Origin of the sequence: Streptococcus sp. S784/96/1, from assembly GCF_902729355.1 — a bacterium.
Lineage (GTDB): Bacteria > Bacillota > Bacilli > Lactobacillales > Streptococcaceae > Streptococcus > Streptococcus caledonicus.
Map to the genome: position 1 here is coordinate 1 of NZ_CACVCC010000013.1, position 57,671 is coordinate 57,671.

Annotated in this window: 48 protein-coding genes and 1 pseudogene (1 of these 49 running past the window's edge); 43 read left to right on the plus strand and 6 right to left on the minus strand. The window is 38.9% G+C overall.

What is annotated here, in order from left to right; translation table 11 throughout:
- The 4 genes from GZ996_RS05905 to GZ996_RS05920 all read left to right on the plus strand — a co-directional run.
- A partial coding sequence (locus GZ996_RS05905) for an IS30 family transposase (RefSeq protein WP_162011578.1) occupies positions 1-599 on the plus strand: 599 nt, incomplete at its 5' end.
- Positions 600-757: 158 nt separating this feature from the next.
- Entirely contained in the window at positions 758-988 is a 231-nt protein-coding gene (locus GZ996_RS05910; RefSeq protein WP_156806972.1) for a YkuJ family protein, read from the plus strand.
- Positions 989-2,228: 1,240 nt separating this feature from the next.
- A complete protein-coding gene (locus GZ996_RS05915) occupies positions 2,229-2,909 on the plus strand; it encodes an amino acid ABC transporter permease (RefSeq protein ID WP_156806973.1) in 681 nt (226 codons plus the stop codon).
- A 1-nt stretch (position 2,910) separates the two neighbouring features.
- Positions 2,911-3,645, plus strand: coding sequence for an amino acid ABC transporter ATP-binding protein (locus GZ996_RS05920; protein ID WP_161979199.1), 735 nt, complete (start codon positions 2,911-2,913; stop codon positions 3,643-3,645).
- Between the two features lie 53 nt (positions 3,646-3,698).
- Here the strand turns inward: GZ996_RS05920 and pgfM1 are convergent, their stop codons facing one another.
- Together pgfM1 and pgfS are read right to left on the minus strand one after the other, a co-directional pair.
- Positions 3,699-6,593 (minus strand): glycosyltransferase PgfM1, encoded by a 2,895-nt coding sequence (gene pgfM1 / locus GZ996_RS05925; RefSeq protein ID WP_162011579.1) that lies wholly within the window; start codon positions 6,591-6,593, stop codon positions 3,699-3,701.
- Complete coding sequence (pgfS, locus tag GZ996_RS05930) at positions 6,593-7,552, minus strand: glycosyltransferase PgfS (protein ID WP_162011596.1); 960 nt, start codon at positions 7,550-7,552, stop codon at positions 6,593-6,595. Before pgfS ends, pgfM1 begins: the two co-directional genes overlap by 1 nt.
- A 100-nt stretch (positions 7,553-7,652) precedes the next feature.
- Here pgfS and GZ996_RS05935 point away from each other — a divergent pair, with 100 nt between their 5' ends.
- The 4 genes from GZ996_RS05935 (at position 7,653) to GZ996_RS05950 (ending at position 15,504) form a co-directional block, all read left to right on the plus strand.
- Positions 7,653-8,063 carry a peptide deformylase gene (locus GZ996_RS05935; RefSeq protein WP_162011580.1) on the plus strand — a complete coding sequence of 137 codons (411 nt, stop codon included), beginning with the start codon at positions 7,653-7,655 and terminating at the stop codon, positions 8,061-8,063.
- 229 nt (positions 8,064-8,292) lie between these two features.
- Positions 8,293-8,805 carry a GNAT family N-acetyltransferase gene (locus GZ996_RS05940; RefSeq protein ID WP_162011581.1) on the plus strand — a complete coding sequence of 171 codons (513 nt, stop codon included), beginning with the start codon at positions 8,293-8,295 and terminating at the stop codon, positions 8,803-8,805.
- Between the two features lie 155 nt (positions 8,806-8,960).
- Positions 8,961-10,301, plus strand: a complete 1,341-nt coding sequence (gene trmFO / locus GZ996_RS05945; RefSeq protein ID WP_162011582.1) for a methylenetetrahydrofolate--tRNA-(uracil(54)-C(5))-methyltransferase (FADH(2)-oxidizing) TrmFO — start codon at positions 8,961-8,963, stop codon at positions 10,299-10,301.
- A 487-nt stretch (positions 10,302-10,788) separates the two neighbouring features.
- Positions 10,789-15,504, plus strand: coding sequence for a S8 family serine peptidase (locus GZ996_RS05950; protein WP_162011583.1), 4,716 nt, complete (start codon positions 10,789-10,791; stop codon positions 15,502-15,504).
- Between the two features lie 151 nt (positions 15,505-15,655).
- On the opposite strand, the gene GZ996_RS05955 is transcribed toward GZ996_RS05950, so the two are convergent.
- From GZ996_RS05955 to GZ996_RS05965, 3 genes are all read right to left on the minus strand, one after another.
- Positions 15,656-16,570, minus strand: coding sequence for an FAD:protein FMN transferase (locus tag GZ996_RS05955; protein ID WP_162011584.1), 915 nt, complete (start codon positions 16,568-16,570; stop codon positions 15,656-15,658).
- A 30-nt stretch (positions 16,571-16,600) separates the two neighbouring features.
- Positions 16,601-16,786 (minus strand): 4-oxalocrotonate tautomerase, encoded by a 186-nt coding sequence (locus tag GZ996_RS05960; protein ID WP_018364737.1) that lies wholly within the window; start codon positions 16,784-16,786, stop codon positions 16,601-16,603.
- 615 nt (positions 16,787-17,401) lie between these two features.
- Complete coding sequence (locus GZ996_RS05965; protein WP_162011585.1) at positions 17,402-18,025, minus strand: hypothetical protein; 624 nt, start codon at positions 18,023-18,025, stop codon at positions 17,402-17,404.
- Positions 18,026-18,243: 218 nt separating this feature from the next.
- Here GZ996_RS05965 and miaA point away from each other — a divergent pair, with 218 nt between their 5' ends.
- The 34 genes and pseudogenes from miaA to GZ996_RS06130 all read left to right on the plus strand — a co-directional run bounded on the left by miaA (position 18,244) and on the right by GZ996_RS06130 (position 54,797).
- Complete coding sequence (gene miaA / locus GZ996_RS05970; protein ID WP_161980393.1) at positions 18,244-19,131, plus strand: tRNA (adenosine(37)-N6)-dimethylallyltransferase MiaA; 888 nt, start codon at positions 18,244-18,246, stop codon at positions 19,129-19,131.
- 5 nt (positions 19,132-19,136) lie between these two features.
- Complete coding sequence (locus tag GZ996_RS11715) at positions 19,137-19,541, plus strand: acetylxylan esterase (protein ID WP_202914422.1); 405 nt, start codon at positions 19,137-19,139, stop codon at positions 19,539-19,541.
- A 6-nt stretch (positions 19,542-19,547) separates the two neighbouring features.
- The gene (locus GZ996_RS11720; RefSeq protein ID WP_202922607.1) at positions 19,548-20,033 is read left to right on the plus strand and encodes an alpha/beta hydrolase; all 486 of its coding nucleotides are present in this window, start codon (positions 19,548-19,550) and stop codon (positions 20,031-20,033) included.
- 183 nt (positions 20,034-20,216) lie between these two features.
- Complete coding sequence (gene hflX, locus GZ996_RS05980) at positions 20,217-21,455, plus strand: GTPase HflX (protein WP_162011586.1); 1,239 nt, start codon at positions 20,217-20,219, stop codon at positions 21,453-21,455.
- Entirely contained in the window at positions 21,448-22,104 is a 657-nt protein-coding gene (locus GZ996_RS05985) for a cystathionine beta-lyase (protein ID WP_162011587.1), read from the plus strand. Before hflX ends, GZ996_RS05985 begins: the two co-directional genes overlap by 8 nt.
- Before the next feature lie 117 nt (positions 22,105-22,221).
- Positions 22,222-23,151: a ribonuclease Z gene (gene rnz, locus GZ996_RS05990; protein WP_161979189.1), complete on the plus strand. Its 930-nt coding sequence runs from the start codon at positions 22,222-22,224 to the stop codon at positions 23,149-23,151.
- A complete protein-coding gene (locus GZ996_RS05995; RefSeq protein WP_162011588.1) occupies positions 23,148-23,912 on the plus strand; it encodes an SDR family NAD(P)-dependent oxidoreductase in 765 nt (254 codons plus the stop codon). Before rnz ends, GZ996_RS05995 begins: the two co-directional genes overlap by 4 nt.
- 4 nt (positions 23,913-23,916) lie before the next feature.
- Positions 23,917-24,198: a lipopolysaccharide assembly protein LapA domain-containing protein gene (locus tag GZ996_RS06000; RefSeq protein ID WP_156807016.1), complete on the plus strand. Its 282-nt coding sequence runs from the start codon at positions 23,917-23,919 to the stop codon at positions 24,196-24,198.
- Positions 24,195-25,022, plus strand: coding sequence for a glycosyltransferase family 8 protein (locus GZ996_RS06005; protein ID WP_162011589.1), 828 nt, complete (start codon positions 24,195-24,197; stop codon positions 25,020-25,022). Before GZ996_RS06000 ends, GZ996_RS06005 begins: the two co-directional genes overlap by 4 nt.
- A gap of 1 nt (position 25,023) precedes the next feature.
- A complete protein-coding gene (locus GZ996_RS06010; protein ID WP_156807018.1) occupies positions 25,024-25,413 on the plus strand; it encodes a PaaI family thioesterase in 390 nt (129 codons plus the stop codon).
- 17 nt (positions 25,414-25,430) lie between these two features.
- Positions 25,431-27,638 carry a single-stranded-DNA-specific exonuclease RecJ gene (gene recJ, locus GZ996_RS06015; RefSeq protein WP_162011590.1) on the plus strand — a complete coding sequence of 736 codons (2,208 nt, stop codon included), beginning with the start codon at positions 25,431-25,433 and terminating at the stop codon, positions 27,636-27,638.
- Positions 27,639-27,710: 72 nt separating this feature from the next.
- A complete protein-coding gene (locus tag GZ996_RS06020) occupies positions 27,711-27,902 on the plus strand; it encodes a hypothetical protein (protein ID WP_156807020.1) in 192 nt (63 codons plus the stop codon).
- A complete protein-coding gene (locus GZ996_RS06025; protein ID WP_161979185.1) occupies positions 27,892-28,488 on the plus strand; it encodes a GNAT family N-acetyltransferase in 597 nt (198 codons plus the stop codon). Before GZ996_RS06020 ends, GZ996_RS06025 begins: the two co-directional genes overlap by 11 nt.
- Before the next feature lie 6 nt (positions 28,489-28,494).
- Entirely contained in the window at positions 28,495-29,214 is a 720-nt protein-coding gene (locus GZ996_RS06030) for an AAA family ATPase (RefSeq protein WP_156807022.1), read from the plus strand.
- A gap of 88 nt (positions 29,215-29,302) precedes the next feature.
- Entirely contained in the window at positions 29,303-30,439 is a 1,137-nt protein-coding gene (gene hemW / locus GZ996_RS06035) for a radical SAM family heme chaperone HemW (protein WP_156807023.1), read from the plus strand.
- Entirely contained in the window at positions 30,440-31,063 is a 624-nt protein-coding gene (locus GZ996_RS06040) for a hypothetical protein (RefSeq protein WP_156807024.1), read from the plus strand.
- Between the two features lie 61 nt (positions 31,064-31,124).
- On the plus strand, positions 31,125-31,865 hold the full coding sequence (locus GZ996_RS06045; protein WP_156807025.1) for an acyl-ACP thioesterase domain-containing protein: 741 nt from the start codon (positions 31,125-31,127) through the stop codon (positions 31,863-31,865).
- A 108-nt stretch (positions 31,866-31,973) separates the two neighbouring features.
- Complete coding sequence (locus GZ996_RS06050) at positions 31,974-32,549, plus strand: DUF805 domain-containing protein (RefSeq protein ID WP_156807026.1); 576 nt, start codon at positions 31,974-31,976, stop codon at positions 32,547-32,549.
- 391 nt (positions 32,550-32,940) lie between these two features.
- Positions 32,941-34,899, plus strand: a complete 1,959-nt coding sequence (gene ligA, locus GZ996_RS06055; protein ID WP_156807027.1) for an NAD-dependent DNA ligase LigA — start codon at positions 32,941-32,943, stop codon at positions 34,897-34,899.
- Between the two features lie 19 nt (positions 34,900-34,918).
- A complete protein-coding gene (locus GZ996_RS06060) occupies positions 34,919-35,941 on the plus strand; it encodes a diacylglycerol kinase family lipid kinase (RefSeq protein ID WP_156807028.1) in 1,023 nt (340 codons plus the stop codon).
- A 3-nt stretch (positions 35,942-35,944) separates the two neighbouring features.
- Positions 35,945-38,140 (plus strand): annotated as a pseudogene (gene pulA / locus GZ996_RS06065) (type I pullulanase); the annotation flags it as partial.
- A gap of 169 nt (positions 38,141-38,309) precedes the next feature.
- The gene (gene glgB / locus GZ996_RS06070) at positions 38,310-40,169 is read left to right on the plus strand and encodes a 1,4-alpha-glucan branching protein GlgB (protein ID WP_162011591.1); all 1,860 of its coding nucleotides are present in this window, start codon (positions 38,310-38,312) and stop codon (positions 40,167-40,169) included.
- Positions 40,170-40,368: 199 nt separating this feature from the next.
- Complete coding sequence (locus tag GZ996_RS06075; protein ID WP_156807031.1) at positions 40,369-41,508, plus strand: glucose-1-phosphate adenylyltransferase; 1,140 nt, start codon at positions 40,369-40,371, stop codon at positions 41,506-41,508.
- On the plus strand, positions 41,498-42,631 hold the full coding sequence (glgD, locus tag GZ996_RS06080) for a glucose-1-phosphate adenylyltransferase subunit GlgD (RefSeq protein ID WP_156807032.1): 1,134 nt from the start codon (positions 41,498-41,500) through the stop codon (positions 42,629-42,631). The genes GZ996_RS06075 and glgD overlap by 11 nt, the downstream gene beginning before the upstream one ends.
- Positions 42,628-44,055, plus strand: coding sequence for a glycogen synthase GlgA (gene glgA, locus GZ996_RS06085; protein ID WP_162011592.1), 1,428 nt, complete (start codon positions 42,628-42,630; stop codon positions 44,053-44,055). Before glgD ends, glgA begins: the two co-directional genes overlap by 4 nt.
- Positions 44,056-44,945: 890 nt before the next feature.
- The gene (locus tag GZ996_RS06090; protein ID WP_162011593.1) at positions 44,946-47,351 is read left to right on the plus strand and encodes a glycogen/starch/alpha-glucan phosphorylase; all 2,406 of its coding nucleotides are present in this window, start codon (positions 44,946-44,948) and stop codon (positions 47,349-47,351) included.
- 953 nt (positions 47,352-48,304) lie between these two features.
- The gene (gene atpE, locus GZ996_RS06095) at positions 48,305-48,505 is read left to right on the plus strand and encodes an ATP synthase F0 subunit C (protein WP_027974710.1); all 201 of its coding nucleotides are present in this window, start codon (positions 48,305-48,307) and stop codon (positions 48,503-48,505) included.
- A gap of 37 nt (positions 48,506-48,542) precedes the next feature.
- Positions 48,543-49,256, plus strand: coding sequence for a F0F1 ATP synthase subunit A (gene atpB, locus GZ996_RS06100; RefSeq protein WP_156807096.1), 714 nt, complete (start codon positions 48,543-48,545; stop codon positions 49,254-49,256).
- Positions 49,257-49,276: 20 nt separating this feature from the next.
- Entirely contained in the window at positions 49,277-49,783 is a 507-nt protein-coding gene (atpF, locus tag GZ996_RS06105; RefSeq protein ID WP_156807097.1) for a F0F1 ATP synthase subunit B, read from the plus strand.
- Positions 49,783-50,316, plus strand: coding sequence for a F0F1 ATP synthase subunit delta (locus GZ996_RS06110; RefSeq protein ID WP_156807098.1), 534 nt, complete (start codon positions 49,783-49,785; stop codon positions 50,314-50,316). Before atpF ends, GZ996_RS06110 begins: the two co-directional genes overlap by 1 nt.
- 20 nt (positions 50,317-50,336) lie before the next feature.
- Positions 50,337-51,845 carry a F0F1 ATP synthase subunit alpha gene (atpA, locus tag GZ996_RS06115; RefSeq protein WP_161979660.1) on the plus strand — a complete coding sequence of 503 codons (1,509 nt, stop codon included), beginning with the start codon at positions 50,337-50,339 and terminating at the stop codon, positions 51,843-51,845.
- A gap of 13 nt (positions 51,846-51,858) precedes the next feature.
- Positions 51,859-52,740, plus strand: coding sequence for a F0F1 ATP synthase subunit gamma (locus tag GZ996_RS06120; protein WP_161979661.1), 882 nt, complete (start codon positions 51,859-51,861; stop codon positions 52,738-52,740).
- Between the two features lie 218 nt (positions 52,741-52,958).
- Positions 52,959-54,365, plus strand: a complete 1,407-nt coding sequence (gene atpD, locus GZ996_RS06125) for a F0F1 ATP synthase subunit beta (protein ID WP_156807101.1) — start codon at positions 52,959-52,961, stop codon at positions 54,363-54,365.
- 12 nt (positions 54,366-54,377) lie between these two features.
- Positions 54,378-54,797: a F0F1 ATP synthase subunit epsilon gene (locus tag GZ996_RS06130; protein WP_121834303.1), complete on the plus strand. Its 420-nt coding sequence runs from the start codon at positions 54,378-54,380 to the stop codon at positions 54,795-54,797.
- Positions 54,798-54,883: 86 nt separating this feature from the next.
- On the opposite strand, the gene ypfJ is transcribed toward GZ996_RS06130, so the two are convergent.
- Positions 54,884-55,795 (minus strand): KPN_02809 family neutral zinc metallopeptidase, encoded by a 912-nt coding sequence (gene ypfJ, locus GZ996_RS06135; protein ID WP_161979662.1) that lies wholly within the window; start codon positions 55,793-55,795, stop codon positions 54,884-54,886.
- A 232-nt stretch (positions 55,796-56,027) separates the two neighbouring features.
- Here ypfJ and rexB point away from each other — a divergent pair, with 232 nt between their 5' ends.
- Positions 56,028-57,671, plus strand: the beginning of a protein-coding gene (gene rexB / locus GZ996_RS06140) for an ATP-dependent nuclease subunit B (RefSeq protein ID WP_162011594.1). It continues 1,647 nt past the right edge of the window; only the first 1,644 of its 3,291 coding nucleotides appear in the window; the start codon lies at positions 56,028-56,030; the stop codon falls past the right edge of the window.

Below are 57,671 nucleotides of genomic sequence, written 5' to 3' on the forward strand. Positions count from 1 at the left end.
ACATTTTATCGGGTCTTATTTCTATCAAGCCAATCGATTTACCTAAGATGGTGAGCATCAGAAAACGGACTAGGACTAAAACCACGGTCAATAAGAAGACGCTTGGAAAATCCATCGAAGAACGCCCAGAAACAGTTAACAACCGCTCTGAATTTGGTCACTGGGAGATTGACTTGGTTCTCGGGAAAAAGACTAAGGGAGAGGCTGTTGTCATGACTTTGGTGGAACGTCAGACACGGTTTGCCTTAGCTTGTAAATTGCCTAATAAGGAAGCCAAAACCATCAACGAGGCAGTCCAAGGCTTGATTAAACGTTACCCTATCGCCTCCATTACAGCTGATAATGGTTCGGAGTTTAGTCTCTTATCAGAACTAACTGACATTGAAGCCTACTTTGCTCATCCTTATTCATCATATGAAAGAGGTTCAAATGAGAACTTCAACGGCCTCCTCAGAGAGTTTCTCCCTAAAGGGAAATCTCTCAATCCGCTGACTGACGAAGAACTTGCTCAATATCTCTCAGCTATTAACGAAAGATCTAGACGACTTTACCATTACAAAACTTCAAAATTTCTGTTTGGGCTAGCCCAAACAGCCTAAATAATGGAATCCTAGTCTATCCATGAACTTGTTGCACTTGACTTGACAATGTGCCAATCATATATTTCTGCTAATTTCTTTATCTTTTCTTGTTTATTTGTCTCTGTTTATGATAGAATAATAGAGACGATAAATAGAAATAGGAGTTAACATATATTATGGAATCACATTTAGTAAGAATTATTAACCGTCTTGAAATGATGGCGGCTGACGGGGGCACGTTAAAACGTAATTTCGAACGTGAAGGTGTTGTTGTTGCAGAAGTGTCATTTGCTAATGATCCTGAAAATGGTCCAGTTTTCACATTACGTGATGTTGCTGCGCGTGAATCATACACATTTGATAGCATTGACTTGATTGCAATGGAAATTTACGACTTGCTTTACTAATTAGCGGCGAAACTCTCCTGAATGGGGAGTTTTTTGATGTAGATATCTCAAAAATATTTTGGTGATGGGAAAGATTAGCATTATCCTAAAATTAGAAATTGGAAAGCGAAGAAAGTCGAGACCGTGAAAAATTGGCTACTGTCCACTATCAGCTTTATCATAGAAATTAAAACTAGGCTTGGCAAACAGAAAAGAAGCTTTGTAGAGAATGTTAACGGTGCTTTTAACAGCTCGGTTTCTAACCTCAAAAACTCTCCTAGGATCTTTTGAGTAGCTCACCCCACCTCAGGATAAGTCTTGACTTAGTACAAGATGATTTGCTAGACTTCCTATTTTAGAATAGATACTTGTTGTGCTAGTTAAATTTATTTCAACAGACTTGCAGTACAAATAATAGAGCTATCTAAAGCTACCAAACACTATTATTTGAGTTTCTTTTTTACATAGATATCGCTTAAACAGTATAGCTATATGTAGATGCAGTAATCAAGGACGACGAAGTAGCCACATCCTGCACTTTCCGCCGTGGTGAGAGTGTGTGGGACAAACCAGCACGATGGCGGAGCCCACACCCACAAAACAATGACAACCAATAGGTAGAGCCTCGCTAAGTGCTATACTCTCAGTGAGGCTTTTTGAAGTTTTCGTATAAAAAATCGTTAAATCGTTACAAAATGACGATTTCGATTTTGTCGTCCCACCTCCGCACAGTTGGTTAGGACGGCCGCTAACGATTGTGTGGTAGTAAAATAGTCCAGTGGACTATTTTAGGTGGACACTTGAAAATGAAGAGGTGTCCAGTTGTAAACTTCCAATCAACCACTGCGTCAAATTAATCTCTACACTAAAATTTAAGAGGTTGGGATATTCTGTCCTACTCTTGATGGGGTTGGCAAAACTTAGGCTTGCCAAAGAGGAATGGAACTCCGTAGGAGGTTTTGATGCCGACTTCGCCAGCTTCATGTCCCACCTTCAAAGGTCTCCCAGACCTTTGAAGCGCCCCGCACCACATAAGGATAAGTGCTAAAAAAGAAAATAACTAGCACAAAGGGTATAGATAGAAATATTTATGAAAATAACGTGAATTTGATTGAATTAATATTCATTTTTTGATAAACTATAAAAAGTTTATTTAAACAGAAGATTTTTAGAATAAAAGAAAGGATGAAATCCAGTATCAAAAGTAACCGTATCAGTGGTGATTAAAAGGTTAGGATTGATAACTGGGTTTGGTATTTTTATGGATTTTTCATTTTTGGCTAAGTATTGGTCTTATTTCAACTATGGAGCTATTGTAACGGTAATTATTTCAGCTTGTGTGGTCTTCTTAGGATCAATTATTGGTGTTTTGATTGCTCTTGCCAAGCGTAGTAACATCAAGATTTTAGACTGGATTGTCTCCTTTTATGTTTGGATTTTCCGAGGGACACCGATGGTGGTGCAGATCTCCCTAGCCTTTGCCTGGATGCATTTTGGTAATATGCCAATTATTCCTTTTGGTGTCTTAGATATGGATTTATCGCGTTTGGTTCCAGGTATTATCGTTATTTCGCTCAATAGCGGAGCTTATATTTCTGAATCCATCAGGGCAGGAATTGAGTCTGTTTCAAAAGGTCAGCTCGAAGCCGCTTACTCGCTGGGCATTAGACCGTTAAATGCCTATCGTTATGTGATAATGCCTCAGGCTTTGAAAAATATTTTACCAGCGCTAGGAAATGAATTTATTACGATTATCAAAGATAGTTCACTCTTGCAGACCATTGGGGTTATGGAGCTTTGGAATGGAGCGCAGTCTGTTGAAACAGCAACCTATTTACCGCTTGAGCCAAAACTCTTTGCAGCCTTTTATTATTTGATTTTAACAACAGTTTTATCAGCTATTTTGAAAAAATATGAAAATCGTTTGAACGGAGGAAACTAAGATGACTGAAAGTATTATTTCCATTAAAGATTTACACAAGTATTTTGGTAAAAATGAAGTCTTAAAAGGTATTAACTTGGAGATTAATCAAGGAGAAGTTGTTGTTATTATTGGACCTTCTGGTTCTGGGAAATCGACCTTCTTGCGCACCATGAATTTACTTGAAGTACCAACCAAAGGGACGGTGACTTTTGAAGGTGTTGACATTACAGATAAGAAAAATGATATTTTCAAAATGCGTGAAAAAATGGGGATGGTTTTCCAGCAATTTAACCTTTTTCCAAATATGACCGTTCTTGAGAATATCACCTTGTCACCAATTAAAACGAAGAAAATAAGTAAAGCAGAAGCTGAACAAAAGGCTTATGATTTACTTGATAAGGTTGGACTCAGAGATAAAGCAAATGCTATGCCGGCAAGTCTTTCTGGTGGTCAGCAACAACGTATTGCTATTGCACGTGGTTTGGCAATGGACCCAGATGTTCTTCTTTTTGATGAACCAACCTCAGCACTTGATCCTGAAATGGTTGGTGAAGTATTAGCAGTTATGCAGGACCTAGCGAAATCAGGAATGACCATGGTTATCGTCACTCATGAAATGGGATTTGCTCGTGAGGTTGCAGATCGTGTCATTTTCATGGACGGTGGTGTTATTGTAGAACAAGGAAGTCCAGAAGCTGTTTTTGGGAATCCGCGAGAAGCTCGTACAAAAGATTTTTTGAGCAAGGTATTGTAATTTTTGATAATAAAAACCCCTCGCATTTTTCTGTTAGTGCGAAGGGGTGTTTTTTAGCTTAAATCTTTTGATTTTTTCTTTAGTTTATCAAAAAGATAAAGGAAAAGTAGCATCAACATAGAGCCTAGCGAGATAGCGAGTCCAGTAACTAAACCTTGGGCTTTAAAAGTTAGTTTAATCTGGTGCTTTCCTTGTGTGATTGGGAAGGAGAGGAGGCTCCCCCAAGCTTCGGTTGTCTTGACTTCTTTACCATCAACAGTGACTGTCCAGCCAGGATTGTACGGAATGCTGGTCATCATCAATGTACTATCGTCTGTAATGTTGACTGATCCATCAATTTGAGTATTGGTCATTTTATCAACAGTCATACTCTGTGCTAGACGATTTGTCATCACTTGTTGAATAGCCTCGGTATCTGCTCTAACCAAGGAATAATTGGTTAGATTAATTTCATCTTCAGATGACGTTGAAATCTCAAAAGTGATTTGTTTACCGGCTTCTTGGTGGGCAATTTGCCAGAGTTGAACTTGGTCAAACATCTGGGTGTAGTTGTACCATTGTCCATTGAGCATGATATTCATTTTGCCCATTGATTTACGAAGAGAATAAGGTGCTTGGAAGTAGTAGGTCCAATTTGTCTGTGGCACAAAGGTAAATGAGATTTTCCCTGGTTTGGTTTTATCCAAACGTCGATAAATCTTTTGTCCATTACTATTATCAAGTTCGAGATTATCTAGTTTTATGTCATTAAAAGCGGCATGAACAAAGAACTCATAATCTTGCCCTGACATTGATTTGAGAATAATATTTTGATTTGAGACAGGATTGTTAGTTCCAAATTTGATATTATGTGTCACATCATTTGTCCCGTAAGCTAGGCTGATCACATTCGGGTTTTCATAGTACAGGAAAGTATCGTCTTCCTTGATGAGGTTGTAGTAGCTGGTAATATCTTTACGGGCAGATGTTTTACTAAAGAAATGCGTTTTGGGATGTTGTTGAACATCTTCGTTGGTGTAAGGTTTTCTTGCGACATGGTAGCGAACACCGAAGAGGGTGTCAGTCAGAATTGTCCCATTTGTATAGAAAGTTGAGGCATTTCCTCCCATATCGCCCATAGAGGCCATCAAATTGATGGTAGAGCGTTCAAGGCTGGAAGAAAAATTGCTGAGACTGTTGTAGGAACCAAGAACTGGATCGTTTTTTGAGTAGAAAAAGTCTGTCCCAATGCGATAGAAGGGGTGATCTGACAGTTCGTCAACAGTATTTCCCAAAGTATCCAATTTAACAGCTAAATCGCTGAACTTATAAGCATCGGTATAGCCAATTCTTGATTGAGAAATATAGGCGTTTAGTCCAAGCTCAAAAATAGTGATACTAGCTAAGACGAAGCGGCCGATACTTTTGGGTTTATAGGTGTAAAATAGCAGAGCTGACAACCAGGTTAAACCAGTTAAGGTGACTTGTGTCAGTAAATAACCTTGTTTAATAAGAAAGAAACTGCCTACTGTAAATCCAGCACCAAATAAGATGTGAAGAGATTTTTGCCAGAAGTGTGCTCTGCTATTGAACCAATAAGCACAAGAAATAAGGAGAAAGAGTAAGCTAAAGAGTGCTAGTACCGCAAGTGTATTTTTTCCAACCCAGTCGGTCAGAGCAGGTAGTTGCTTATCCTCAAGAAAGGAGAAATCGTGTGTAGCAACATAATAGAGGCTAGCGCTGGCTAGTCCCGCACCAATCAAGGTATCATACCATTTGACTTTATGACTATTTTTCAAAGTTTGATAAGCAATCAAGACCATGAAAAATGAGAAAATCCATGAAAAACGATAGAAAAATCCCGCAGGATTTTGTCCCATGTGCCAAATTTTACTGGTAAATTCATGAACAAACGAAATGAGGAAAATACCAACAATAACGGTAAAACCAATTTTCCTTGTCCAATGCACCTGAGCATAACGGAAGAAATAGATGGATCCAAGGAGTGCTAGAGCCCCAACATAAATATTTGGCAAATTAGGTCCAGCTGGCCAAGACTCATTGTCAAAGGCGCCGATGGTTAGTTTGGCTAGAATATCAAGTGGGGTGATTTGTAGCTTCCATTCAAAGAGCATAGGAGCGTTGTAAGCGCCTTTACTGCGTAAAAGATTTAGAATAATCGGATAAAGGGTGACAAAGGTTGACGTCGCTGCAAGTATAGAGTAGGCGACGACTTTAAAGAGAGGGAAGAAAAACTGCTTTGCTTTTTCTTTGATAGTACCCTGCTCTGCCCATTTTGGTAACATATAAGCAATAGCATAAAGTGCCACAAAAAGGCAAATCATGTAGCCCATATAAAATTGTAGAAGCATTGTAAAAGCAAGGGTTATTGCATATTTAAAGGGCTTGCCACCATCTAAAGTTTCTTCCAAATATAGAATAACCAGTGGAAGCATAATCATGGCATCATAAAAGATGGGATTCATCTGATAGGAGACTAGCATACCAGAGAGAGCATAAGAAGCTGCCATGAGAGGAACCAACCAGGTTTGCCCCTGAAGAGCTTGATAACGTTTGATAAGCAGGTGGCTAAAGGTTAGTCCCATAAAGCCATAGCGTAAGGCAATAGTAATAACGACTGCCCATTTGAATTGGCTGAGTGGGAGTAAAATGTAAAAGATGTTAAAGGGACTCATCAGGTAATAACCTAAAACCCCAATCATTTCACCACCAATGGATTTTTCAAAAGAATAGAGAAAGGCAGACCAGTCACCTGTGAGAACTGTTTTTTTAAGATAGGCATAAAATCCGATGTATTGCTGACCAAAATCAACAGCCATCAAGCTTTTATTGCCAAAGGGAAAGGCACCGTTGACTGCCCAAACAAGGAGCATGATAAGGATGGGAAGACTGAAACTTGCTAGGTAAGTCAGTCTTTTTTTGTATCTTGTAAACCATGTATTTTCCATTAACCTTGTCCCTCCTGATTTGCTTTGTCAATATTTGATTTGTTAACGATATAATGAGGACGGCGCTTGACTTCATAATAAATTTTACCAATGTATTCCCCCAAAATTCCGATGGAAATGAGCTGTACACCACCAAAGAGAATAATAGCTGCAATGGTGGTAAAATAACCACTTACACTAGATTCAGGGTGCAATAGTTGTTTAGCTAATTCCCAAAAAAGGTAGATAAGGGCAAGGCTGGTGGAAGCAGCACCGAGTTGGACACAGAAGCGCAAGGGCTTATCATTAAAGGAGATGATACCTTGCATGGCATAATTGAGCGATTTTCTAAAGCCAAATTTACTTTTGCCAGCTTCTCGAACATGATTTGGGTAAGGAATGACTTTTTCTTTGAAGCCAATCCATTCGTAAAGTCCCTTATTAAAGCGATTATATTCAGGGAGTGAGGTAAAGGCATCAACTGCTTTACGGCTGAGTAAGCGAAACTCAGATTTTCCATCCTTTAGTTTGACATCCATGAGATGGTTGGAGAGGCTATAAAAGGCGCGTGCAAAAAAGGTTGAGGCAAAGGCCTCACCTGAACGATCACGTTGACCACTGACAATGTCGTAACCTTCTTTATAGGAATTGACAAAGTCAGGAATAAGACTTGGTGGGTGTTGGAGATCTCCATCCATGACAAGTACGGCATCACCTGTTGCATAGCGAAATCCAGCTAAAATACCACCCTCACGGCCAAAATTACGACTAAAGCTGACATAGCGAACATGTGTATCCTGCTGTGCTATTTTTTCCATCGATAAAAGCGTCGCATCTGTCGAACCATCATCAATGTAGAGAAGTTCATAGTCTGTGATTTGATGTGGTATCATACTATCTAGAACTTTTTTGACTTCAGAATGAGTCTTTTCAATCATTTTTTCTTCATTTAGAAAGGTAATCAGTACAGTTAATTTCAAAGCATTATATCCTTTCATAGGTATCATTATTATTTTATCATAATTTAATAGTTAATCACTGAAATAAACATATGGTATAATGAAGAGAGGGGAGTTTATCATGATAAAACCGATTATTACAGATACTTTTTTTCTTGCGCAGCCATCTTTAGAAGCAACAAAGGATGATTTGCCTTTAGGACAAGATTTACGTGACACGCTGGCTTATCACCGTGAGGCTTGTGTGGGCATGGCAGCGAACATGATTGGCGTTGAAAAGCGTGCCATTATTATCAGTATGGGCTTTGTGGACTTGGTAATGTTTAATCCTGTGCTTTTGGAAAAAGCTGGCGCTTACGAAACAGAAGAGTCCTGTTTATCCTTAACTGGAAGTCGACCGACAACGCGTTACAAAGAAATTACCATTAGCTACCGCGATGAAAAATGGATGGCGAAAACGCTGACGTTGAGAGACTTCCCAGCCCAAATTGTACAGCACGAATTAGACCATTTAGAAGGTGTTGTGATTTAACAGCTTGTAATAGAGGAACATGGGGTAAATGAGTATATAGAAAAAGTAGTTTCCATGAAGAAACAGGGGAAGAAGAGTTAAAGACACAGGATAATAAGTTGATGTGTCTTTTAATTTTATAGGCAATTGTCAAGTACCACCAGAAAGTCGATATAGAAAAAATGATACAATAATACTGATATTGAGTGAAATAAATTAGAATTTAGCTAAATATGAGAGATGATTTAAGATGATAAGTTTAGAATTGATGTCCAAAGAAAATAGTATTGATATCTATTTTTTTGAAAAAGAGAATCAAAAGTATTTTGAGCAGAATTTGCTTCCTAGACCGATTAATTATTTTGATTTATTGAGTTTTAAAGAAATGACAAATGAATTGTTGGTGGAACAAGATAATCACGAAGTTTATATGCACCTTATAAGAGATTTTCAAGGTGTTATTGTTGGAAGAATCAATTTAATTGTTGATGGTAATGATCAAAAAACAGCTGAACTTGGATATAGAATTGGAGAACATTATACTAATTTAGGTTATGCAAGTGAAGCAGTTAAAATTGTTTTAGATAGAGCATTCAATAGTTATGGTTTAAATAAAATTATTGCTGGAACAGCAATAGATAATATTGCCTCTAAGAGAGTGCTTGAGAAGAATGGGTTTATATTTAGTAAAATTATAGAAAATGATTTGCAAATTAATAACAAATGGATTCATACAGAAGTATTTGAGATAACGAATTTGTAGCGTATTACTATGTTGAGGCATGGGACTTATGCTATTGTGAAAAATCATCAAAAATTTGACGAGAACCCTATCTAATGAAGTGTCCGAATCGTAAGAATGGGATTTTTCTGTTATAATAAATCAGTATCAAATTAGAAAGATTGAGGTATTAGTGATTGTCTCAAGCAACATATATTAACGTTATTGGAGCAGGTTTAGCTGGGACTGAAGCGGCTTACCAAATTGCCAAGCGTGGCATTCCTGTCAAACTTTATGAAATGCGTGGGGTCAGACCAACGCCACAACATAAAACAACAAACTTTGCAGAATTGGTCTGCTCAAACTCTTTCCGTGGGGATAGTTTAACCAATGCGGTAGGGCTTCTAAAAGAAGAAATGCGTCGCTTAGATTCAATCATCATGCGTAATGGTGAAAAACACCGTGTTCCGGCTGGTGGGGCGATGGCAGTTGACCGTGAAGGCTATGCCGAAGCAGTTACTGCAGAGATTGAAAATCATCCACTTATCGAAATCATCCGTGGTGAAATCACAGAAATTCCTGATGATGCTATCACCGTTATTGCGACAGGGCCTTTGACATCAGATGCGCTCGCTGAGAAAATTCATGCCCTAAATGGTGGTGACGGTTTCTATTTTTACGATGCCGCAGCTCCGATTATTGACAAGTCAACCATTGACATGACAAAGGTCTATCTTAAATCACGTTATGATAAAGGCGAAGCAGCTTACCTTAACTGTCCGATGACCAAGGAAGAATTTATGGCCTTTCATGAGGCTTTGGTTAATGCAGAAGAAGCTCCGCTTAATTCCTTTGAAAAAGAAAAATACTTTGAAGGTTGTATGCCGATTGAAGTGATGGCTAAACGTGGGATTAAAACCATGCTTTATGGGCCTATGAAACCAGTTGGTTTGGAATACCCGGAAGATTATGAAGGCCCTCGTGACGGTGACTTTAAAACGCCGTACGCAGTCGTTCAGCTTCGTCAAGATAATGCGGCTGGTAGTCTCTATAATATCGTTGGCTTCCAAACACATCTGAAGTGGGGAGAGCAAAAACGTGTTTTCCAAATGATTCCAGGTCTTGAAAATGCTGAATTTGTTCGTTATGGTGTGATGCACCGCAATTCTTATATGGATTCGCCAAATCTTTTGACACAAACCTTCCAATCACGTACCAATCCGAATCTTTTCTTTGCGGGCCAAATGACAGGTGTTGAAGGTTATGTGGAATCAGCGGCTTCTGGTTTAGTCGCTGGAATCAATGCTGCGCGTTTGTTCAAAGGTGAAGAAGAAGTCGTTTTCCCACGCACAACTGCTATCGGAAGTTTGCCATATTATGTGACGCACACAGAGAGCAAACATTTCCAACCGATGAACGTTAACTTTGGTATCATCAAAGAACTTGAAGGGCCGCGTATTCGTGATAAAAAAGAACGCTATGAAGCTATTGCTGATAGGGCTTTGACAGATTTGGAAAGTTATCTGGCTGCATTATAAGATAAGAAAACTCGAGTTGATAAGTCAGCTCGTTTTTTTGTTAGCTAATATTTTTTATTAAAGTTAACAGGGTAATTTCTAAATAAGATAGAAATAAATAGAGAGTGTCAATACAAAATAAGAACAATAATGGTAATATTTCAAACTCTAAAAATGATTTTAGACGCATATTTTTTGTTAATTTAGCTATTTTTGAACAATTATTTTTCCGTTACGAAAAGTAGTATAAGGTTACTGTGATTATTTAAAATTTGAATAAAGAAAAGGTTCTTTTAAAACTCTTTTACGTTTACTATTCAATTTTAGATAGCATAAAAATGGCAAAAAATGAGATGAAGACTCTTGTTTTATTCTTTAAAGACAAAAAAATATACAATAAATAAACTTTTGTGAATTTACAGAAAAATATTGATTTTTTGAAAAATATTTGTTTTAATAATGAGTATGACAGATTTGTCAATAAAAATCATTTAGGGGTAGTAGATTTATGGAAAAAAGACAACGTTTTTCACTACGGAAATATAAAATTGGTGCGGTATCTGTTCTTTTAGGTGCAGTTTTTTTGTTTTCTGGTGCTAATGTAGCCGCAGATACGCAAGGAGCATCTGCTGAAACAACCAGTGTACCAGCAGTTGTTGCTGAGGTATCTGAAGATCTTTCAATTCGAATGACAGAAGTGTCTAATAATGATGCTGTGACAGATAGCATTACGGAGGAAACTGTTGGTGATGTTTCAAAAGTTTCTGGAATTGATGAGGCAGAGGCTAGTGCAACAGAACCGACTGATTATTCGGTGGTAAACCCAGGGACAGAAAGTGTGTCTAAACCAGTTTCAACTCAACCAGAAGCGCCAAAGGAGATAGATGCATCAGAATTGGATGCAAAAGCGGTTTCAGAAAGTGTGCTTAAAATTGGTGAGGAGACGCCACAAAATAATGACAGTAATACCATTATTACAGTGCCAAAAGTCTGGGATACAGGCTATAAAGGTGAAGGGATGGTTGTTGCTATCATTGACTCAGGGCTTGATGTCAATCATGATGTACTCCAAATTACTGATCCAACTAAGGCTAAATACCAAACAAAAGAGCAATTAGAAGCAGCCAAAAAAGCAGCAGGTATTGATTATGGTCAATGGTATAATGATAAGGTTATCTTTGGTTATAACTATGTTGATGTTAATACTGTTTTGAAAGAAAAAGATAAGGATTCACATGGAATGCATGTGACAGGTATTGCAGCGGGTAATCCAAAGCAAAAAGATAATGGCGAATTCATTTATGGTGTCGCTCCTGAAGCACAAGTTATGTTTATGCGTGTATTTTCTGATTTACAATCAAAGACGGGACCTGCTCTCTATGTGAAAGCTATTGATGATGCAGTAGCTCTAGGTGCAGATAGTATTAATCTTAGTCTTGGAGCACCGAATGGATCTGTGGTTGATACTGAAGAAAGCGTTATAGCAGCCATCGAACGTGCTCGAAAAGCAGGGATTTCAGTTGTTATTGCAGGTGGGAATGAAGGAGCGTTTGGTTCAGGACATGCCAACCCATTGGCAACCAATCCAGATTATGGTTTAGTTGGTAATCCTTCGACAGCTAAAAATGCAATATCAGTAGCTTCTTATAATAACACTACTCTTATGAGTAAGGTAGTCACTATCATTGGCCTTGAAAATGATGAGAAGTTAAACCATGGGCTATCCTCTTATACAAAACCTGATCTTGGAGCTGTTGATTTTGAAAAAGGCAAAGCCTATGAGTATGCTTATGTTGGATTGGGAACAAAAGAAGAGTTAGCAGGTGAATTTGCCAATGTAGATTTGAATGGAAAATTGGCTCTTATCAAACGTGGTTCCATTACGTTTACAGAAAAAATTGCTAACGCTCAAGCACATGGAGCGATTGGTGTTGTTGTATTTAATCATACAGCTGGTGAAAATAACCTAAACATGTCTTTAGAGGCAGAAGGAAAAGGCATCCCATCAATATTTATTCCGTTTGAATTTGGTGAAGCTCTTCGTACTAATCAGTATAAAATCCAATTTAACGATACTAAAGATAAATTAGCCAATCCACAGGCTCAATTGATGTCAGATTTTACAAGTTGGGGGGTGTCAGCTGATGGTGATTTAAAACCGGACTTATCAGCTCCAGGAGGTTCTATTTATTCTTCTGTTAATGATGGAGATTATGACATGATGAGTGGTACCAGTATGGCGGCGCCTCATGTGGCTGGTGCAGTAACTCTTGTCAAACAATATTTGCTCAAAGCTTATCCAGATAAAACACCGTCTGAAATTGAAGCCCTTATCAAACACCTTATGATGAGTACGGCTAAAGCACATTTGAATGAAAAAACAAATGCTTACACCTCACCACGTCAACAAGGAGCAGGGATTCTAGATACTGCTGCAGCTATTTCTACAGGCTTGTACTTGACTGGAAGTGACAACTATGGAAGTATTTCATTAGGAAATGTTGGAGATGTGTTTAACTTCAAAGTAACACTTCATAATATTACTAACGAGGATAAAACGCTCCGCTATGTCACTAACTTAAATACAGATACTGTTGAAGAAGGACATATCACCTTACTTCCTAGAGAACTTGAAACCATTGTAGGTGAGACGGTAACGGTTAAAGCGAATTCGTCAACAACGGTAACTATTGCAATTGATGCTACCGCTTATCGTGAGAAACTGTTAACAGAAATGCCAAATGGTTATTATTTAGAAGGTTTTGTTCGTTTCCTTGATGTTGCTGATAATGGAGAAGTGGTCAGTATTCCATATGTTGGTTTCAGAGGGGAGTTCCAAAATCTTGATGTCATAGAAACACCTATTTATGATTTAGTTGCTGATGGAAAAGGTGGTTTTTACTTCGTTGCAGACAGCGACAAAGTTGTTCCAACTGATGAAAATTACACTTCACTTGTTACTGGAGAAAGAGAACATATTTATGCTACATCTGAAACGAGTGACATGGTGATCAAATCTTTAGGGACTTTTAAAGATGAAAATGGTAAATTTGTTCTTGCTTTAGATACAAATGGAAAACCTCACTTAGCTATTTCACCAAATAAAGATGGCAATCAGGAATCACTTGCCTTTAAGGGAGTATTTCTTCGTAATTATAATGATTTAGTGGCTAGCGTTTATTCGGCAGATGATACAGAGCAATCAACCCCATTATGGACAAGTGATGCCGTATCTGGTAGTAAAAATTTCTTTAGTGGTAATCCTAAACGCCCTAAATCAAGTATTATTTACTCTTCTGAATGGGATGGTACAGATAATGAAGGAGCAGATTTACCGGATGGACATTATGTTTACGTTTTAACGTATAACTCAGCGGTATTAGGTGCTAATCCTCAAAAAATGAGTTTCGATGTTATCATTGACCGTCAAAATCCTGTTATTACAACTGCTAGATATGATGAAACTAATAAGATTTTTACGCCGCGTGCGGCAGTAGAAGTCGGAGAGTCGGGTATTTTCCGTGATAGAGTATTCTACCTTAAAACAGATGAGCATGGATTGAAAAATTGGATTGATATTGCAACAAATGGGAAAGTTACAATAGGTGACAATAAGGTTTATGTCGCTAAAAATGCAGATGGTTCCTTTATGCTACCACTTGATCAAGCTGATATTGCAGATTTCTATTATACAGTTGAAGATTACGCTGGAAATGTGAGCTGGGCTAAAGTTCAAGATTTAATTAAAGTTGGGAATGATAATGGTATTGTCACTGTGAATATTCTTGACAAGGAGACTGACTCTGATGCCTATGTAAACTTTTCATATTCAGTCAAGGATGCTAATGGAAAAACAGTTGTTGATATTGCTCGCTATGGCGATAATACTAATAAACTTATCTTACCATTCGGTACTTACATATTTGAGTTGTTCCTTTATGATACAGATTGGTCTACCTTGGCAGGCGAAACAACAGTTACTGTTAATATCTCAGAAGAGAAAAGCTTGGCTGATGTGAATTTCTATGTCAATAGCCTATCTAAAGCTCAAGTTTTGATTGATATTGATAAAGCATTGCCAGATGGAACAACTGTAACCTTAGTCAATGGAGCGGGTGGACGAACAGTATTGCCAAATGCTAAATATTCACCTACAGACTACGGACGTCTTGTGACGACAGGTGAGTATGATATCGAGATTGCGCTTCCTGATGGTTATGAGTTCTTGGAAGAATTGAAAGTAACAGTTACGGATGATGTGAGAACTGTTAAAAAGTTAACTCTGATTAATAAAAATCCGTTAAAAGAAACGGTCAACTCACAAGGTGATGTTTCAAAATTGCCAGTTTACTACAATGCAAGTTTAGAAACGGTTCAATCTTATGAGGCAGCACTGGCTAAGGCACAAGAAGCTCTAGAAGGAAAACTTCCTCAATCAGATATTGATGCGATTCAAGAGCAGCTTGTGAAGGCTAGAGCAGCACTTGATGGTAAAGAAACAAATTTTGTAGCACTTCAATCAGAAGTAGGTCAGCAAGCGGCAGTGGAAGCAACAGTAGCCTACAGTAATGGTAGTGTAGAAGCTCAATCTGCCTACGATACAGCAGTTCGAGCAGCACAATTAGTCTTGGCTAATCCACAAGCTAGTCAAAAAGAAGTAGACGAAGCTCTAGCAACTCTAGTGTCAGCGAAAAATGAATTGGATGGCAAAGAGACTGATAAAGTTGCGCTTAGAAATCGTATTTCAAAAGCTACTATCTTACAAAAAACATCAGCGAAATATCAAAATGCAAGTGATAAGGTTAAAGCAGATTATGACAAAGCTTTAGCAACAGCAGAGCTTATATTGACAGATGAGAGTGCGACACAAGCAGAAGTTAATGCAGCTCTTGAAGCATTAATAGCTTCTGAAGTATCCCTTGATGGTGTAGAAACAGCACCGACGACTGTTGTAGCTTTAGGTACAGTAACAGCAGATATTTCAGATGTTAAACCATTAGCACCACCGACCTCTCTAGTAATAGAAAGTGAAGAACCTGTTGTACCAGAAGTTATTTCAGTGACTGTGACACGAAAGGATACCTCTCAAAAACCAATTGTCGTAGCAGTGGCAGAGAAATTACTCCCTGCTACTGGTGAAAATGATTCAAACATCTACCTTCTCTTTGCAAGCTTAAACCTAATGTTAGGGTTTGTTTACTTGACTAAGAAAGAGAAAGAATAGATTAGGGTATTAATGTTTTTTTAACGTTAATGCAATCTTCAAATAAAAAAGCTTAAAATCACTGCTTTGTAAGCCTGTTGATTTTAAGCTTTTTATTGTGTCACAATGTTTAATAGAGTGATAGTGAGGGTATTAAAACCTCACTTCTTTATTACCAAATATTATTGCTGGTTAGGATATCGAGTGATTTTGTAATAATCAGTCCTTCAATACCCTGAGTATGATTGATGATTTGTAGTGCAGTGCTTGTTGGGAGTCCAAACAGTCTAGTTGTCCAAATTTCACAATCTAAAGATGATTTGGCAACGATGGTAAGGCTCGTCATGTCAGTCTCGATAGGGTAACCTGTTTTTCGGTCAAAGATGTGGTGATAATTTTTGTCGCCAATTGTCCGAACACGCTCATAGATACCAGATGTCACGACTGAAGCGTTTTGAATCGGAAGGATAGTGGCATGATTTCCTCTTGGCTTATCAGGGTGCTGGATGCCGATATACCATAAGTAATTGTCACGATTCGGATTTGGGCCGTGGACTAAAAGATTGCCTCCTAGGTTGACCATAGCAGAGCTGGCACCAGCTTTTACCAGATAAGCCATGACTTTATCTGCAATATAACCTTTAGCTAGGGCACCGAGGTCAATTTTCATACCTTTTTGAGCTAGAAATACGGTTTGTTTGTTAGGGTCCAGAATAATCTGCTGGGGGTCTGTTAAGGGAATTTTTCCAGCAATATCAGATTCCGAAGGCAGTTTGGCGTCTAAAAAACCAATCCGCCAAGTTTGCACGAGTGGTCCGATGGCGATGTTGAGATTGCTTTGGTCTGCGCAGCTATGTTTTTTACCAATAGCAATTAGTTCAAACAGTTCTGGGTGAACTGAGACCGGCTCAATCCCAGCTTTGCTATTGACCAGAGAAAGCTCGGAAGTGACATCATTGGCGGAAAAACGGTGGTTGTAGAGATGAAGCAAGTTCTCTGCTTCGTCGAGGAGATGGCTGCTATTTGGGGCGACAACCAGAAGGTCGATGGTTGTCCCCATGAGTTTGAGTTGACGAGTGTTTTGCATAGTAAAACCTGAAAAACTAAGCGGAGGTGCTTAGTTTTTCTTTTTCATTTCGCCGTGTGGGTAGTAAGTGCCTTCTGGCATGTCATTGATAAAGACATGAATAGCTTCCTTAGGAGCTTTAGCGATACGAGAAACGACCTCAGTCACTTCGCGGGCAAGCTCAATTTTTTGCTCTTCTGTACGACCTTCAAATAAATCAATTTTTACAAATGGCATAAGATTCTCCTTGTGTTTTTCTTGCTATTATTTTATCACAAAATTAAAAATCCTGCTTCACTTAGATGAAATTGAAGTAGGATGTTGTTTCAACTTTAATCAAACTTTCCTTGATAAATCAGATTAAAAAGCCATTGGAGATTAAGTTTGGGGTCGAGTTGGATATCTAGAATAGGCCTAATAGCACGTACAATATAATTTTCAGCTTTTTTTACTTTTAGATGAAATAACATACTTAAAATTATCTATTTTCTCATCAAAAATTTGTATTTTTAGGAAGTGTCCTCTTTTATCAAAAAAATAATTTGGAGTAGAATAGGGATATCCATATATGAAGTTCAGCTCCCTCGGTATTGGTTACAGAATATTTTTCGTTGACAATTATTGTATTTACACCATCGTAACCATACTTTAAATCAGAGTTTTCAAGTTTTTCTAAATAATGGAGATTTTTGAGAGTAAAAATCAATTCAGGATTATTTCCTTTTTTATGTGGAAGGTGCTGAGCGTAGTAACTTGATGAGATAAGGAGATTAAACCAAATTTCACGATATCTCCATAGAACTAATAATACTTTGGGAATAATTAACTATTTCTTTTTCATTTTATCTATACCTATTGATTTGAGTTGCTGCTTTTCTTGTTCAAGTGTCGTCTCCACCACACTTTAATGCCAGTCAAGCAAGTAGTCGTTAGAAAGGAAAGTAGAAAAATTTTGACTATTTTATGTCCTTTATAGGTCCAATCAAAGAGCCACTGTAAATTGATGATAGGTGTGGGGAGATTATCTAATAATTGGCTAGCGGTTTGATTAGCGGCTTGATAAACGGCATGTTTTTCCTCGTCAGAGAAGATTGTTTGGTTGTTGTCGTCATAGGGATAGGATTTTTCTTTAAGATTAAAGTTTTTATCAAAGTAGAAAAATACACTTTCTCCATTAGTCTTTAGGGGATCAGGCATATTTATTGAATAGTTATAGTCATTTAAATTACTTTGATATACTATGTAATTGTAATTTTCACTACCTGCTAGATGAAGGTAAGAAATACGATTCCTCCCATCAATATTGTATTCGAATATTCCACCGTCTACCTTGCTTTCATAGGTATTATCGATATGATAAAATAGTTGATCGGTTAATATAAATGGAATCCCTTTTTTAGGGGTAAGATGAGAGTTTTTAAAGTAATAAACAGTATGTGTCTCTAAACGGTTGTAAATCCAAAATGATGATAGCATCCATATGATTGTAAAGATAACTAGTTGTTTGAATAGTTTTATTAATGACATGATTACCTTTTTTTCTTTTTCATAGATTGTTCCTTTAAATGATGTTTAGATATTGTATCATGATTTAAACCTTTTTAAAATAATTTGACTTAGGAGTTATAAGGAAAACATTTAACATTGGTTAGCTTCTATTGTTATCAATAAGTGATTTTTGATATAATACTCCTATGACTAAACTAATTGTAATTGCTGGGCCGACGGCGGTTGGGAAGACTGCTCTTGGGATTAAATTGGCGCAAAACTTTAATGGAGAGATTATTTCAGGCGATAGCCAGCAGGTCTATCGTGACCTTAATATTGGGACAGCAAAGGCGAGTGCGGAGGAGCAAGCTGCTGCTGTTCACCATTTGATTGATGTTCGTGATGTAACGGAAACTTACTCGGCCTTTGATTTTGTGGCGGAGGCTAGAGCTGCGATTGAGGACATTTCTAGTCGGGGCAAACTCCCTATCATTGTGGGTGGTACAGGTCTTTATCTCCAAAGCCTGCTTGAGGGCTATCATTTGGGCGGAGAGGTTGACCAAGAGGCTGTTCTGGCTTATCGTGCGGAGCTTGAAGCTTTTTCTGATGAGGTTTTATTTGGGAAAATAGCAGAGCGGGGGCTTGAGATTCCTCAGCTAAACCGCAGACGCGCCATTCGTGCGCTTGAATTAGCACGTTTTACAGATCATCTCGAAAACCAAGAAACAGACTACGATGCCCTTCTTTTATGTCTAACAGATGACAGACAAGTCCTTTATGACCGTATCAATGGGCGTGTGGATAAGATGGTAGACCAAGGGCTTTTGGATGAGGCAAGGTGGCTCTATGATAATTATCCGCATGCTCAAGCTGCGCGTGGCATTGGATATAAGGAGCTTTTTCCCTATTTTGCAGGTGAGCAATCACTGGACGAAGCGGTTGACAAGCTCAAGCAAAACACACGTCGCTTTGCGAAACGTCAGTTGACCTGGTTCAGAAACCGTATGGAGATGACCTTTTGTGAAGTTGGATCTAGTGATTTTGAGGCAAAGGTTAAGCAGCAGATTTCTGAATTTTTAAAAGGGAAAAAATGAGGCTAATGAAAAAAGTTTTGCTGATGTTGTTTGTACTGAGCATTTTGGGGTATGCTGGCTTTTCATATTATCTGGCAAGTTTGATTGTCACTCCGAAGGTATTGACTTTGGCCGAAGAACGTCAATGGATTGAGGAACATAATTTAGTCGGTGATTTTGAAGCTTACAATAAGGAAGAATTTACTGTTACAGGCTTTGAAGGCTACAAGTTTCACGCTCAACTCATCAAATCAGATAATTCAACTTCTAGCAAATATGTGATTATCACACACGGCTTTCGTTCCAATCGAAATGGAGCTATCAAGTATATGGATAGTTACCACAAGTTAGGCTACCATGTGATTACTTATGATGTGCGTGGACATGGTGAAAAACAACCAACGCCAGTTAGTCTTGGTAGATTAGAATAAGAAGATTTGCTTGCTTTGATAAGCTACACCTATCAAACCTTTGGTGAGACGATTAGTCTGGGGTTGCATGGTGAATCTATGGGAAGTGCGATTTCCTTATCTGTTCTTGATAAACATCCTAAGTTAGATTTTGTAGTAGCGGACTGTGGGTTTACCAATTTATATGACCTGACAGAAGGAGCTTATCGGGATAATCACCTTGGTTTTCTTATTTATGGTGTTAATGCTGTCACAAAATGGGGATTCGGGATTGACATGAAAGAGACTAGTCCGATTGAATTGATAAAAACGAATCAGGTACCCATCTTATTTATCCATGGTGAAAAAGACAACTTCATCAAACCAGAAAATGGTCAAAAACTTTTTGAGGCGAATGCTTCCAAGGATCAATTGGTCATTGTTCCAAAGGCAGAGCATGCCAGTTCACGAGAAATTTTAGGAGAAGAAGCCTGCATGACACTCATCAGAAATTTCATCAATAACTTAAAATGAAAACGTCATTTTCATTAGGAAAGGGTGGTTACTTTGACCGCCTTTTTATCTTTTTTATGGTAAAATAATAACAATGGTCAATTTGATGTTAAGATGACGAAAAGTCTGAATAAGATTAGAAGTTGAACAATCATTTTTCTTAAAAAGGAGAAGTGTATCAGGTATTCATTTAGGAGGTCTGCCATGATTGAGACAAAAAAAGAGCAGGAACGTGTCATTTTAGTTGGTGTTGAACTGCAGGATACGCCACATTTTGAGATGTCAATGGCAGAGCTAGCTAGTCTTGCTAAGACGGCTGGTGCCGAAGTGGTGTCTAGTTACACCCAAAAAAGAGAACGTTATGACAGTAAGTCCTTTGTTGGTTCAGGAAAATTGGCTGAGATTAAAGACATTGTTGAAGCTGATGACATTGATACCGTGATTGTCAACAATCGTTTAACACCTCGGCAAAACGCCAATTTGGAGACAGAACTCGGTGTCAAAGTCATTGACCGTATGCAGTTGATTTTAGATATTTTTGCCATGCGTGCAAGAAGTCATGAGGGCAAGTTACAAGTTCATCTTGCCCAGTTGAAATACATGCTGCCACGTTTGGTAGGTCAAGGAATTATGCTTAGTCGTCAGGCGGGTGGTATTGGGTCACGTGGGCCAGGTGAGAGTCAACTAGAATTGAACCGTCGTTCCATTAGAAATCAGATTTCGGATATTGAGCGCCAATTAAAAATTGTTGAGAAAAATCGCCAGACTATTCGTGATAAACGAAGCCAGTCTGAGGTTTTTAAAATTGGTCTTATCGGCTATACCAATGCAGGTAAATCAACGATTATGAATGTCTTAACAGATAATCGTCAGTACGAAGCCGATGAATTGTTTGCGACTTTGGATGCGACAACCAAGCAGATTTATCTTCAAAATCAATTTCAGGCAACCTTGACGGATACCGTTGGGTTTATTCAAGACTTGCCGACGGAATTGGTAGCAGCTTTTAAGTCAACTTTGGAAGAAAGTCGCCATGTGGATTTACTCCTTCATGTGATTGATGCGTCAGATCCAGATCATGAAGAGCATGAAAAGGTTGTTTTGGATCTTCTTAAGGATTTAGACATGCTCGATATTCCGCGCTTAGCTATTTACAATAAAATCGACAAGGCTAAAAATTTAACAGCAACAGCTTTTCCAAATGTTCGTCTATCAGCGCGTGAGGAAGGGGCAAGAGAAAGTTTGCGATATCTCATTATTGACGAGATTCGTGATGTTTTTGAACCCTTTAGTATCAAAGTTAGTCAAGATAAGCTCTATAAACTTTATGAACTAAATAAATTGGCACTACTAGACCGTTATGATTTTGATGAGCCGATTGAGGAAATCACAGGTCATATTGCGAGCCATAATCGTTGGAAATTAGAAGAATTTTATGATTGATTATATGTCACTTGCCCTCACTTATGGGGGCTTTACCGTGTTGGATAAGGTTTATTTGGAAAATAAGCTGGCGCAACTATCAGATGATGATAAATTGACTTTTATTACACCGCCACCTAGTGTCATCAATGCTTATTTTGCAGAGCTTTATCAAAAAGAAAGCCCAGAAGCTGCAACAAATTATTTTTTCAAGATGAGTCAGGAACTTAAACTGTATCAAGAAAATCCCTCTTTTTTAGAAGAAAAACCCTTTGTCAGATTAAATTTATCAGGCAAATCTTATGGGTTTGTCTATGAAAGTGATGAGGAAATCGCTCTTGTTTTTTCAGAACAAGATGAGCCTGTGAGCTCTGCTATTTTGTTTGAATTAGCACAGATTTTTCCACATTATAAGATTTACCTACAAGATGGCTTGATTAAGATGGCTAAAATGGCATTTTCAACTGAAGAACTTGAAAATTTGACACCTGAAAGTGCCTTGCTCAGCCATGTCACAAAAATTTCAGAAGATGTGATTAAGGTTAGTTCCTTCAACCAAGAGGAGTGTCTGGAGCTTGTAGCGACTTTTCAGGGGAAAAAATACTTTCATTATCATCAAAGAGAATTTGTTGTCTATATTGTTCAACCGAATAATGATAGAACGCCATGATAGTGACTCTAGGAATCGTAATAAATAAGATTAGAATGTATGAGAAATTGATACCAAGGTATCGTAATGTTTTATAGAAAGGATGTCGTAGGTTTGCCCTACGATTAGTATGATAAGATGGAATTACAGTTCTTAGGAACAGGGGCAGGGCAGCCTGCAAAACAACGTAATGTCTCAAGTTTAGTGTTGAAATTATTGGATGAGATTAACGAAATTTGGATGTTTGACTGTGGTGAAGGGACTCAACGTCAGATTTTGGAAACAACGATTAAGCCTCGTAAGGTTAAGAAAATTTTTATCACACATTTGCATGGAGACCATGTTTTGGGGTTGCCAGGATTCCTTGCCAGTCGTGCTTTTCAAGCTAGTGAAGAGCAGACAGATTTGGATATTTATGGTCCGCTAGGTATTCGTCAATTTGTCTTGACCAGTCTCAAAGTAACAGGGTCACGTCTGCCCTACCGTATTAATTTTTATGAATTTGATCGACAGAATTTGGGTAAAATATTGGAAACAGACAAGTTTATTGTTTACGCTGAACAATTAGATCATAGCATTTTTTGTATGGGTTATCGTGTCATGCAGAAAGATTTGGAAGGAACTCTTGATGCGGAAGCTCTAAAAGTAGCAGGTGTTCCTTTTGGTCCTCTTTTTGGTAAAGTTAAAAATGGTGAAGACATTACCTTAGAAGACGGAACAAAAATCATTGCAAAGGATTATATTTCAGAGCCTAAAAAAGGAAAAATCATCACTATTTTAGGAGATACAAGACAAACTGATGCTAGTGTCCGTCTTGCTCTTGGAGCAGATGTCTTGGTACATGAATCCACTTATGGAAAAGGGGATGAGAAAATTGCTCGAAGTCATGGGCATTCAACTAACATGCAAGCAGCAGAGGTGGCAAAAGCAGCGTCAGCCAAACGTCTTTTACTCAACCATGTTTCGGCACGTTTTCTTAGCCGTGATTGCAGGCAGATGGAGCGCGATGCGTCAGCCATTTTCAAAAATGTCCATGTGGTGAAAGATTTTGAGGAGATTGAGATTTGAGAATTGTTGCTATCACAGGAGCTTCTGGTGGAATTGCAGAGCAACTCATTAAACAATTGCCAGAAGAAGATATGCTTCTTCTTCTCGGGCGGAGTGAGGAGCGCCTAGCAGAGCTTTACAAGGAACGTCAAAATAAACGTTGTATCGGTCTTGACATTACTGATGATACTGCTGTTGAAAATTTTATCAATCAGGTTTATCAAGAATTTGGTCGAATTGATGTTCTTATCAATAATGCTGGCTATGCCGTATATAAAAATTTTGAAGCATTTTCCATGACTGAAATTCGTGACATGTTTGATGTGAATACCTTTGCTAGCATGAATTTTTGCCGTCTCGTTGGTGGTAAGATGAAGGAAGCAAAATCAGGTCATATCATCAATATTGTCTCCATGTCAGGTTATATGGCTACAGGACAATCGTCCATTTATTCAGCGAGCAAATTTGCCATGATTGGCTATTCAGATACCCTTCGTTTGGAATTAGCCCCCCATGGTGTATTTGTCACGACTGTTAATCCAGGTCCTGTTGCGACAAAATTCTTTGACCAAGCAGACCCAAGTGGTGCTTATCTCGATAGTGTCAAAGCTTTTACCTTACAGCCTGATGTGGTTGCGGCTAAAATTGTAAACATTCTTGGAAAGAAAAAACGTCAGTTGAACATGCCGCTTGCCCTAAATGCAGCTCATAAAGCCTACACGCTGTTTCCAACTATTGCTGATTTTTTAGCAGGGACCGTGTTTAATTTGAAAGTGAAGTAATAAGATGCGTAAAAATGTAACGGTGGGACTCTTAGTAGCGTCCGTTGGCTTAACAGCCTTGTTGTCTATTGCCAATATCCAATCTGTGACAGTCAATTATTTATTTGGAACGTTTAAGTTGCCTTTGATTTTACTGATTTTGCTTTCAGTTGGTTTAGGAATGTTCATTCAATTTCTGCTCGGCTTTTTCAAAAACATGAGCTTACGCCAAGAAATCAAAAAACTTAAAGAGGAACAAGTCAAGGTTAAGGATACGTTGACTGAAAAGGAAGTGACGGCCAAGTGACTCAACCAATCAATTTGCTTTTTTCAATCAATGATGGCTATGTGAATCAGTTCAAGGTTACTCTATATTCTGTAGTGAAAAATGCAAGTCGTAAGGATTTTCATGTTTACATTTTGCAAAAACCTTTGTTGGAACGACATGAAGAAGTGAAGGCCTACTGTGATAAATTGGGCGTCATCTACACGCCTGTTGTGATAGATGAGCAAGCTTTTGAAAATGCTCCAACAACAAATCGCTATCCTGAAACGATTTATTACCGTCTATTGGCGCATGAGTATTTACCAGAAAAGTTAGAAAGAATGCTCTATTTGGATGCTGATATTCTTTGTATCAATGACTTGGTTCCACTTTACGACATGGATTTAGGCCAAAAGTTGTATGCTGCTGCTAGCCATACGGAAGATTCCGATATTACTGATGCGATCAATCGCCTGCGATTAGGGAACTATGAGTCGGCCTCCTACTTTAATTCAGGCGTGCTTCTAATGAATTTAACGACTATTCGTCAGAGAGTTAACCGTTCAGATATGATGTCCTATATTGCTGAGAAAGGAAACCTTCTTTTTCTTCCCGACCAAGATGTTCTTACTGCCTTATATGGACATGACATTGAGCTTATTCCAGATGATATTTATAATTATGATGCTCGTTATTTTTTGATTTATAGGGCCAAAAGCAAAGCTGATCACGGATTGGACTGGGTGATAGAACATACTGTCTTTTTACATTTTTGTGGGCGAGACAAGCCTTGGAAAAAAGGACATCGAAATGTATTTGCAAGCCTATACAAACATTATTGGCATTTAACAAAGAAAGAAGAATAAAATGGATATTTTATTACACGAAATTAGAGTTTTTGAAAATTATGAGGTAAAAAAAGCAGAGGCAGGGCATATTATTGTTGATACCAAGGTGGTAGACGGTTCCTTAAACTACTATGGCAACGCCCACGGTGGTTATTTATTTACCCTATGCGACCAGATTTCTGGTTTGGTTTCACGATCATTGGGTGCTAATGCAGTGACTCTACAATCAAATATCAATTACCTGCGTGCTGCTCATCTGGGAGATGTTTTAACTGTTGAAGGGCGTTGCATTCACAATGGACGTACTACAAAAATAGTTGATACGGTGGTTGCTAATGATAAGGGAGATGTTATCACTAAAGCGAGTTTCACCATGTTTGTCACAGATAAACCAGCAGGAGATGCCTAAGGCGGTGTATGTTAAGTATGATTACTTCAAAATTTGATTGGAAAATCATGGATAAAATGCCCGATGAGGGCTTTTTAAAAGTTGCTAAAAAAGCAGGTCTGACCAAGACAGCTGCTGGTATTGCTTTTGAGCGAGGTATTGATAATGAAGAAAAGTTAGCTGATTTTTTAGGAGCTGATTTGTCACATTTACACGATCCCTACCTGCTAAACGATATGGATAAGGCGGTAGCACGAATTAGGTCTGCGATTGAAACTGGTGAACAAATTCTCATCTATGGTGACTATGATGCTGATGGTATGACCAGCGCAAGCATTGTCAAAGAAACCCTAGAGATGATGGGAGCAGAGGTTCAAGTTTATCTTCCTAACCGTTTTACTGATGGTTACGGTCCAAATCTTAGTGTTTACAAGTATTTTATCGAGCAACAAGGGATTTCTCTAATTGTGACGGTGGATAATGGCGTAGCGGGACACGAGGCAATTGCTTATGCACAAGGTCAGGGAGTTGACGTTATCGTTACCGATCACCACAGCATGCCAGCAGAGCTACCAGAAGCATTTGCGACTGTTCATCCTGAGCATCCAGAAGCAGATTACCCCTTTAAACACCTTGCTGGTTGTGGTGTGGCTTTCAAATTAGCTACGGCGCTTCTTGAGAGTATTCCTACAGAATTATTAGATTTAGTTGCCATTGGGACGATTGCTGATATGGTCAGTCTGACCGATGAAAATCGTATCATGGTGAAGGTGGGACTTGCCATGATGAAACAAACGGAACGTATTGGCCTTTTAGAATTACTGAAAGTCTCTGATGTTGACCTTGAGACGATAAATGAAGATACGGTTGGTTTTACCATTGCACCGCAGCTAAATGCCTTGGGGCGTCTGGATGATCCAAATCCAGCGATTAACTTGTTGACAGGATTTGATGATGAAGAAGCCCAGGCGATTGCCCTCATGATTAAAGATAAAAATGAGGAACGTAAAGCGCTAGTTCAACAAATTTTTGATGAGGCTGTTACCATGATTGACCCTGAAAAGCCTGTTCAAGTGTTGGCTAAGGAAGGCTGGCATCCAGGTGTATTAGGAATTGTAGCAGGTCGGATTTTAGAGCAAATCAGTCAGACTGTTGTAGTTCTCAATATTGAAAATGGCTCTGCTAAAGGTTCAGCCCGTAGCCTTGAAAGTCTGGATATTTTTGCAGCGCTTGATGACCATCGTGATATCTTTACAGCTTTTGGTGGTCATAGCGGAGCTGCTGGAATGACTCTTCCTGAGGAAAACCTTGAGAGGTTGTCCGAAATTCTTTGCAACTATGTGGTTGACAATCAGATAGACATTTCTGTCAAAAATAGTTTAACGGTTGATGAAGAGCTTGATTTGTCTGATTTAAGTTTAGAAACCCTTAAATCAATGGATAAACTAGCCCCATTTGGAATGGACAATAAAAAACCTGTTTTTTGGCTTAAAGATTTCAAGGTTACTCAGGCTCGTACCATGGGACAAAATAATGCTCACCTCAAATTGAAGGTCAGTCAAAATGGGTCGGATTACGATGTGGTCGCTTTTCACCAAGGTAGTCTTGTTCAAGAGTTTCAGCAGGCGCAGGATTTAGAACTTGCGGTGACACTCTCGGTAAACGTTTGGAACGGTGCAATAACACTGCAACTGATGTTAGTTGATGCGCGTGTTAATGGCGTTCAGCTCTTTGATATTCGTGCTAAGTCAGCCCAGTTGCCAGCTGATGTTCCTGATATTTTTTCAGCTGAAAATAGCAAAGCCGTTGTGGTGACTGATTTACCAGCTGTAGAAGAATTGAGAAATCTTTTTGAGCATAGGGACTTTGAGGCTATTTATTTTAAGAATACCATTAAAGACCCATATTACTTGACAGGATTTGGTACGCGTGAGCAATACGCAAAGCTCTACAAAACGATTTACCAATTTCCAGAGTTTGATGTGCGTTACAAGCTCAAGGAGCTCAGCCATTTCCTAAAAATCGAAAGTATTTTACTGGTCAAAATGATTCAAATCTTTGATGAGTTAGGCTTTGTCACAATTACAGACGGTGTTATGACAGTCAATAAAGACGCGCAAAAACGAGAGATTGCTGATAGTCAGATTTACCAAGAATTAAAAGCAACAGTGAAATACCAAGAACTCATGGCACTTGGAACTCCGCAGGAAATTTACGACTGGCTAAAAACAGAAAACACACTCTAACAAACATCAAAAGCACGGCATCAGGTCGTGTTTTTTGATATAATAATGATAAATCAACGATGTGAGGGTAACATGAAAAACGTATTAAAATCAGATAACTGGATTACTTTCTTTTTCCTAGTGTTATACGGTGGTGGAGTTGTGGTAAATGTTAAGAGCAGTAATTTACTAATGGCAAGCCTCTGGGCAGTCTTATTTTTAATCAATCTTGGAATGCTCTTGTACCGTATTTATGGGAAGAAGGATAAGAATAATGACAGATGAGCGTGTTCAACAGCTGAGTGCGCGTTTCCCAAAAGATGTGTCAGAACATTACCAGCAAATGATTCCAGCCTATCAGAAAGGGTATGCCGACTATGTCTTTCAAACGGATCAGGAAGCTACGCAAAATCGTCGGATTAAACAACTGACGAAAACTTTTCGTGGCTATGCGACAAAACCGTATCACTACCTTCAACCTTTGTCGGCAGAGGATGCCTTACAAGTAGCCACAAGCTGGCGATTATCTCCAGAAAAACAAGATAGTCTGCTTAACCCCAAACCCAATCAACATTCTTTTCAAGTGATTAAAAATGGTCTCTTTTTCGCCTATTGTTGCGTTGAAGAGCAAAATGGCACGCTAGTTTTGGCATTTGCTATAGCGCCACAGTATAGAGACAATGGACACGGCAGAGCCTGTTACCAAGCTATTGAAGACTACCTCAAGACGTCCCTTACAGCCAATCGAATCAGTCTAAATCTATCACCAGAAGAAGCTGATAATATAAGTTTTTTAGAATCACTAGGTTTTCAAAACGTTAGTAATCAAGATGGCTATCATTTGATGACAAAACCCTTAGTAAAGGAGTGACAAAACATGATTCCACATTACCTACATGGTTTAGTGATAAATTGGGACCAGGTAGAAGCAGAGTCTTATCTACCGAAAATCCCTGCCTTAGCTAGTGTTTCTGAACTATCGTTCTCAACTCCGGTAACCTTTTTCGTCGGTGAAAATGGCTCTGGAAAATCAACTTTACTTGAAGCGATTGCAGTAGCAGATGGGTTCAATGCGGAAGGTGGCAGTCGCAATTACCGCTTTTCAACCTATGATAGTCACTCAGAACTCCATGAGGCTGTACGGTTGAAACGTGGCATCAAAAAATCATCTTGGGGTTACTTTTTGCGGGCTGAGAGCTTTTATAATGTGGCAACGCAAGAAGAACGGTATGCGACAAAGAAAAGTCCTTCTAAGGGGTACCACAAGCAGTCACATGGAGAAAGTTTTCTAAATCTCTTGCAGTCCCAATCCTTTGAAAATGGTTTCTATATTCTTGATGAGCCAGAAGCAGCCCTATCACCGCAACGCCAGCTAACACTTTTATACCATCTCCATGAGCAAGTGAAGCGAGGGAGCCAGTTTATTATTGCGACCCATTCGCCCATTTTACTTGGGTTTCCAGAGGCGAGGATTCTATCATTTGATGATGGACAGGTTCAGGAAGTGGCCTATGAAGAGTGTTCAGCTTATCAAATCACCAAACTCTTTCTCGAAGACCGTGAAAGGGTATTGCACAATCTCTTGAAAGCACCTTAACCGTTTTTTTGTGATGATTTGAGATAAGTTTTACGTGTCCGTAAATTATCTTTTAGAAAAATGAGTTACAATTTGTTATAATAGTGCCATGTTAAAAAAACCAACATCCGCATATGTGCACATTCCCTTTTGTACACAGATTTGTTACTATTGTGATTTTTCAAAAGTATTTATCAAAAATCAGCCTGTGGATGCCTATCTACAGGCTCTTATTCGTGAAATTGAGTTAGCTGATACAGGCAAACTGCGGACGCTTTACATCGGTGGGGGAACCCCAACAGCAATCACCGCTGAACAGTTAGACTATTTGCTGACGCATTTGGAAAAGATTTTGGACTTGTCGCAAGTAGAAGAGTACACCATTGAAGCTAACCCTGGAGATTTGTCTCCTGAAAAAATAGCAGTGCTTCAAAAATCACGGGTCAATCGTGTGTCATTAGGGGTTCAGACTTTCAACGATAAACACTTGAAACGCATTGGACGTAGCCACAATGAAGCACAGATTTATGACAATATTGCAGCTCTAAAACAAGCTGGTTTTGATAATATTTCCATTGATCTGATTTATGCCCTACCTGGTCAGACCATGGAAGATGTTCGTGAAAATGTTGCGAAAGCACTCGCCTTAGACATTCCTCACCTCAGCCTTTACAGTCTCATCTTAGAGCATCATACGGTCTTTATGAATAAAATGCGGCGCGGTAAACTCAATCTGCCAACAGAAGATTTAGAAGCTGAAATGTTTGATTATATCATCGCAGAGCTAGAAAAAAATGGCTTTGAGCATTATGAGATTTCTAACTTCACCAAACCAACTATGGAAAGTCGCCACAACCTCATGTATTGGGATAATGATGAATATTATGGTTTTGGTGCAGGTGCTTCTGGCTACGTTGATGGCGTGCGCTATCGTAATCGAGGGCCGATTCAGCACTACCTTAAAGCTATCACGGAAGAGGGGCATGCGAGATTATCTGAGGAATTTTTGACCAAACGTGAGATGATGGAAGAAGAGTTCTTCTTAGGTCTCCGCAAAAAATCAGGCGTCTCCATCGCACGCTTTGAAAAAAAATTCCAAGAAAACTTTGATGGATTATACGGCGAAGCAGTTAAAGAATTATTAGCAGATGGTCTTGTCCAAATTACAGACGGACGCCTCAGAATGACAAAAAAAGGCCTCTTCTTAGGCGATACGGTGGCTGAGAAATTTATTTTGGAGGTATAAATGGCGACATTTAAAAAAGTGATTGTTGACATTATTGAGCCTAAGATTCTTGAGCAACAATTAAAAACATTTGTTTTGCTAGATATGATTCTTGTTCCTAAGGAAGAGGAATGGCTTCGTTCTTATACAAAAATACCAAGCTTACCTTATTATTTGTATGATACTGGTTCGGGTGATTATTTGTCAATTCGCTTTTTTGAAGAAGGTGTTATCATTAAAGGTTTTGACCATAAAAATGAACTCAGTGTTTTTACTTTGGAAGATCAGAATAGTACTTTTGTTAAATCTATGTATCATGATGTTCCAGAACATTTGTTGTCTAGTTTCACCCAAGAAGAGCTGTTAGAAACAACATTTTGTATCTGGTATGATAAAACCACTAATTGCTGGTATCAAAATGAACATCCAACTAATGATGGTGGGAAGAATTGGTTGTTATCCAACTTGATCCATACTGCTGAATTGTGGTTAGAATGGGCAGAAGCTTACTATGAATTTGAACTAGATAAAGCAACTGTGACGGAGCTTTTTAATGGATTACCAGCATCAGAAAGTAGGATCGCAAAACTGGTACCTGATGCTAATTATCAAGCTATTTTAAAAGAAATTTCAGACCTTGTTTAACTGCGAGCTATTGATAGGAGCGCTGCCAAACTAGTAACTGATGAAAAGATGAGGAGATACAATGGGACACATTTATAAAGAAGATTTTTTTATTCCATTTGACATGGTCGATGTTAATCACAATATCAAGTTGCCAAAACTCTTGTCTTACTGCCTTTTTGTATCGGGAAAACAGTCCCATTTACTAGGGAGAAGCGATGAGTATGTGCTTGAACATTTTGGCTTGGTATGGATTATCACAGACTACGAAGTTACCATTCACCGTCTCCCACGATTTACCGAGACAATTACGATTGAGACAGAAGCCATCAGCTACAATAAATTTTTCTGTTACCGCGTGTTCAGAGTTTATGATGCTTCTGGTGAGCTACTGCTTGATATTCTGACTTACTTTGCTTTAATGGATGCCCACACACGAAAGGTTTCTCCTGTTTTACCTGAGATTGTTGACGTTTACGGCTCAGCCGTTGTCAAAAAAATCCAAAGAGCGCCTAAGATGTTACCTTTGGAAAATGCAGAGCAGACGACTTATCATGTCCGTTATTTTGACATTGATATGAATGGTCATGTGAATAATAGCATCTATCTGGATTGGATGTATGATGTGCTGGGTTATGAGTTTTTGAGTAAGCATCGTCCCGCGAAATTGCAACTCAAGTATAGTCGAGAAGTCTCACCGGGTGGTGACATTTCATCTAATGTGGTTAAGGACGGCTTGAACACCTACCACAACATTACCTCTGAAGGGCAAGTTAACGCACAAGCCATTATTGAATGGCTACCTTTAAATAATGACAATTAGTAGCGAATTGTAACATTAGGTTTTCTAATAATCATCATTTTATAGAGTAAGCAGGATTTTTATAAATGTGGTATAATATCAATTATTATATATAAAAGGGGATTTTTAATGTTTAGAGCTTATAAAAATTATTGGCTGAATTATGCTAATTTTGAAGGGAAATCAAAACGTGCTGATTTTTGGTGGGTGGTATTGTGTAATTTTTTAATTAGTTTACCGTTTGCTTTAGTTGGTTTCTTTCTATTCTTTTTTAATATCGCTAGTATAGTAGCGTCAGATCCTATGGCTTTTGAGTATATGTCTAATGAGGAGTCTGTGGTTTTTGCTTTTGAAATGTTTTCTTCTATTGTCCCAATTTTGATCATTTTTATTATTTGGTGGTTGGCTACATTGATTCCAAACTTGGCATTAGAGGTTCGCCGTTATCGTGATGCGGGCTTAAGCTGGGCCTTTATCTTTCTTAATTTAGGTGCGCTTCTTGCTTTTGTACCTGTTATTGGTTGGTTGGTGTCACTTGGATTTCATATTGCCCGCTTAGTTCTTTTGGTACAACCAAGTAAAGCGGTGCATGAAAGCGCTGATGAAGAAACAAGTTATTGGTCAACAGAACCTCTTCAAAGTGATGACTCTCATCTGGTAGAGAGTAGTCAATCTCCAGTAGAAGATACTACTTTCGGAGAATAATTATCATGATGAGGTTGGGACAAAAATATCTCAACCTTCTCTTTTTGATGGTAATAACAGATTGACGTAGTGGTTGATTGGAGGTCTGTAGCTGGACACTTCTTTCATTTTCAAGTGTCCACCTAAAATAGTCCACTGGACTATTTTAGTACTATGCAATCGTTAGCGGTCATCCTATACGAATGTGATGAACATCGTTCATCTTATTTCCAACCTCCAAAGGTCTCTCAGACCTTTGGAGCTGTGCGGAGGTGGGAGTGAAAGTGTCCAGTGGACAGTTTCAGCCTGAGCTTAGAGACCAGAGAGCGAGGGGAAGTCAATTTCTTCGAAATCATGACTTCTGTCTCACTCTCTTTTGTTTTCTTACGTGAAATTATGGTAAAATAAAACTATGATAAATCGAATGAAACAGTTGGTTGATGACCTCAATCGTTATGCTAAAGAATACTATACAAACGATGCTCCAAGTATCTCAGACAGCGAGTATGACAAACTCTATCGTGAGCTTGTTCAACTTGAAGAAGAATATCCTGAGTTGATATTGCCGAATAGTCCGACTCATCGCATCGGTGGACGTATCTTGGAAGGATTTGAGAAATTTGAACATGAGTACCCGCTTTTCTCTCTTCAAGATGCCTTTTCACGTGAAGAATTAGATGAGTTCGATAGACGTATTAAGGCTGAATTTCCTCAGGCAACTTATTTGGCAGAACTCAAAATTGACGGACTTTCCTTATCTTTAACTTATGTTGAGGGTGTGTTGCAGGTGGCTGCGACTCGTGGTGATGGTAGCATTGGTGAAAATATCACTGATAATGTTAAACGGATTAAGGATGTTCCACTCAGTTTAGCTGGTAGAGAAACGATAACAGTTCGTGGTGAGGCTTATCTGCCTCGCGCAGCTTTTGCTAAAATCAATCAAGAGCGTCAAGAAAACGGAGAGCCTGAATTTGCTAATCCTCGAAATGCTGCTGCTGGAACCTTACGCCAGCTAGATACGGCTGTGGTTGCAAAGCGTAATTTAGCAACCTTTATTTATCAAGAAGCAGGAGAAACGGCTTTTGAGACGCAAGAAGCGGTTCTTGAAGGGTTTGAAGCGCTTGGTTTTGTGGTAAATCCTCGTCGTCTTGTCACTTCATCAATGGATGACATTTGGAGTTTTATTCAAGATGTTCAATCAGAACGTGATTATCTTGCCTACGATATTGATGGGATTGTCATTAAAGTCAATAGTCTAGCAATGCAAGAGGAGCTTGGTTTTACCGTGAAAGCGCCTCGTTGGGCAGTTGCTTACAAGTTTCCAGCTGAGGAAAAAGAGGCAGAGCTGCTTTCAGTGGATTGGCAAGTGGGGCGTACGGGTGTGATTACGCCAACAGCAAATCTCAGTCCTGTCCAATTAGCAGGGACAACAGTTTCTCGAGCGACCCTACATAATGTTGACTACATTGCTGAAAAAGATATTCGCATCGGTGATACAGTTATTGTTTATAAAGCTGGCGATATTATTCCAGCGGTATTGCGAGTAGTAGATAGCAAGCGCAAGAGTCAAGAAACGATGGAGATTCCAAGCGCCTGTCCCTCTTGTCAATCAGAATTAGTGCATTATGAGGATGAGGTTGCACTTCGTTGTATCAATCCGTTGTGTCCGAGTCAAGTGCAACGACGTTTAGAGCATTTTGCGAGCCGTGATGCCATGAATATTGCTGGCTTGGGAAGTTCTATCGTTGAAAAATTGTTTAAGGCTAATCTCATTCATGATGTGGCAGATATTTACCGCTTGACGGTAGAGGATTTGCTGACTTTGGAAGGATTTAAAGACAAATCAGCTGAAAAACTTTATGTGGCCATTCAAACCTCTAAAACCAATTCAGCTGAGAAGTTGCTCTTTGGCCTTGGTATTCGTCATGTAGGTGGCAAAGTTTCCAAACTTCTTTTGGAAGTCTTTGAAAATGTGCCCGCGCTAGCAGAAGCAGAGGAAGAAGCCATTGCCTCAATAGAAGGAGTTGGTGGTGTGATTGCAAAGAGCCTGCGCAGCTATTTTGCAAAAAATGAAAGCCAACTGCTCCTCAAAGAACTCGCAGACTATGGTGTTAATTTATCTTATTTAGGTAAGAAGGTAGCGCAAGATGCGGCCCTTTCGGGGATGACAATTGTTTTGACAGGTAAGTTAGAACAAATGGGACGCAAAGAAGCTAAGGAAAAATTGGAAAATTTAGGTGCTAAGGTAACGGGCTCTGTTTCTAAAAAAACAGACTTAGTAGTTGCTGGTAGCGATGCAGGAAGTAAGCTAATCAAAGCTCAGGAGTTAGGAATTAGAGTAGAAAATGAGACTTGGTTGCTAGACTTATAGAGATAGAAAAAGTGATAATATGGAAAAACAACGCAAACGTGCCCGTTTAATCTATAACCCAACATCAGGGCAAGAAATCATGAAAAAAAATGTTGCTGAGGTCCTTGATATTTTAGAAAGTTTTGGCTATGAAACGTCTGCTTTTCAGACAACCGCAGAAAAAAATTCTGCCATGGATGAGGCTACTCGCGCCGGGCTCTTGGGTTTTGATCTTGTGATTGCTGCAGGTGGAGATGGAACAATCAATGAAGTGGTTAATGGCATTGCCCCTCTCGAAAAACGTCCAGCTATGGCTATTATTCCAACAGGAACAACTAATGATTTTGCCCGTGCTTTAAAAATTCCACGTGGTAATCCTGTTGAGGCAGCCAAAATGATTGGTAAGAATCAAACTATTGCTATGGACGTCGGTCGTGCCTACGGTGAACGTTATTTTATTAACATTGCAGCTGCGGGAAGTCTTAGTGAGTTGACTTATAGCGTTCCTAGTCAGTTAAAAACCATGTTTGGTTATTTAGCTTACTTAGCTAAAGGTGTGGAATTGTTGCCACAAATTAGCAATGTCCCTGTCAAAATCACGCATGATGACGGTGTGTTTAAAGGAGAGGTTTCTATGATTTTTGCTGCCATCACTAATTCTGTAGGTGGCTTTGAGCAGATTGCCCCAGATGCAAAATTAGATGACGGTAATTTTACACTCATTCTTGTAAAAACGGCTAATTTGATGGAAATCCTGCATTTGATTCGATTGGTTTTAGATGGCGGAAAACACATAACAGATAAACGTATCGAATATCTTAAAACAAGTTATATTAAAATTGAACCTCAAAGCGATAAGCGCATGATGATTAATTTGGATGGTGAGTATGGTGGAGACGCCCCAATTGTTTTAGAAAATCTTAAAAATCACATCACTTTTTTTGCCAATACAGATGATATTTCAGACGATGCTCTTGTCTCAGATGATGAACGAGAATTTGAAGAATTTGCTTACCGATTTACTCATGAAGTGGAGGATTTGGAAAAGGAGAACAGTCACTAAATGATATCTAATACAACAGTTGTTCACTTCCATAGTAAATGGGAAAACTATTTTGATTTAAGTTTATGGCAGTGGCAAATAGGAGACCTTGGACACGAGACATTTTTTAGCCTTTTTGATAGTTTTGGGGTTAAGGCAACATTGACTTATCCTGCTCCGCATTTTCTTAATGAGGTAGGGGTACTTATTAAAAAAAAAGACTGGTCTTCTAAAACAAAAGATTATCATATTCATCGGCATGTTGGTCTTGATAAAACAGAGGTGTGGTTGGTTGATGGTGATGAAACGGTTTATTATTCAAGGCAAGCAGCAATAGCTAGCCCTTATTATGGGAGACGCCAATCTCATGCCTTTGATATGGGAATCAATAGCAAAGCTTTTGATAGAGAGTGGGGATTTGACGGTTGGTTGGGGTTTCAATACCATCAGGATGCTACTGATTTTAGGCTTTGGGCTCCTACTGCAGAAGCGGTTGAATTAGTGCTATATTCTTCGACCAATAAAGATGCGAGTGTGGCAGAAGTTCATTCTATGTTCAGAGGAAAGCATCGAAACCCGGATAACCATAAAGAAAATACTCACGGTGTCTGGTCTATTAGCCTCTCGGGAGATTACAATTTCACGGCTTACAGCTACCGCATCCATTACCGTAAGCGGACTTTTAAGGATAGTCGCGATCCATACAGTATTGCGACAACAGCGGATAGTAAGAGATCAATTATTGTTTCTGAACGTGATCGTACACCACATGATTTCACGGTGACGCATGGTAAACAAGCACCTTGGAGAGTATCTAATCCCAATCAAGCTGTTATTTGTGAAATGCATATCCGTGACTTTACCAAGTCTGAGACTTCTGGCGTTGATGATGACAAACGCGGTAAGTTTCTTGGTGCAATTCAAAAAGGCACAACCAATGTATTTGGTGATGCCACAGGATTTGATTATATCAAACAAATGGGCTATAGCTATGTCCAACTACAACCAATATTTGACCATCATCAAATGATTTTAGAGGATGGAACTTATGTTTACAACTGGGGTTATGATCCTGAAAATTACAATGTTCCAGATGCTAGTTTGACGTCAAATCCTGATGAGCCCGCAACACGTATTTTAGAATTAAAAGAACTGATTCAGGCATACCATAAAGCGGGTATTGGGGTGATTTTAGACGTGGTCTACAATCATACCTACTCAACAGAAGATTCTGCTTTTCAATTAACGGTTCCAGACTATTATTATCGGATGAATGCAGACGGATCTTTCCAAAACGGTTCTGGTTGTGGGAATGAAACGGCTTCTGAAAAGGAAATGTTCCGTAAGTACATGATTGATTCATTAATATTTTGGGTCCGAGAGTACGGCGTTGATGGCTTTCGTTTTGACTTGATGGGTTTGCATGATGTGACAACGATGCAGCTTATCCGCTCTGCAATGGACCAGATTGACCCTAATATTCTTCTTTATGGAGAAGGTTGGGATATGGGAGTTGGATTGATGCCAGAGGACAAGGCTAAAAAAGGCAATGCAGCACAAATGCCTGGAATTGGTTTTTTCAATGATGATTCACGTGACGCCATTAAGGGTGCAGAAGTTTATGGTTACTTTGAAAAAGGTTTTGTTTCAGGCGAAGCGACAGAGGATGTCCTTGCGAAAGCTTTTTTAGGTAGTGATGAGTTAAATCACTATGTCACGCCTAGCCAGGTGGTCAATTACGTTGAAGCGCACGATAATTATAATCTTAATGACCTCATGTGGCACCTTCACCCAAATGATGACATGGAGGCCCATAAAAGGCGTATTGCACTTGCTAGTAAGATGAATTTAACACTACAAGGTATTTGTTTTATGCAGTTAGGTCAAGAATTTATGCGAACGAAACTTTATCCAACAGGAGAAAATGGAGAATTGACTCAAGAGGATAAGGAAAGAGCGATGAATTCTTACAATTCTCCAGATGAAGTGAATCAAGTGGATTGGAAACTAGTAACAGAACATGCGGATTTAATCTCTGAAATTCGTCAATTTATACTAGAAAAGAAAGAAAATCCTATTTTTTCAATTAGTGAATTTCCGAAGATTCGTGAAATGGTATTTGTTGAGTGTGCGGTACCAGGTAGTGGTGAACTGGTTGTTCGCTATGCTGGACGGCAGAAATATTCTTTAAAACTGAACAATATTGAAAAAACTTTGGAATTTTCATGACAAATAAACAAAAATATGTTAAACTTAATTTAAAGCGTTTTCCTAAAAAGAAAACAGGAACATTGAATTGGGGATAATCTTAGAATGATAAGATTATCCCCATTTTTTATCTAGTGAATTTGTTATTAAAGAGATTAGTTTTAAAGAGTAGGAGGGATGTATGGACGATAAAGATCGGATTTATCAGTTTGGCATGGGAGAAAATTTTCACGCTCAGAACTATTTAGGAGCACATCCTAAAGAACAAGGATATCAGTTTCGAGTATGGGCTCCAAATGCCAAAGAAGTAGCCGTTATTGGTGATTTTACAAACTGGACGGCTCAGCCTTTTCCATTAGAAAAAAATGAAGCTGGGGTTTGGGAGGGACATGTTGCAGAGGCAAAAACAGGTCAGCTTTACAAATATCTGGTGACACGACATAATGGTCAACAGGTTGAAAAACTAGATCCTTTTGCCTACTATCTAGAAGAACGTCCAAGTACTGCTGCAATATTACGCCCATTTTCAGAATACAAGTGGAAAGATGGGCTTTGGATGGGACGCCGCAAACGGTTTGGATTTAAAAAACGTCCCGTCAATATCTATGAAGTCCATGCTTCATCTTGGAAGAAAGGGATGACCTTCAAAGAGTTAACAAAAGAACTGATTCCTTATCTTACTAAGATGAATTATACTCATGTGGAATTTATGCCGCTGATGGCTCACCCACTAGGAGCTTCATGGGGTTATCAATTGATGGGGTACTTTGCTTTTGAGCATACCTACGGTACACCAGAGGATTTTCAAGAATTTGTTGATACTTGTCATCAACATAATATCGGGGTCATTGTCGATTGGGTGCCAGGGCATTTCACTCAAAATGATGATGCCTTAGCCTATTTTGATGGAACACCTACTTTTGAATATCAGGATCCTGATCGGGCAAAAAATTTACGTTGGGGAGCTTTAAATTTTGATTTAGGAAAAAATCAAGTTCAGTCTTTCTTAATATCATCTGCTCTATTTTGGATTGAACATTATCACATTGATGGAATACGGGTAGATGCTGTTTCCAATATGCTTTACAGAGACTATGATGAGGGACCTTGGACACCAAATATTTATGGAGGAAATCGTAACCTTGAGGGATATAACTTCCTACGTCGTCTGAATGGTATCGTGAAAGATAGGCATCCTGATGTAATGATGATTGCTGAGGAATCAACTGCTTCAACGCCAATTACAAAATGTTTAGAAGAAGATGGTCTTGGATTTGATTATAAGTGGAACATGGGATGGATGAATGACATTCTACGTTTCTATGAAAGTGATCCCATCTATCGACAGTATGATTTTAACTTGGTTACCTTTAGCTTTATGTACTGTTTTAATGAACAATTTGTTCTACCATTTTCACATGATGAAGTGGTGCATGGTAAAAAATCTCTGATGCATAAAATGTGGGGTAATCGTTACAATCAATTGGCAGGCTTGCGAAATCTTCTCGCTTATCAAATCTGTCATCCGGGGAAAAAATTACTTTTCATGGGTTCTGAATTTGGTCAATTTTTAGAGTGGAAGTATGACTATCAAGTAGAATGGGACAATCTTTCTGAAGAGGACCAATTAAATCAAAAAATGCAAGATTTCACCAGTCATTTAAATCGTTTTTACAAGGACCATAGAGCTCTTTGGCAAAATGATGACAATTATGATGGTCTTGAAATCATTGATGCAGATAATAAGTCAGAAACAGTGCTCAGCTTTATTCGTAAAGATGATAAGGGAGACCTGTTAGTTTGTGTCTTTAATATGACCCCAGTAGAACGTAAGGATTTCACCATAGGTGTCCCTATTTCAGGCATTTATGAGGAAGTATTAAATACGGAAATGGAAAATTTTGGAGGTGTTTGGAAGGAACATAACCCACTGACCCGCACACAGCAAAATCAATGGAAGGATTACCAGCACACGCTGAGCTTTACTTTACCAGCCCTTGGAGCCAGTGTTTGGAAAATCAAACGGAAGTTGAAAAAATAGTTTTTCTTAGCTTATATCTGTTTTTAGTGATTACTTAATTTCAGATATCCCTTTTGTCGTTTCGCTTAAAGAGAAAACAGAAAAATGAGTTTTAATGTTTATCCAAAAGCATGCTTGCAGACACTTTTTAGGAAAGAGAAGATAATCTCTAGCTTAAGAATAGTCTCACAATGTACTTTCATCGAAGGAAGGAAACAATATGAAAAATGAAATGTTAGCCCTAATCCTTGCCGGTGGGCAAGGAACTCGTCTTGGTAAGTTGACTCAAAGCATTGCTAAGCCAGCTGTGCAATTTGGTGGACGCTACCGTATTATTGATTTTGCTTTGTCAAATTGTGCCAATTCAGGGATTAATAATGTCGGTGTTATCACCCAATACCAACCCCTTGCGCTCAATAGCCATATCGGAAATGGTTCTTCATGGGGGTTAGATGGTATTGATAGTGGAGCAACAATCTTACAACCTTACTCAGCTACAGAAGGTAACCGTTGGTTTTTAGGCACCAGTCATGCCATTTATCAAAATATTGACTATATTGATAGCATTAATCCAGAATACGTTTTAATCCTATCTGGTGACCACATTTATAAAATGGACTATGATGATATGCTCCAAACCCACAAAGACCATCAAGCTAGCTTGACTGTTGCGGTTATTGATGTTCCTTTAAAGGAAGCTAGTCGTTTTGGTATTATGAATACAGATACTAATGACCGTATCGTTGAATTTGAAGAAAAACCTGCTAATCCAAAATCAACCAAAGCTTCTATGGGGATTTATATTTTCAATTGGGATAAACTCCGTAAAATGTTGGTAGATGCTGAAAAAAATGGTGTGGACATGTCAGACTTTGGTCAAAATGTTATCCCGGCTTATCTTGATCAAGGTGAGGCCGTGTATACTTACAACTTTGCGGGTTATTGGAAAGATGTTGGTACCATTGAATCACTTTGGGAAGCCAATATGGAATACATCGGTGAAGACAATCAACTCAATAGTCGAGACCGTTCTTGGAAAATCTATTCTAAAAACCATATTGCGCCACCAAACTTTATTACTGATACTGCAAATGTCAAAGACAGTCTAGTTGTCGATGGTTGTTTTGTCGCTGGTGATGTTGATCATTCTATCTTGTCAACGAATGTTAAAGTTGAAGAAGGTGCAGTGGTTAAAGATAGTTTCATCATGAGTGGTGTAACGATAAAAGCCGGTGCCAAGATTACACGTGCTATTATTGGCGAAGGTGCAGTTATTAGTGAAAATGTTGAAATTGATGGAACAGAAGATGTTCAAGTAGTAGGCTACGATGAAGTAGTGGGGGTGCCAAATGAAGATTGATAAATACACAGCTATTTTAGGAAATACGATCGGTTATCCAGATATGGAAAGCTTGACAGCGAATCGACCATTGGCTAACTTGCCATTTGATGGGAAATATCGTTTGATTGACTTCCAGTTGTCTAGTATTGCAAATGCTGGTATCAGAAGTGTCTACGGTATTTTCCGTGGTCAAAATATTAGATCTATCTTTGACCATATTCGCTCAGGACGTGAATGGGGTCTCAATACCCTTCTTAGTCATTATTTCTTAGGTTTTTATAATACCGATGATGAGAGCAAGACTGCAGATGCTGATTACTATGACCAAATTCTAAATTATTTGAAACGTTCTGGTTCAGATCAAACGGTTTACATGTCTTGTGATATCTTAGCCAATATCAATTTAAAACAGGTTCTTCATGTGCATTCAGCGAATAAGCGTGAAATGACTGTTATTTATAAAAAAGTAGCAAAATCAAGTCTCTCATCTGATAATGAGCTTCTTGCCATTGATGAAAAAGATACTGTTGTTGGGAAAATTGCTGTTGAGAAAAGTGATGAGCCGGTTCCAATGTCGGCAGATATGTATGTGGTAAACACACCTTATCTGATTAAAAAATTAGAAGAGGAAGCTCAAAAAGAGAATCCACGTAAAATTCGTTTTGTACTCCGCGATTTAATTGTAGAAGCTGGTGCATTGGCATTTGAACACACTGGTTATCTCGCTAACATTACGTCTGTTAAATCTTACTATGATGCCAATATGGACATGCTTGATTCACAGAAATTTTATACCCTTTTCTACGGCAATCAAAAAGTTTACACAAAAGTAAAAAATGAAGAATCTACTTACTTTGATGACATGTCAACGGTAACGAACTCGCAATTTGCATCTGGTTCGATTATAAAAGGAACGGTTGAGCATTCCATTATTTCTCGTTCTTGTCGAGTTGAAGAGGGAGCAACCGTAGCTCATTCTGTAGTTTTTCCTAAAGTAAAAATTGGAGATGGAGCCACAGTTGAATATGCCATTATTGATAAGAATGTTACCGTACCAGCGGGTGTGACGCTTCGTGGTTCAGCTGAAAAACCGCTTGTTATTGCAAAAAATCTCGAAATCACAGGAGATATTATTCAATGAAAATCATGTTTGTAGCGGCAGAAGGAGCGCCTTTTGCCAAAACAGGTGGGTTGGGAGATGTTATTGGAGCACTCCCAAAGTCCCTTATTAAAAAAGGGCATGAAGTCGCAGTTGTTTTACCTTATTACGATCTTGTCGCTCATAAATTTGGGGATCAAGTAGAGGATATTCTCTATTTTTACACCACTCTTAGTTGGCGCCGTCAATATGTTGGTGTTAAACGTATTATTCAGGACGGGGTCACCTTTTATTTCATTGACAATGAGCAGTATTTCCACCGTGGAAAAGTTTACGGAGAATGGGATGATGGTGAACGCTTTGCTTTCTTCCAATTAGCTGCGCTAGAAATGATGGAAAAAGTTGACTTTATTCCAGATATTCTTCACATCCACGATTATCATACAGCGATGATTCCCTATCTTTTAAAAGAGAAGTACCATTGGATTAATGCCTATAAGGACATTAAAACAGTTTTTACCATTCATAACATCGAGTTTCAAGGTCAATTTGATTCTGGTATGCTCGGAGATCTCTTTGGCGTTGGAGATGAACGCTATGTTGATGGTACATTGCGTTGGAATAATTGTCTCAACTGGATGAAGGCTGCGGTGCTTTATAGTGATCGTGTCACGACGGTTTCACCAAGTTATGCGGAGGAAATTAAAACCTCAGCTTTCGGTAAAGGTCTTGACCAAATCATGCGCATGGAATCAGGCAAATTAACGGGTATTGTCAATGGTATTGATACGGAACTCTTCAATCCAGAAACGGACAAACTTATTCCACATCATTTTTCAATCAACGACTTATCTGGTAAAACAAAGAATAAATTAGCATTGCAGGAACGCTTAGGATTACCTATTCGTGAACATGTCCCTGTTATTGGTATGGTTTCTCGTCTTACAGATCAAAAAGGATTTGATTTAGTCGTCAATGAATTGCATAATATTTTGCAAAATGATGTCCAAATCATTCTTTTAGGAACAGGTTATGCGGAATATGAAAATGCCTTTTCATGGTTTGGTAATGCCTATCCAGATAAAGTATCTTCTAATATCACCTTTGACTTAGAATTGGCGCAACAAATTTATGCTAGTTCAGATATCTTCCTCATGCCTTCAGCGTTTGAACCATGTGGTTTATCACAAATGATGTCGATGCGTTATGGAACACTACCAATTGTATCAGAGGTAGGTGGTCTTCGTGATACTGTTCAACCTTATAATGCTTATGATAAGACAGGAACAGGTTTTAGCTTTGGAGAATTTTCAAGTTACTGGATGTGTAAGACAATTGAATTAGCTTTAGACATCTATTATGATAATCCAGAAGATTGGAAACAACTTCAACTTAATGCGATGACTAAAGATTTTTCTTGGGACACAGCATGTGAAGCTTATCTGGAATTATATAAAACGCTTTAATGACGAACGTTGATAGAAGGACATCCCTTTCCAAAAGACAAGGGGTGTTTCTTTAGATATAATGAATGAGAAAGAGACTTTCTATTTTTAATAAGTATAACCTATTGTGCCAGTTAAATTTATTTCAACAGACTTGCATTACAAATAATAGAGGTATCTGAAGCTACCGAACACTATTGTTTGAGTTTCTTTTTTACATAGTTACATAGATATCACTTAAACAGTATAACTATATGCAGATACAGTAATCAAGGGCGACGAAGTCGCCACATCCAGCACTTTCTGCAGTGGTGAGAGTGTGTGAGACAAAAATCGTTAAATCGCCACAAAATGACGATTTCGATTTTCCTTGCTCTCTGGTTTATAAGCTCAGGCTGAAACTGTCCACTGGACAGTTTCACTCCCACCTCCGCACAGTTCCAAAGGTCTGGGACACCTTTAGAGGTTGGAAATAAGATGAACGACGTTCATCACATTCGTATAGGACGGCCGCTAACGATTGCGTGGTACTAAAATAGTCCAGTGGACTATTTTAGGTGGACACTTGAAAATGAAGAGGTGTCCAGTTGTAAACTTCTAATCAACCACTGCGTCAAATTAATCTCTACACTAAAATTTAAGGGGTTGGGATATTCTGTCTCACTCTCGATAGGGTTGGCAAGACTTAGGCTTGCCAAAAAGGAATGGAACTCCATAGGAGGTTTTGATGCTGACTTCGCCAGCTTCATTTCCCACCTTCAAGGGTCTTCCAGACCTTTGAAGCGCCCCGCATCACACAAGGATAAGTGCTAAAAAGAAAATAACTAGTACAATGGGGAAATATAGTCAATTTCTAAGATCATTAGATAGATCATATAAAAAGTCAATAATTTCCAACTAGAAAGGTTTTTATGGAACTCAAACATTTAACGAAAGAACAATTTATTCGTGACTTTAAAGATACATTACATGAAGAGCAACTAATTAAGGTCCCACGCGCAACACCTTCTGAACTTTTCATAACTTTAGCTAAATTGATTCGCAAATATTATACAGACACTTGGATTGCCCGTAATCATAAATTATCTGAGAGGCAGGAAAAAATAGCCTACTATTTTTCAATTGAATTTTTACCAGGTCGTATGCTTGAAACTAATCTTCTCAACTTAGGGATTCTTGACCTTGTTAAAGAAGGTTTTGCGGACCTTGATGTTGATTTTGAGGCAGTGGTACAAGCAGAGCATGATATGGCGCTTGGTAATGGTGGTCTTGGTCGTTTAGCAGCAGCCTTTATGGATTCATTGGCGACAACTGGTTACCCTGGCTTTGGAAATGGCTTGCGCTATCAATACGGACTCTTCAAACAACGCATTGTTAATGGCTATCAAGTCGAATTACCAGATTCATGGTTTGGGTCAATTGGAAATGTTTGGGAAGTTCGTAAAGATCACGATGTTGTTGATGTCAAACTGTTTGGTGATGTCTATCTTCAATCTAATGAAGAAGGACGTATTGTACCGGTTCATAACAATGCTCAAGTTCTTCGCGCAGTTCCTTATGATGTCCCACAAATTGGCTTTGAAAACAATGTGATCAACAATTTGCGACTTTGGGATGTTGAAATTCCAGAAGAGTATGAGCTATATTATCCAACCTTAGAAGCTAGGCGTCGTGTGCAAGATATCACAGCAATTTTGTATCCTGATGATACCAGCTATGAAGGTAAAGAGCTTCGCCTGATTCAAGAATACTTCATGACAAGTGCCGGTCTTCAGACAATTATCAAGTCTTATCTTAAAATGGGATTGCCATTGGAAAAGATTCACGAAAAAGTGTCTGTTCACATTAATGATACCCACCCTGCGGTAGCACCAGCAGAGTTTATGCGCCTCTTGCTTGATGATTATGGATTAGAATGGGATGCAGCTTGGAATGCGACTGTTCAAACCATGAGTTATACCAACCATACCATTTTGTCAGAAGCATTGGAAAAATGGGATGCTGGCCTCTTCAAGCATGTTTTACCACGCGTTTACCAAATTATTCTTGAAATTGATCATCGTTTTGTTACAAATTTGGCACAAAATCATACTGATGCTGGTTTGATTGAACGTACTCGTATTGTGAAAAATGGTCAAATTCACATGGCCAATCTTGCCATTATTGGTGGGCATTCCGTCAATGGTGTTGCTAAATTGCACACGGAACTTCTAAAAGAAGACACGCTTCACGATTTCTATGTGCTCTATCCAGAGAAATTTAATAATAAGACCAATGGTATTATTCAACGCCGTTGGACGCAAATTGCGGCCCCAGAATTGTCACAAGCTATTGATCAAACCATTGGTAAAGGATGGCGCAAGGATATCCATAAACTAGAAAAATTAACTGCTTATGCTGACGACGAACAAGTGCTTAATACTTTCTATCAAGTGAAGAAAGAAGCTAAGGCGCGTCTTGCAGCCTACATTAAAGAGACAACGGGTATCGAAGTCTCTACTAATGCTATCTTTGATGTTCAAGTTAAGCGACTTCACGCTTATAAGCGCCAGTTGCTGAATGTTCTTCATATCCTTAAACTTTACCATGATTTGAAAGATAATCCAGATAAAGATATGGTTCCTCGCGTCTTTATTTTTGGGGCTAAAGCTGCACCAGGCTACCATTTTGCCAAATCAGTGATTAAATTAATCAATGAAATTGCTAATCTTGTCAATCATGATGTTTCACTTCAGGATAAACTCAAAGTTGTTTTCCTTGAAAACTATAATGTAAGCCTTGCTGAACTTATTGTCCCAGCAGCAGATGTCTCAGAACAAATCTCTCTTGCTTCTAAAGAAGCATCTGGGACATCTAATATGAAATTCATGATGACAGGTGCAGTAACACTTGCCACACTTGATGGCGCCAATATTGAAATCAAGGATGAAGTTGGAGACGATAATATCGTTATCTTCGGTATGGATAAGGATGCCGTTTATCGTCACTATGCAGCACATGATTATTACTCTCGCGGTCTATATGAGAGTACCCCAGTTATTCGCCGTGTTGTTGATAGTTTTGTCAATGGTACTATTCCAAACGCTCAGAGTGAAGGAACAGAAATTTATGAGGCTCTCATCACACACAACGATGAATACTTCTTGCTTGAAGATTTTACCGCTTATGTTGAGGCTCAAGAACGTATTGATAAGCTATATCGTGATCCAAAAGCTTGGTCTCGTGTTAGTCTCATGAATATCGCAAAATCGCACAAGTTTACTTCAGATGACACCATTACTGAGTATGCTGAAGATATTTGGGATTTGAAAAAATAACTATAGTGATTGAGAGGTGGAACAAGAATTTCAACCTCTCTTTTGTTTGTTATGCGACCGCCTAGCGCCTAAAGGGAGTACGATTTAACAAGACACCTCTACTTTAACATAAAGAAAAAGTAGTGAGTACTCTCTACCGTCGGAGATTTCCTCACTATTAATCTTAGTATGTTTGTTTAATACTCTATAAAAATCAAAATTAGGCATAGATGAAAACATTTTTCTCCAGTCTCCTTATGTGGTTGGCGCGCTAGTAATATTAATTTTAAATCAAAATCTGATAACTTGTATTCACCGTTTTCTGGACAGTTAGTCTTATGTGGTAGGGACGATCCAAAGGTATGGAGACCTTTTGAGGTAGGAACTAAAGTTGGCATCAAGACATTCTAACGGAGTTCCATTACTTATTTTTAATCCTAAAATCTCCGTTCTCTTTTGACCACGGTGGCAACTGTCTGTTTTGAGCGACCTTGTAGTCGCATTTTAAGCTGACGATAAAAATGTTAACTGGTGAATACTATTTCTGAACAGGAGGTTAGTCTCAAATATAAATTATAAATCTGGTTGCATTTCTACATCAAGAGATATCTAATCCCCTCCAATTGTTATAATATAAGGTCCACAATTTTAAATTTAGTACGAACTTTTGATGTCATGGCTAATTTTAAAGTCTAGAGTTTTCAAGTTGCCCTGCCATAACAACAAAGCTACCATGACTTTAACCACTACAGAGACTGGAAGACTGTTGCTTTCGTCCCTCACCATCTGAGGAATAGTTTTTTTAGTCAACACCGTTTCATTTTAATTTTGAATGAGCATAATATTAGTCAATGTTGGTCAAAGAACATAGACTAAATCGAAACGAAAGCGCCATCAATTCTGATATTTCATTGACATTTGAAAGAAATAGGACTAAAATGGCTAGGTAAAAAATTTTTTAAGGAGAAACTCTAATGAATCTTGGTATTTTGGCGCTCGGTTTAGCTGCTCTTGGGGGATCGGTTGGTATTGGTCTCTTGGTAAGTAGTGTTTTGCAATCATCTGCTCGCCAGCCTGAGATGTTCGGAAAATTCCAAACAACAATGTTTTTGGGAATTGCCTTTATTGAAGGGATGTTCTTTATCACGCTTGCTATGGCTTTTGCAATGGGTTAAAGCAAAGCCAGTTTATAATAGATAAGGAGAATTGACAATGGATCATTCAACTCCAAGTGTCCACTTAGGACCAATTGTCATTGACCTCACCATATTGAGCATGTCTCTATTAACGGTAGTCTTAACTTTTGGTTTTATATTTTGGGCCAGTAGAAAGATGACGTTAAGACCTTCTGGGAAACAGAATGTTTTAGAGTACGCCTATGAGTTTGTCTATGGTGTGGCTAAGGGAAATCTAGGAGAAAGTTACTCTCGGAAATACCTTCTTTTTTTATTTAGTCTCTTTATGTTTCTTTTAATAGGAAATAATATTGGTCTTGTAACGAAGTTAGAATCTGCGTCAGGTGAGAATCTTTGGATGTCACCAACGGCAAATATGATGTTTGACTTTGGTTTATCTTTGATTGTTACGGTGTTTTGTCACGCTGAAGGAATTCGTCAACGTGGTTTTAAAGCCTATCTTAAAGCATTTGTTACTCCAGCATACATGACACCGATGAACATTATTGAAGAATTTGCAAATTTCCTTTCTTTGGCGTTGCGTCTTTATGGAAATATCTTTGCAGGGGAAGTATTGATTGGTCTTTTGGTACAATTAAGTCATTCTCACATTCTTTGGCAGCCGGTATCAGTTCTTTTAACGATACTTTGGATAGCCTTTTCAGTATTTGTCTCTTGTTTACAAGCTTATGTCTTTACCATGCTGACATCATTATATCTCAGCAATAAGGTTAATGGACATGGACATTAAAAAAGTGTAAGGAGTTTTTCATGTTAGTAATGCATAGTGTTTCAGTAGGAACGCTTTTAGGTAATTTCATCATTGTGACAGGCTCATTCCTAACGTTGATGATTTTGATTCGTATTTTTGCTTGGTCGAAAATTACTGGTATTTTTGATGACCGTGCTAAGCAGATTTCTGATGACCTTGCAAAGGCAGAGGAAGCTCGTGTTAAAGCAGAAGGTTATGTTAGCGAACAAGAACAAGTCCTAAAAGATAGTCGTCTTGAAGCAAGTCAGATTATTGGTCAAGCTAATGCTAGGGCTGCTCACGATAAAGAAGCCATCTTAACCCAAGCTAAAGAAGAAGCACAGTCTATCAAAGATAAGGCGCGTGAAGATGCTGAAGCCATTAAAGTGGAAGCAGTTGAATCTGCAAAAGAGGAGATTGCTGCATTAGCAATTGATTTGGCAGAGCGTATCTTGGTACATAAACTGAATGAAACTGAGAGAGAAACTTTAGTTGACCGTTATCTAGATCGTCTAGGAGAAAACTAATGGACTTAAAGAAAGAAGCCTTAGTGCACAAGTATGCTCAAGAATTGGTTCAGAACGCTAAATTTCGTGATCAGCTGACGGTTCTTTATGAAAATACTTCAGATCTTATTGCTATTTTTTCTGAGACCAAATTGGACTCTGTTTTAGGCTCTGATAAGTTTGATGCAACTGAAAAAGCAGGTCTTCTTCATAAATTGAGTCGGCCCGAATCGCCTCTTTTAAATACGTATTTAGATACTGCTGTTGCAGAAAAAGAATTTGGTATGATTTTGCCAGTTTTACAAGAAGTTCTTGTGAAGATTGGTGAGGAGACTCAGATTTTTGATATGGAAGTGGTGGTTGCTCAGCCATTGACCTTAGCTCAAAAAGAACGTATTCGTCAAATTGTGGAATCGAAATTTTCCATTAAAACCCATCATCTGTTTGAAACAGTAGATGATGGAATTATTGGTGGCTTTATTATTAAAGTCAATAACCAAATTATTGATGCCAGTGTGCGGACACAAATTCAAGAAATTAAACAAAAATTGTAAAGATAGAAAGTGGTGTAAGCTTGGCTATAAATGCACAAGAAATCAGTGCCCTTATTAAGGCACAAATTGATAACTTTCAACCCAATTTTGAAATCACAGAAACCGGTATCGTAACTTACGTTGGTGACGGAATTGCTCGTGCCAGTGGTCTAAATGCTGCCATGAGTGGGGAACTTTTAGAATTTGCTAACGGTTCTTATGGTATGGCACAAAACCTTGAAGCTACGGATGTTGGGATTATTATTCTCGGTGATTTCTCAGATATCCGTGAAGGTGATATTGTAAAACGTACTGGGAAAATTATGGAAGTTCCAGTTGGAGAAGCGCTTATTGGGCGTGTCGTTAATCCTTTGGGACAACCTGTAGATGGTCTTGGTGAGATTGCTACAACTGGCTTTAGACCTGTTGAGACTCCAGCACCGGGTGTAATGCAACGGAAATCAGTTTCTGAGCCAATGCAAACAGGCTTAAAGGCTATTGATGCCCTAGTTCCAATTGGCCGTGGTCAACGTGAGTTGATTATCGGTGACCGTCAGACAGGTAAAACTTCTATTGCGGTTGATGCTATTTTAAACCAAAAAGACAACGATGTTATCTGTATCTACGTTGCTATTGGTCAAAAAGAATCAACGGTTCGTACTCAGGTTGAGACCCTGCGTAAGTACGGTGCTCTTGATTATACTATTGTTGTGACGGCATCTGCTTCACAACCTTCACCGTTGCTTTACATTGCTCCATATGCGGGTGTGGCAATGGCAGAGGAGTTTATGTATCAAGGGAAACACGTTTTGATTGTCTATGATGACTTGTCAAAACAGGCTGTCGCTTATCGTGAACTTTCTCTCCTTCTTCGTCGTCCACCAGGTCGTGAGGCTTATCCGGGAGATGTTTTCTATCTCCACTCACGTTTGCTTGAACGTTCAGCTAAGGTATCTGATGACTTGGGAGGCGGTTCAATCACTGCTCTGCCTTTTATTGAAACCCAAGCAGGAGATATCTCAGCCTATATTGCAACCAATGTGATTTCGATTACAGATGGTCAAATTTTCTTGCAAGAGAATCTCTTTAACTCTGGTATTCGTCCTGCCATTGATGCAGGGTCATCAGTTTCACGTGTTGGTGGTTCAGCTCAAATCAAAGCAATGAAAAAGGTTGCTGGTACCCTTCGTTTGGACCTTGCGTCTTATCGTGAACTTGAAGCCTTTACGCAGTTTGGTTCTGACCTTGATGCAGCGACTCAGGCCAAACTCAATCGTGGTCGTCGTACGGTAGAAGTGCTTAAACAACCAATTCACAAACCACTTCCAGTGGAAAAACAGGTTGTTATTCTCTACGCTTTGACTCATGGTTTCCTCGATGATATTCCAGTCAATGACATCTTAAAGTTTGAAGAGGAATTGTATCATTATTTCGATATGCATTATAGTTATATCTTTGATACTATTCGTATGACAAAAGATTTGCCTGAAGATGGGGTACTGGATACTGCTATTCAAGATTTCAAAGATCATTCATTTTTTAATGTATAAGGAGGACTGACTAATGGCAGGATCTCTTAGTGAAATCAAGGCGAAAATTCTTTCAACAGAGAAGACCAGTAAGATTACCAGTGCTATGCGGATGGTATCATCCGCTAAATTGGTGAAAGCAGAGCAAGCAGCAAAAGATTATCAGATTTATGCAGCTAAAATTCGTCAAATTACAACTGATTTTCTAAAAACAGAATTGACATCAGGTTCTGATAATCCTATGCTAGCCTCACGCCCTATTAAAAAGACTGGTTATATTGTGATAACCTCTGATAAGGGACTTGTTGGTGGTTATAATGCCAAACTGCTTAAAGCCGTTTTGGAGCTGATTGCTGATTATCACGAAGAGGGGGCTGAAGATTACGCTATTATTTCAATTGGATCAATCGGTTCTGATTTTTTCAAAACACGAGGCTTGCCAGTTTGTTTTGAAATGCGTGGTCTTGAAGACCAACCCTCATTTGATCAGGTGAGTCGCATTATTTCTCAATCAGTTGAAATGTATAAAGAGGAATTTTTTGATGAGTTGTATGTCTGCTACAATCACCATGTTAATAGTTTGACCAGTCAAGTTCGTGTTCAGAAAATGTTGCCTCTTTCAGATCTTGTAGCAGAAGAAGCTACGGATGAAGGTGTGACAGGCTTTGAATTAGAGCCAAGCCGTGAAGCGATTTTAGAGCAATTGTTACCACAGTACACAGAGAGTTTGATTTATGGTGCCATTGTTGATGCAAAGACGGCAGAGCATGCTGCGGGCATGACCGCCATGCAGACAGCGACTGATAATGCAGAAAAAGTGATTGGTGATTTGACGATTCAATACAATAGAGCTCGCCAAACAGCTATTACGCAAGAAATTACAGAGATTGTTGCGGGAGCTAATGCCCTTGAATAATTTCTCTCTTGTTAGAAATCATCTAAAAATTCGTGTCGATTGAATGGATTTTTACAAAATTAACAGAAAGGATGGTTCAGTTGTACTTGCCACTGTTTTGACAAGACAAATTGAACAAGCCCTGAAGGTGTATGAAAATTCTCCTTAAATTAAGTGGGATAAGCTGAATTTAAGAGGTATTCTAAAAAAACTTTCTTTGGGGCTTTTGTATCTTAATTATGAGTTCAGGAAAAATTGCTCAGGTTGTTGGCCCAGTTGTAGACGTTAAGTTTGCAGTTGGTGATAAATTACCTGAGATAAATAACGCCCTTGTTGTTTATAAAAATGGGGATAAGAATCAAAAGATTGTTCTTGAAGTTGCCCTCGAATTGGGGGATGGTATGGTTCGTACTATTGCTATGGAATCTACAGATGGTTTAACTCGAGGACTTGAAGTCTTGGATACAGGTCGTCCAATTTCAGTGCCAGTTGGTAAAGAAACATTAGGTCGTGTTTTCAATGTCCTTGGAGATACCATTGACCTTGAGGAGCCTTTTGGGGAAAATGCAGAGCGTGAACCGATTCATAAAAAAGCGCCAGCTTTTGATGAATTATCAACTTCATCTGAAATTTTAGAAACTGGTATTAAGGTTATTGACCTGCTTGCTCCATATCTAAAAGGTGGTAAGGTTGGTCTTTTTGGAGGAGCAGGGGTTGGTAAAACCGTTCTTATCCAAGAATTGATTCATAACATTGCCCAAGAGCATGGTGGTATTTCGGTATTTACCGGTGTTGGTGAACGCACCCGTGAGGGTAATGACCTCTACTGGGAAATGAAAGAATCTGGTGTTATTGAAAAGACAGCCATGGTCTTTGGTCAGATGAATGAACCACCTGGAGCACGTATGCGCGTCGCTCTTACTGGTTTAACAATAGCTGAATATTTCCGTGATGTCGAAGGTCAGGATGTCCTTCTCTTTATTGATAACATTTTCCGTTTTACTCAAGCAGGTTCAGAAGTTTCAGCGCTTCTTGGTCGTATGCCATCTGCAGTTGGTTATCAACCAACTTTGGCGACTGAAATGGGGCAATTACAGGAACGCATCACTTCAACGAAAAAAGGTTCTGTAACATCAATTCAGGCGATTTATGTCCCTGCCGATGACTACACAGATCCAGCACCAGCGACAGCCTTTGCTCACTTGGATTCAACGACAAATCTGGAGCGTAAATTGACACAAATGGGGATTTACCCAGCGGTTGATCCATTGGCCTCTTCATCACGTGCCCTTTCACCAGAAATTGTTGGTGAGGAACACTATCAAGTGGCTACAGAAGTTCAACGTATTTTGCAACGTTACCGTGAATTGCAAGATATCATTGCTATTCTTGGTATGGATGAATTGTCTGATGATGAAAAAGTGCTTGTTAGTCGTGCGCGCCGTATTCAGTTCTTCTTATCACAAAACTTTAACGTAGCGGAGCAATTCACTGGTCAGCCAGGTTCTTATGTACCTGTAGTAGAAACAGTTCGTGGCTTTAAAGAAATTCTTGAAGGAAAACACGACATGTTACCTGAAGATGCTTTCCGTAATGTTGGACCAATTGGTGATGTGATTGAAAAGGCTAAGAAAATGGGTTATTAAGGAGGTCTGTGGATGACGTGTATGACAGTTCAGGTCGTTACACCTGATGGTATCAAATACGACCACCATGCTAACTATATTTCTGTGAGAACCACAGATGGGGAGATGGGGATTTTGCCTGGTCACCTTAATATTATTGCCTCTCTAGACGTCCACGAGATGAAGATTCGTCGTATTGACGATGATAATCATGTGGACTGGGTTGCTATTAATGGTGGTATCATCGAAGTCAAAAATGATTTTGTGACGATTGTAGCTAATTCTGCGGAACGTGAGCGAGATATTGATGTTAGTCGTGCGGAGCGTGCAAAAATCCGTGCGGAACGTGAACTAGAAGAAGCTCAATCTACCAAGGATATAGACCAAGTGCGTCGTGCTAAAGTCGCATTACAGCGTGCCCTTAATCGGATTAATGTAGGAACCCATCAATAAGTTGAGTATAAAAAGCCATCAGTGAAGTATCCGATGGCTTTTTAGATTGCAATAATGGATTAATGACATTTTTAGAAAATGATAGGTTACAGACTATTTTCATTGACTGAGAAGGTGTCGCCGTGTTGGAGATCTCCGTAGTTATAACCTCGGTCAAACCATCGTTTACGTTGCTCTGAAGTTCCGTGAGTAAAGCTATCTGGCATCGCACGTCCGTAGGCTTGTTCTTGTAAGTGGTCATCACCAACTGAGTGCGCGGCTGTCATGGCTTCCTCAATATCACCAATATCAAGCAATCCTTGTCCGTCAACATAGTTTGCCCAAGCACCTGCATAATAGTCAGCTTGGAGTTCAAGGCGGACATTTAGTTTGTTGGCTTCTTTTTCTGATAGCCCACGACGGGCACTGGCGTATTCACTCATGGTCCCAAGTTGATTTTGAACATGGTGTCCGACTTCATGGGCAATGACATAGGCCATGGCAAAATCGCCAGGGGCTCCGTATTTGGTTTTTAAATCTCCGTAAAAGCTCAAATCGAGGTAAACGGTATTATCAGCTGAGCAGTAAAATGGACCAGATTTAGCAGAACCTGCACCACAGCCTGTTGTAGTGTTATCTGTATAGAGAACTAATTTTGGTGCCTCGTAGGTAAGGCCGTTACGTTTAAATTCTTGATGCCAGTAATCTTCCGTAGAGGCGAGAACTTTTGAAATAAATTCGCCATCTTTATCGGTAACCGTTGACGTACCAGAATGCCTAACTTGGCTAGATTGATAGTTACTTGAGGTTCCGCCAAGGATATTGCCAAGACCTGAGCCACCACCCAGAAAGAGGAGCAAGACAAGAAGAACAATTTTTGTTTTCCATCCTGTGCGTGAGAAGAGGAGGTGCAGAAGAAGGTTGCTGCCAGCTCCGCCCATGTTAAGTCCGCCGCCAGAGGACCTCTGTCCACGTTGGTCGCGGATATTATCACTTTTTCTTAAATCATCAATTTTCATAGCGTTGAGTGTAATCCTATAAGGATTAATGGGAGCAAACTTTAAATTATTTTATAGCTACCGTAATCTTATAGGACATGCTTTGTTTACGGGAAACGAAAACATTCCTTTCTTCATATTAATCATCTTTATTATACTTGAATTTTAGGATTTCGCCTAGTAAAGTGCAACATTTGACAACAGAAAAGCAAATCGTTTTTTGTTATAATAGAGAGACAGAATGGGGGATCAGATGAAACTTCTATATACGGATATTAAGCAAGATTTGACGATTATTTTGGCGAGGGAGGCACAGAAGTTTGCGGAGGCTGGCAAGCGTGTGTTTTATATTGCTCCCAACTCGTTGTCGTTTGAGAAGGAGAAAAAGGTTTTAGCCAATTTACCACAAGGCGCTTCTTTTAGGATTACGGTGACACGTTTTGGGCAAATGGCTCGCTATTTTTTACTGAATAAGGCACTACCCAGGGAAAGTCTTGATGAAATGGGTTTGACCATGATTTTTTACCGGGCCTTGTCTCGTTTTGATGAAGGGGATTTGCAGATTTATGGCAAATTAAAAAAAGATATTCAGTTTATCAAGCAATTAGTGGACCTTTATCAAGAAATGAAATCATCTAACATGTCTCCTATTGATTTGGAAGGGTTGGATAATCAAGCTAAGCGGTCAGATCTGTTGAAGATTTTTATAGCGGTTGAGGATTTACTACGCCAACATGATTTTGATAATCAGACCAATCTCAGTCATTTTGCTCAAGAAATTAAGTCTGGGCTTCTTGATGGGGCTTTGTCTGAGATGGTAGTCATTATTGATGGCTTTTCTCGTTTTTCAGCAGAGGAAGAGCAATTGGTTAATCTCTTACATCAAAAAGGGGTAGAGCTAGTTATTGGTACCTACATGAGCCAGAAAGCTTATGCAGCCAATTTTTCGGTAGGAAATAGCTATCAGGCTTCGATTGATTTTATCCGTTCTTTAGCAAAGGCGTACGCTACAAAGCCAATTTATCTCCCTAGTGAGGATGTCTCTGAGACTGCTTTTTCTCGTCTGAGTCGTCTGGTGGAGTGCCAGCATGATTTTACTGAGACGGACGAGGTCTTTTTGGAAGAGGATAAGGCGGCTATTACCATCTGGGAGGTGGTTAATCAGCGTGAAGAAATCGCTCAGGTAGCTAAGCGCATTCGTTATCTCTTGAGTCAGGGAGTCCGTTATAAGGATATCTGGGTCTTACTTGGCGATGTTGAGAGCTATCAGTTACAGGTCGCTAAAATTTTTGATAAGTTTGATATTCCTTTTTATATTGGGAAGGCTGAGAGCATGTCGACACACCCTCTCGTTAACATCATAGATGCTCTGTGTCGTCTGAAACGCTATAATTACCGTGCAGAAGATTTACTTAATCTGATTAAATCGGGTCTGTTTGGGTCGTTTTCACAGAAAAGCATTGACCGTTTTGAACAGTATGTCCGCTATGCAGATGTGACTGGTTTTAACAAGTTTAATCGTGACTTCACGGCAAATATCTTGCTTCGAACAGAGGAACATGAGGATGGGACGACAGCAAAGATTTATCGTTATGATTTGGAGCAAATAAATAGCATGCGCCGTCAGTTGATGACTGCTTTGACAGGACTTTTATCAGCTAAAAAGCAAAAAGGAAAAAATCTTCTGACTAAGCTCAGCCATTTCTTTGAAACCATTCAGCTGATGTCTAATTTATCAGTTTTGACTGAAGAGGTTGATGCTAAAGAACGTGATCAACATGAGCAGGTTTGGGGAACTTTTTCTAAACTGTTAGAGCAGTTCTATCAGATTTTTGGGGAAGACAGTCTCTCTGTAGAGGAATTTTTGTCAGTATTAACGTCTGGTATGATGGCAGCC

Coding starts and splice junctions, on each gene's coding strand:
- GZ996_RS05910 (WP_156806972.1), top strand. CDS start 758: ATGGAATCACATTTAGTAAGAATTATTAACCGTCTTGAAATGATGGCG.
- GZ996_RS05915 (WP_156806973.1), top strand. CDS start 2,229: ATGGATTTTTCATTTTTGGCTAAGTATTGGTCTTATTTCAACTATGGA.
- GZ996_RS05920 (WP_161979199.1), top strand. CDS start 2,911: ATGACTGAAAGTATTATTTCCATTAAAGATTTACACAAGTATTTTGGT.
- pgfM1 (WP_162011579.1), bottom strand. CDS start 6,593: ATGGAAAATACATGGTTTACAAGATACAAAAAAAGACTGACTTACCTA.
- GZ996_RS05935 (WP_162011580.1), top strand. CDS start 7,653: ATGATAAAACCGATTATTACAGATACTTTTTTTCTTGCGCAGCCATCT.
- GZ996_RS05940 (WP_162011581.1), top strand. CDS start 8,293: ATGATAAGTTTAGAATTGATGTCCAAAGAAAATAGTATTGATATCTAT.
- GZ996_RS05950 (WP_162011583.1), top strand. CDS start 10,789: ATGGAAAAAAGACAACGTTTTTCACTACGGAAATATAAAATTGGTGCG.
- GZ996_RS05955 (WP_162011584.1), bottom strand. CDS start 16,570: ATGCAAAACACTCGTCAACTCAAACTCATGGGGACAACCATCGACCTT.
- GZ996_RS05960 (WP_018364737.1), bottom strand. CDS start 16,786: ATGCCATTTGTAAAAATTGATTTATTTGAAGGTCGTACAGAAGAGCAA.
- GZ996_RS05965 (WP_162011585.1), bottom strand. CDS start 18,025: ATGCTATCATCATTTTGGATTTACAACCGTTTAGAGACACATACTGTT.
- miaA (WP_161980393.1), top strand. CDS start 18,244: ATGACTAAACTAATTGTAATTGCTGGGCCGACGGCGGTTGGGAAGACT.
- GZ996_RS11715 (WP_202914422.1), top strand. CDS start 19,137: ATGAAAAAAGTTTTGCTGATGTTGTTTGTACTGAGCATTTTGGGGTAT.
- hflX (WP_162011586.1), top strand. CDS start 20,217: ATGATTGAGACAAAAAAAGAGCAGGAACGTGTCATTTTAGTTGGTGTT.
- GZ996_RS05985 (WP_162011587.1), top strand. CDS start 21,448: ATGATTGATTATATGTCACTTGCCCTCACTTATGGGGGCTTTACCGTG.
- rnz (WP_161979189.1), top strand. CDS start 22,222: ATGGAATTACAGTTCTTAGGAACAGGGGCAGGGCAGCCTGCAAAACAA.
- GZ996_RS06000 (WP_156807016.1), top strand. CDS start 23,917: ATGCGTAAAAATGTAACGGTGGGACTCTTAGTAGCGTCCGTTGGCTTA.
- GZ996_RS06010 (WP_156807018.1), top strand. CDS start 25,024: ATGGATATTTTATTACACGAAATTAGAGTTTTTGAAAATTATGAGGTA.
- recJ (WP_162011590.1), top strand. CDS start 25,431: ATGATTACTTCAAAATTTGATTGGAAAATCATGGATAAAATGCCCGAT.
- GZ996_RS06020 (WP_156807020.1), top strand. CDS start 27,711: ATGAAAAACGTATTAAAATCAGATAACTGGATTACTTTCTTTTTCCTA.
- GZ996_RS06025 (WP_161979185.1), top strand. CDS start 27,892: ATGACAGATGAGCGTGTTCAACAGCTGAGTGCGCGTTTCCCAAAAGAT.
- GZ996_RS06030 (WP_156807022.1), top strand. CDS start 28,495: ATGATTCCACATTACCTACATGGTTTAGTGATAAATTGGGACCAGGTA.
- hemW (WP_156807023.1), top strand. CDS start 29,303: ATGTTAAAAAAACCAACATCCGCATATGTGCACATTCCCTTTTGTACA.
- GZ996_RS06040 (WP_156807024.1), top strand. CDS start 30,440: ATGGCGACATTTAAAAAAGTGATTGTTGACATTATTGAGCCTAAGATT.
- GZ996_RS06045 (WP_156807025.1), top strand. CDS start 31,125: ATGGGACACATTTATAAAGAAGATTTTTTTATTCCATTTGACATGGTC.
- GZ996_RS06050 (WP_156807026.1), top strand. CDS start 31,974: ATGTTTAGAGCTTATAAAAATTATTGGCTGAATTATGCTAATTTTGAA.
- ligA (WP_156807027.1), top strand. CDS start 32,941: ATGATAAATCGAATGAAACAGTTGGTTGATGACCTCAATCGTTATGCT.
- GZ996_RS06060 (WP_156807028.1), top strand. CDS start 34,919: ATGGAAAAACAACGCAAACGTGCCCGTTTAATCTATAACCCAACATCA.
- glgB (WP_162011591.1), top strand. CDS start 38,310: ATGGACGATAAAGATCGGATTTATCAGTTTGGCATGGGAGAAAATTTT.
- GZ996_RS06075 (WP_156807031.1), top strand. CDS start 40,369: ATGAAAAATGAAATGTTAGCCCTAATCCTTGCCGGTGGGCAAGGAACT.
- glgD (WP_156807032.1), top strand. CDS start 41,498: ATGAAGATTGATAAATACACAGCTATTTTAGGAAATACGATCGGTTAT.
- glgA (WP_162011592.1), top strand. CDS start 42,628: ATGAAAATCATGTTTGTAGCGGCAGAAGGAGCGCCTTTTGCCAAAACA.
- GZ996_RS06090 (WP_162011593.1), top strand. CDS start 44,946: ATGGAACTCAAACATTTAACGAAAGAACAATTTATTCGTGACTTTAAA.
- atpE (WP_027974710.1), top strand. CDS start 48,305: ATGAATCTTGGTATTTTGGCGCTCGGTTTAGCTGCTCTTGGGGGATCG.
- atpB (WP_156807096.1), top strand. CDS start 48,543: ATGGATCATTCAACTCCAAGTGTCCACTTAGGACCAATTGTCATTGAC.
- atpF (WP_156807097.1), top strand. CDS start 49,277: ATGTTAGTAATGCATAGTGTTTCAGTAGGAACGCTTTTAGGTAATTTC.
- GZ996_RS06110 (WP_156807098.1), top strand. CDS start 49,783: ATGGACTTAAAGAAAGAAGCCTTAGTGCACAAGTATGCTCAAGAATTG.
- GZ996_RS06120 (WP_161979661.1), top strand. CDS start 51,859: ATGGCAGGATCTCTTAGTGAAATCAAGGCGAAAATTCTTTCAACAGAG.
- atpD (WP_156807101.1), top strand. CDS start 52,959: ATGAGTTCAGGAAAAATTGCTCAGGTTGTTGGCCCAGTTGTAGACGTT.
- GZ996_RS06130 (WP_121834303.1), top strand. CDS start 54,378: ATGACGTGTATGACAGTTCAGGTCGTTACACCTGATGGTATCAAATAC.
- ypfJ (WP_161979662.1), bottom strand. CDS start 55,795: ATGAAAATTGATGATTTAAGAAAAAGTGATAATATCCGCGACCAACGT.